At 42.4% G+C, this 57,198-nt stretch carries 58 protein-coding genes (1 of these 58 cut by a window edge); 20 read left to right on the forward strand and 38 right to left on the reverse strand.

What is annotated here, in order from left to right; all coding sequences use genetic code 11:
* Nucleotides 1-28 precede the first annotated feature (28 nt).
* The 3 genes from G626_RS0109260 to G626_RS0109270 all read right to left on the reverse strand — a co-directional run bounded on the left by G626_RS0109260 (nt 29) and on the right by G626_RS0109270 (nt 3,367).
* Complete coding sequence (locus G626_RS0109260; RefSeq protein WP_022932506.1) at nt 29-1,612, reverse strand: glucose-6-phosphate isomerase; 1,584 nt, start codon at nt 1,610-1,612, stop codon at nt 29-31.
* An 85-nt stretch (nt 1,613-1,697) separates the two neighbouring features.
* Nucleotides 1,698-2,123, reverse strand: coding sequence for an RrF2 family transcriptional regulator (locus G626_RS0109265; RefSeq protein ID WP_022932507.1), 426 nt, complete (start codon nt 2,121-2,123; stop codon nt 1,698-1,700).
* Between the two features lie 50 nt (nt 2,124-2,173).
* On the reverse strand, nt 2,174-3,367 hold the full coding sequence (locus tag G626_RS0109270) for a MalY/PatB family protein (protein WP_022932508.1): 1,194 nt from the start codon (nt 3,365-3,367) through the stop codon (nt 2,174-2,176).
* Between the two features lie 111 nt (nt 3,368-3,478).
* On the opposite strand from G626_RS0109270, the gene G626_RS0109275 reads away from it, so the two are divergent.
* The 3 genes from G626_RS0109275 to G626_RS0109285 are packed head-to-tail and all read left to right on the forward strand — an operon-like array spanning nt 3,479 to nt 5,804.
* Complete coding sequence (locus tag G626_RS0109275) at nt 3,479-3,874, forward strand: DUF4418 family protein (protein WP_027727086.1); 396 nt, start codon at nt 3,479-3,481, stop codon at nt 3,872-3,874.
* Entirely contained in the window at nt 3,859-5,076 is a 1,218-nt protein-coding gene (locus G626_RS0109280; protein WP_022932510.1) for an ABC transporter permease, read from the forward strand. The genes G626_RS0109275 and G626_RS0109280 overlap by 16 nt, the downstream gene beginning before the upstream one ends.
* Nucleotides 5,073-5,804, forward strand: a complete 732-nt coding sequence (locus G626_RS0109285) for an ABC transporter ATP-binding protein (protein WP_022932511.1) — start codon at nt 5,073-5,075, stop codon at nt 5,802-5,804. The genes G626_RS0109280 and G626_RS0109285 overlap by 4 nt, the downstream gene beginning before the upstream one ends.
* Here G626_RS0109285 and G626_RS0109290 read toward each other — a convergent pair.
* The 21 genes from G626_RS0109290 to cysK all read right to left on the reverse strand — a co-directional run bounded on the left by G626_RS0109290 (nt 5,773) and on the right by cysK (nt 26,507).
* Nucleotides 5,773-6,939: a trans-sulfuration enzyme family protein gene (locus tag G626_RS0109290; protein ID WP_022932512.1), complete on the reverse strand. Its 1,167-nt coding sequence runs from the start codon at nt 6,937-6,939 to the stop codon at nt 5,773-5,775. The genes G626_RS0109285 and G626_RS0109290 overlap by 32 nt on opposite strands.
* Nucleotides 6,940-7,001: 62 nt before the next feature.
* Complete coding sequence (locus tag G626_RS0109295; RefSeq protein ID WP_027727087.1) at nt 7,002-7,793, reverse strand: ABC transporter ATP-binding protein; 792 nt, start codon at nt 7,791-7,793, stop codon at nt 7,002-7,004.
* Nucleotides 7,766-8,728, reverse strand: coding sequence for an ABC transporter permease (locus G626_RS0109300; protein WP_022932514.1), 963 nt, complete (start codon nt 8,726-8,728; stop codon nt 7,766-7,768). The genes G626_RS0109295 and G626_RS0109300 overlap by 28 nt, the downstream gene beginning before the upstream one ends.
* Nucleotides 8,729-8,795: 67 nt before the next feature.
* Nucleotides 8,796-9,857, reverse strand: coding sequence for an ABC transporter substrate-binding protein (locus G626_RS0109305; RefSeq protein ID WP_022932515.1), 1,062 nt, complete (start codon nt 9,855-9,857; stop codon nt 8,796-8,798).
* A gap of 28 nt (nt 9,858-9,885) precedes the next feature.
* The gene (locus G626_RS0109310; protein ID WP_022932516.1) at nt 9,886-11,175 is read right to left on the reverse strand and encodes a nitrogenase component 1; all 1,290 of its coding nucleotides are present in this window, start codon (nt 11,173-11,175) and stop codon (nt 9,886-9,888) included.
* A 9-nt stretch (nt 11,176-11,184) separates the two neighbouring features.
* Nucleotides 11,185-12,630 carry a nitrogenase component 1 gene (locus tag G626_RS0109315; RefSeq protein WP_022932517.1) on the reverse strand — a complete coding sequence of 482 codons (1,446 nt, stop codon included), beginning with the start codon at nt 12,628-12,630 and terminating at the stop codon, nt 11,185-11,187.
* A gap of 9 nt (nt 12,631-12,639) precedes the next feature.
* Nucleotides 12,640-13,056 carry a NifB/NifX family molybdenum-iron cluster-binding protein gene (locus tag G626_RS0109320; protein WP_022932518.1) on the reverse strand — a complete coding sequence of 139 codons (417 nt, stop codon included), beginning with the start codon at nt 13,054-13,056 and terminating at the stop codon, nt 12,640-12,642.
* Nucleotides 13,057-13,125: 69 nt separating this feature from the next.
* Nucleotides 13,126-14,460: an MATE family efflux transporter gene (locus tag G626_RS0109325; RefSeq protein WP_022932519.1), complete on the reverse strand. Its 1,335-nt coding sequence runs from the start codon at nt 14,458-14,460 to the stop codon at nt 13,126-13,128.
* A gap of 17 nt (nt 14,461-14,477) precedes the next feature.
* Nucleotides 14,478-15,230 carry an amino acid ABC transporter ATP-binding protein gene (locus G626_RS0109330; protein WP_022932520.1) on the reverse strand — a complete coding sequence of 251 codons (753 nt, stop codon included), beginning with the start codon at nt 15,228-15,230 and terminating at the stop codon, nt 14,478-14,480.
* On the reverse strand, nt 15,227-15,904 hold the full coding sequence (locus G626_RS0109335; RefSeq protein WP_022932521.1) for an ABC transporter permease subunit: 678 nt from the start codon (nt 15,902-15,904) through the stop codon (nt 15,227-15,229). The genes G626_RS0109330 and G626_RS0109335 overlap by 4 nt, the downstream gene beginning before the upstream one ends.
* Nucleotides 15,901-16,614 carry an amino acid ABC transporter permease gene (locus G626_RS16060; protein WP_022932522.1) on the reverse strand — a complete coding sequence of 238 codons (714 nt, stop codon included), beginning with the start codon at nt 16,612-16,614 and terminating at the stop codon, nt 15,901-15,903. The genes G626_RS0109335 and G626_RS16060 overlap by 4 nt, the downstream gene beginning before the upstream one ends.
* A gap of 30 nt (nt 16,615-16,644) precedes the next feature.
* On the reverse strand, nt 16,645-17,463 hold the full coding sequence (locus G626_RS0109345) for a transporter substrate-binding domain-containing protein (protein ID WP_022932523.1): 819 nt from the start codon (nt 17,461-17,463) through the stop codon (nt 16,645-16,647).
* Between the two features lie 124 nt (nt 17,464-17,587).
* The gene (locus G626_RS0109350; RefSeq protein ID WP_156003283.1) at nt 17,588-18,538 is read right to left on the reverse strand and encodes a LysR family transcriptional regulator; all 951 of its coding nucleotides are present in this window, start codon (nt 18,536-18,538) and stop codon (nt 17,588-17,590) included.
* Nucleotides 18,516-19,835 (reverse strand): nitrogenase component 1, encoded by a 1,320-nt coding sequence (locus tag G626_RS0109355; protein WP_022932525.1) that lies wholly within the window; start codon nt 19,833-19,835, stop codon nt 18,516-18,518. The genes G626_RS0109350 and G626_RS0109355 overlap by 23 nt, the downstream gene beginning before the upstream one ends.
* Entirely contained in the window at nt 19,836-21,332 is a 1,497-nt protein-coding gene (locus tag G626_RS0109360) for a nitrogenase component 1 (RefSeq protein WP_022932526.1), read from the reverse strand. It lies immediately after the preceding gene.
* Between the two features lie 42 nt (nt 21,333-21,374).
* The gene (locus G626_RS0109365) at nt 21,375-22,391 is read right to left on the reverse strand and encodes a PLP-dependent cysteine synthase family protein (protein WP_022932527.1); all 1,017 of its coding nucleotides are present in this window, start codon (nt 22,389-22,391) and stop codon (nt 21,375-21,377) included.
* Between the two features lie 32 nt (nt 22,392-22,423).
* Nucleotides 22,424-23,272: a nitrogenase iron protein gene (gene nifH, locus G626_RS0109370; protein ID WP_022932528.1), complete on the reverse strand. Its 849-nt coding sequence runs from the start codon at nt 23,270-23,272 to the stop codon at nt 22,424-22,426.
* Nucleotides 23,273-23,426: 154 nt separating this feature from the next.
* Complete coding sequence (locus G626_RS0109375; protein WP_022932529.1) at nt 23,427-23,801, reverse strand: NifB/NifX family molybdenum-iron cluster-binding protein; 375 nt, start codon at nt 23,799-23,801, stop codon at nt 23,427-23,429.
* Nucleotides 23,794-24,672 carry a radical SAM protein gene (locus G626_RS0109380; RefSeq protein ID WP_022932530.1) on the reverse strand — a complete coding sequence of 293 codons (879 nt, stop codon included), beginning with the start codon at nt 24,670-24,672 and terminating at the stop codon, nt 23,794-23,796. Before G626_RS0109380 ends, G626_RS0109375 begins: the two co-directional genes overlap by 8 nt.
* Nucleotides 24,673-24,842: 170 nt before the next feature.
* A complete protein-coding gene (locus G626_RS0109385) occupies nt 24,843-25,496 on the reverse strand; it encodes a YczE/YyaS/YitT family protein (protein WP_051142220.1) in 654 nt (217 codons plus the stop codon).
* A 72-nt stretch (nt 25,497-25,568) separates the two neighbouring features.
* Nucleotides 25,569-26,507: a cysteine synthase A gene (cysK, locus tag G626_RS0109390; protein ID WP_022932532.1), complete on the reverse strand. Its 939-nt coding sequence runs from the start codon at nt 26,505-26,507 to the stop codon at nt 25,569-25,571.
* A 244-nt stretch (nt 26,508-26,751) separates the two neighbouring features.
* On the opposite strand from cysK, the gene G626_RS0109395 reads away from it, so the two are divergent.
* The 6 genes from G626_RS0109395 (at nt 26,752) to G626_RS0109420 (ending at nt 31,880) form a co-directional block, all read left to right on the forward strand.
* Nucleotides 26,752-27,198: a PTS sugar transporter subunit IIA gene (locus tag G626_RS0109395; RefSeq protein WP_022932533.1), complete on the forward strand. Its 447-nt coding sequence runs from the start codon at nt 26,752-26,754 to the stop codon at nt 27,196-27,198.
* Between the two features lie 70 nt (nt 27,199-27,268).
* On the forward strand, nt 27,269-27,709 hold the full coding sequence (locus G626_RS0109400) for a hypothetical protein (RefSeq protein ID WP_022932534.1): 441 nt from the start codon (nt 27,269-27,271) through the stop codon (nt 27,707-27,709).
* A 160-nt stretch (nt 27,710-27,869) separates the two neighbouring features.
* Nucleotides 27,870-28,652 carry a transglycosylase SLT domain-containing protein gene (locus G626_RS0109405; RefSeq protein ID WP_022932535.1) on the forward strand — a complete coding sequence of 261 codons (783 nt, stop codon included), beginning with the start codon at nt 27,870-27,872 and terminating at the stop codon, nt 28,650-28,652.
* A 197-nt stretch (nt 28,653-28,849) separates the two neighbouring features.
* A complete protein-coding gene (locus tag G626_RS0109410; protein ID WP_022932536.1) occupies nt 28,850-29,455 on the forward strand; it encodes a CoA-binding protein in 606 nt (201 codons plus the stop codon).
* A 25-nt stretch (nt 29,456-29,480) separates the two neighbouring features.
* On the forward strand, nt 29,481-30,617 hold the full coding sequence (gene serC / locus G626_RS0109415) for a 3-phosphoserine/phosphohydroxythreonine transaminase (protein ID WP_022932537.1): 1,137 nt from the start codon (nt 29,481-29,483) through the stop codon (nt 30,615-30,617).
* Between the two features lie 81 nt (nt 30,618-30,698).
* The gene (locus G626_RS0109420; RefSeq protein WP_022932538.1) at nt 30,699-31,880 is read left to right on the forward strand and encodes a 3-phosphoglycerate dehydrogenase family protein; all 1,182 of its coding nucleotides are present in this window, start codon (nt 30,699-30,701) and stop codon (nt 31,878-31,880) included.
* A 104-nt stretch (nt 31,881-31,984) separates the two neighbouring features.
* Here G626_RS0109420 and G626_RS0109425 read toward each other — a convergent pair whose 3' ends face one another.
* From G626_RS0109425 to G626_RS17515, 4 genes are all read right to left on the reverse strand, one after another.
* Complete coding sequence (locus G626_RS0109425; protein WP_022932539.1) at nt 31,985-32,425, reverse strand: RES family NAD+ phosphorylase; 441 nt, start codon at nt 32,423-32,425, stop codon at nt 31,985-31,987.
* Nucleotides 32,422-32,814, reverse strand: coding sequence for a type II RES/Xre toxin-antitoxin system antitoxin (parS, locus tag G626_RS17510; RefSeq protein WP_022932540.1), 393 nt, complete (start codon nt 32,812-32,814; stop codon nt 32,422-32,424). The genes G626_RS0109425 and parS overlap by 4 nt, the downstream gene beginning before the upstream one ends.
* A gap of 154 nt (nt 32,815-32,968) precedes the next feature.
* On the reverse strand, nt 32,969-34,132 hold the full coding sequence (locus G626_RS0109435) for a helix-turn-helix domain-containing protein (protein ID WP_022932541.1): 1,164 nt from the start codon (nt 34,130-34,132) through the stop codon (nt 32,969-32,971).
* Nucleotides 34,133-34,234: 102 nt separating this feature from the next.
* Nucleotides 34,235-34,711, reverse strand: a complete 477-nt coding sequence (locus tag G626_RS17515; RefSeq protein WP_196800476.1) for an NUDIX hydrolase — start codon at nt 34,709-34,711, stop codon at nt 34,235-34,237.
* Between the two features lie 202 nt (nt 34,712-34,913).
* Between G626_RS17515 and G626_RS0109445 the strand changes: the two genes are divergently transcribed.
* Complete coding sequence (locus G626_RS0109445; RefSeq protein WP_022932543.1) at nt 34,914-35,483, forward strand: GNAT family N-acetyltransferase; 570 nt, start codon at nt 34,914-34,916, stop codon at nt 35,481-35,483.
* A gap of 3 nt (nt 35,484-35,486) precedes the next feature.
* Nucleotides 35,487-36,245 (forward strand): class I SAM-dependent methyltransferase, encoded by a 759-nt coding sequence (locus tag G626_RS0109450; RefSeq protein WP_022932544.1) that lies wholly within the window; start codon nt 35,487-35,489, stop codon nt 36,243-36,245.
* Here the strand turns inward: G626_RS0109450 and G626_RS0109455 are convergent, their stop codons facing one another.
* Entirely contained in the window at nt 36,246-36,773 is a 528-nt protein-coding gene (locus tag G626_RS0109455) for an NUDIX hydrolase (RefSeq protein WP_022932545.1), read from the reverse strand.
* Between the two features lie 76 nt (nt 36,774-36,849).
* On the opposite strand from G626_RS0109455, the gene G626_RS0109460 reads away from it, so the two are divergent.
* Nucleotides 36,850-37,992: an aldo/keto reductase gene (locus G626_RS0109460; RefSeq protein WP_022932546.1), complete on the forward strand. Its 1,143-nt coding sequence runs from the start codon at nt 36,850-36,852 to the stop codon at nt 37,990-37,992.
* Here G626_RS0109460 and G626_RS17520 read toward each other — a convergent pair.
* The 9 genes from G626_RS17520 to G626_RS0109505 form a co-directional block, all read right to left on the reverse strand.
* Complete coding sequence (locus tag G626_RS17520; RefSeq protein ID WP_022932547.1) at nt 37,989-38,735, reverse strand: C39 family peptidase; 747 nt, start codon at nt 38,733-38,735, stop codon at nt 37,989-37,991. The genes G626_RS0109460 and G626_RS17520 overlap by 4 nt on opposite strands.
* A gap of 128 nt (nt 38,736-38,863) precedes the next feature.
* Entirely contained in the window at nt 38,864-39,133 is a 270-nt protein-coding gene (locus G626_RS16080) for a hypothetical protein (protein WP_022932548.1), read from the reverse strand.
* Nucleotides 39,130-40,518 (reverse strand): Y-family DNA polymerase, encoded by a 1,389-nt coding sequence (locus tag G626_RS0109475; RefSeq protein WP_022932549.1) that lies wholly within the window; start codon nt 40,516-40,518, stop codon nt 39,130-39,132. The genes G626_RS16080 and G626_RS0109475 overlap by 4 nt, the downstream gene beginning before the upstream one ends.
* A gap of 21 nt (nt 40,519-40,539) precedes the next feature.
* Complete coding sequence (gene ybaK / locus G626_RS0109480; RefSeq protein ID WP_022932550.1) at nt 40,540-41,022, reverse strand: Cys-tRNA(Pro) deacylase; 483 nt, start codon at nt 41,020-41,022, stop codon at nt 40,540-40,542.
* Nucleotides 41,023-41,104: 82 nt separating this feature from the next.
* Nucleotides 41,105-43,273: a glycoside hydrolase family 31 protein gene (locus G626_RS16085; protein WP_033421758.1), complete on the reverse strand. Its 2,169-nt coding sequence runs from the start codon at nt 43,271-43,273 to the stop codon at nt 41,105-41,107.
* Between the two features lie 12 nt (nt 43,274-43,285).
* A complete protein-coding gene (locus tag G626_RS16090) occupies nt 43,286-45,091 on the reverse strand; it encodes a hypothetical protein (RefSeq protein WP_022932551.1) in 1,806 nt (601 codons plus the stop codon).
* Nucleotides 45,092-45,103: 12 nt separating this feature from the next.
* Nucleotides 45,104-45,895, reverse strand: a complete 792-nt coding sequence (locus G626_RS16095; protein ID WP_022932552.1) for a rhomboid family intramembrane serine protease — start codon at nt 45,893-45,895, stop codon at nt 45,104-45,106.
* A 20-nt stretch (nt 45,896-45,915) separates the two neighbouring features.
* Entirely contained in the window at nt 45,916-46,548 is a 633-nt protein-coding gene (locus G626_RS0109500) for a response regulator transcription factor (RefSeq protein ID WP_022932553.1), read from the reverse strand.
* Nucleotides 46,545-48,119, reverse strand: coding sequence for a sensor histidine kinase (locus G626_RS0109505; RefSeq protein WP_196800477.1), 1,575 nt, complete (start codon nt 48,117-48,119; stop codon nt 46,545-46,547). The genes G626_RS0109500 and G626_RS0109505 overlap by 4 nt, the downstream gene beginning before the upstream one ends.
* 160 nt (nt 48,120-48,279) lie before the next feature.
* Between G626_RS0109505 and G626_RS0109510 the strand changes: the two genes are divergently transcribed.
* From G626_RS0109510 to G626_RS0109545, 8 genes are all read left to right on the forward strand, one after another.
* Nucleotides 48,280-49,989, forward strand: coding sequence for a glycoside hydrolase family 5 protein (locus tag G626_RS0109510; protein WP_027727094.1), 1,710 nt, complete (start codon nt 48,280-48,282; stop codon nt 49,987-49,989).
* A gap of 230 nt (nt 49,990-50,219) precedes the next feature.
* Complete coding sequence (locus tag G626_RS0109515; RefSeq protein ID WP_022932556.1) at nt 50,220-51,089, forward strand: BRO family protein; 870 nt, start codon at nt 50,220-50,222, stop codon at nt 51,087-51,089.
* 2 nt (nt 51,090-51,091) lie between these two features.
* Nucleotides 51,092-51,406: a helix-turn-helix domain-containing protein gene (locus G626_RS0109520; protein ID WP_022932557.1), complete on the forward strand. Its 315-nt coding sequence runs from the start codon at nt 51,092-51,094 to the stop codon at nt 51,404-51,406.
* Between the two features lie 69 nt (nt 51,407-51,475).
* On the forward strand, nt 51,476-51,787 hold the full coding sequence (locus G626_RS0109525) for an ATP-dependent Clp protease adaptor ClpS (protein ID WP_022932558.1): 312 nt from the start codon (nt 51,476-51,478) through the stop codon (nt 51,785-51,787).
* Nucleotides 51,780-54,209, forward strand: coding sequence for an AAA family ATPase (locus G626_RS16100; RefSeq protein ID WP_022932559.1), 2,430 nt, complete (start codon nt 51,780-51,782; stop codon nt 54,207-54,209). Before G626_RS0109525 ends, G626_RS16100 begins: the two co-directional genes overlap by 8 nt.
* Nucleotides 54,190-55,143: a sugar ABC transporter substrate-binding protein gene (locus G626_RS0109535; protein ID WP_022932560.1), complete on the forward strand. Its 954-nt coding sequence runs from the start codon at nt 54,190-54,192 to the stop codon at nt 55,141-55,143. Before G626_RS16100 ends, G626_RS0109535 begins: the two co-directional genes overlap by 20 nt.
* A complete protein-coding gene (locus G626_RS0109540; protein ID WP_022932561.1) occupies nt 55,140-56,645 on the forward strand; it encodes a sensor histidine kinase in 1,506 nt (501 codons plus the stop codon). Before G626_RS0109535 ends, G626_RS0109540 begins: the two co-directional genes overlap by 4 nt.
* On the forward strand, nt 56,638-57,198 hold the 5' end (the start) of the coding sequence (locus tag G626_RS0109545) for a response regulator (RefSeq protein ID WP_022932562.1). 1,005 nt of this gene lie beyond the right edge of the window; only the first 561 of its 1,566 coding nucleotides appear in the window; the start codon lies at nt 56,638-56,640; the stop codon falls past the right edge of the window. Before G626_RS0109540 ends, G626_RS0109545 begins: the two co-directional genes overlap by 8 nt.

Below are 57,198 nucleotides of genomic sequence, written 5' to 3' on the forward strand. Positions count from 1 at the left end.
GGCTTGACCCGGGAATCTGCACATATCATTATTTAATAAGAAGTCCAGCATAAGCCTTGAGAGCACCTTCCATGTTGCCGCTCAAAACTGTCTTAGCAAGCTTCTTACCGAGCTGTACTCCCTCTTGATCGAAAGAGTTTACATTCCATACAAAGCCCTGGAACATTACCTTGTTCTCGTAGTGAGCGAGCAAGGCACCCAGGCTCTTTGGATTGAGTTGTGCGCCGTAAATCAGGCTAGATGGACGTCCGCCGGCAAATGCCTTGTTTGGATTCTCATCTGATTTTCCACATGCGAAGGCAACAATCTGAGCAGTTACGTTAGCGCAGAGTTTTATCTGGCTTGTAGAATCTTCAATTACAACATCTTCGCCAGTCTGGTTTTCGCGGAAGGCGATAAACTGCAAAGGAATGATATCAGTTCCCTGGTGAAGAAGCTGGTAGAATGAGTGCTGACCGTTTGTTCCAGGCTCTCCAAAAATTACAGGACCAGTTACGTAGCCGAGTGGCTTACCGTCGCGGTTTACTGATTTTCCGTTTGATTCCATATCAAGCTGCTGAAGGTGAGCTGGGAAGCGGCTGAGTGCCTGTGAGTATGGAAGAATTGCTGTTGCAGGATAGCCCTGAACGTTTCTCTCGTAAACACCGATGAGGGCATCCATAAGAGCAGCATTCTTTGTGATGTCCTTGTTGAGACAAAGTTTATCTTCTTCTGCGGCACCGTCGAGGAATTCCTGGAATACCTTTGGTCCGAAAGCGAGGCTCAAAACAGCTCCGCCTACACCAGAAGTTGAAGAATAGCGGCCGCCAATATAATCATCCATATAGAAGGCTGCCATATAGTCAGGGTTGTGAGCGAGAGGAGATGTCTCAGATGTAACAGCAATCATGTGCTTGCTTGCATCACAGCCAGCCTTTTTAATAAAGTCTTTTACGAAAGATTCGTTTGTAAGAGTTTCCAGAGTTGTTCCTGATTTAGAAACAAGAATGAAAATTGTCTTTGAAATGTCGAGAGACTTAACAACACTTGCAGCATCATCAGGGTCTACATTAGAAATGAAGTGTGCTTCCATCTTAAATGTGTTGTTTTTCTTTGCCCAGTTTTCAAGAGCAAGGTACATAGCGCGAGGACCAAGGTCTGAACCGCCGATACCAATCTGACAAACTGTTGTATATTTTTCGCCCTTCTCGTTCTTGAGCTCGCCAGAGTGAACTTTGTCTGCAAACTCAGCAATGCGGCGAACTTCGTTGATGTAGAATTCACGCTTGTTTACACCATCAGCCATAACGTCTTTTCCAAGCTGACCGCGTGTAAGCTGGTGAAGAACCATGCGCTTCTCTCCAGTGTTGATAACAGCACCATCAAGAAGTTCCTGATATTTTTCTACAAGCTGCTGCTCTTCTGCGAGCTCAGCAAGAGTTTTAAGAATCTGTTCATTAACCTGTTTAGCAGCGAAGTTGTATGTCAGTGCTCCGCCCATAGGAATAGAATATTTTGCGATTCTGTCTGCTGCACCAGAGCCGGAAAGCTCATCTGCAACAGAAACCATACCTTTAAGAGACTGAAGCTTCTTCCATGAAGAAAGCGAGTCTGCATTAGACCATGTAGCCATTTAAATTACCTCAGATAATCAAATATTGCCGTAAATTAACTGTCGGCGGTCTTATTATAGTAGATTACAAGAGGTGATACAATAATTAAATGTAATACATCTCGCCAATGTCGCTGCGATTTTTTTCTACAAGCTTTTCAAGGGTTACAGAGTCAACATAATCATTTATAACAGTTTCAAAGTCTTTCCAGTAATCATCGTTTCCTACATTACTGATAACATTTCCATGCGACTCACCCACCGGCGACAGGTCCCCCTCCAGAGCGCGGAGAATCTCGCCGGTTGTGTACTCCTCTGTCTTCTTAGCAAGTCTATAGCCGCCGTTACTTCCACGTACGCCATTTACAAGGCCAGCCTTACTTAACTGAATTAAAATCTGTTCCAGATACTTTACAGAAAGATTGTGTCTGTGAGAAAGCAGCTTAAGAGAAATAAATTTTCCCTCAGGCAGCTCGGCCAGTTCTGTCATAATCAAAAGGGCGTATTGCCCGCGTGTAGAAATTTTATACATAAAAAAATCTCCTATAGGTCCGCACGATGGTTTCGATACAACGCTTCGCGTTACTCAACCACCGCTGCAAACGCATTTGCAATTCTTTCCAGCGCTTCTTCGAGCAGGGGCCGGGGCGTTGCAATATTTATTCTCTGATAGAACTCTCCCTCCTGGCCGAACATAGTTCCCCGGTCCAGCCAGACCTTTGCCTTATTTACAATAATGTCATCTATTTCCGAATCGGAAAGTCCAAGCTTAGTCCCCAGCTTTGAAAAATCCAGCCACAAAAGAAAGGTTCCTTCCGGTTCTATAAGCCTAACTAACGATAGTTTGTCTTTAAGAAAATCCCTCACAAAATCAATATTCGATTTAAGATGTTTATGCAATTCTTCCAGCCAGGGTTTGCCATTCTGATAAGCCGCTCTTGCAGCAGTGAGGCCCATTATGCTTGGTTCGTCATAACCGGTTTTATCAAATTCTGCCTTAAACCTTGCGCGCAGGCCAGGATTTTTTATAAAGTTAGTAGAAAACTGAAGTCCTGCAAGATTAAAGGTTTTGCTGACAGACATTGAAACAATAGAGTTTTCTGCAACTTCTTCAGAAAGAGTTGAAAAGACGGTGTGTTTGTTAGGCGGGTAAACAAAATCATTATGAATCTCATCTGCAAAAACTATTACCTTGTGACGCAGACAAATCTCTGCAATACGCTCAAGCTCTTCGCGGATCCATACGCGGCCAACGGGATTATGCGGACTGCAGAGAATAAAAAGTTTTACCTTGTTATCAATAATCTTCTTTTCAAAATCATCAAAATCAATAAACCACTTTCCATCTTTTTCATATAGAGAAGAAGTTACCAGCTTACGATTATTTGCCACAATCATATTTTTAAAAGGATAGTAAACCGGTGTCTGAATAATCACTGCCTCCCCTTCCTGTGTAAAGGCTCTTATAGCACATACGATTCCAAAAACAACACCAGGTGTAGTCACAAGCTCCCGGCGATCTGGAGAAAAATCATGCTCGGTCTGCATCCAGTTTTTCAAAGCAGTAAAGAAAGAATCATCAAGGCAGGAATAGCCGAATATTCCATGGTCAACTTTTTTATGGAGAGCTTCTAGAATTGCAGGACTTGTCGGAAAATCCATATCTGCAACCCAGAGTGAAAGAACATCTGCAGGCTTACCGCGGGCAAGAGCCAGATCTGTTTTTATGGAGTTACTTCCATGGCGGTCGGTTACTTTGTTGAAATCATAAATCATATTCTGCCTCCATTTTTATTTTTTTACCTATTGACTTAATAGGCTGATTGAAGTATAAAGGGTATTACCTACTAAGTCAATAGGTATATTAAATATTTGAAGAGGTATCTTATGAAAAAAGTAAATGTTTTTTTCTCTCTGCTTATTCTTGGTCTTGGAGCATTCACTGCTATAGCCCCTTATTCCTTTGCTCATGTCTGCGAAGTCGGAGAGAAGGTCATGAAGTGTCACTGGACCGGCCGCATAGAATTGTTTATTGGAATTTCCATTGCCCTTCTGGGGCTTTTAAAGCTGCTTTCCTCTGATGCAAAATATCAGCTTGGAATAAATGCCGGCATTCTGGTAAATGCACTGGGCGTAATTCTCACTCCAACTGTTTTGATTGGCGTTTGCGGAATGAAATCAATGCATTGTGCCTCTGTTGCAAAGCCAACCTTAATTGTATTTGGAATTTTGATTTTAGCTGCTACCCTTATTCAGAGTTTTATTACATGGAAAAAGAAATAAGTTCAAAATATATTGCTCTTTCTAATCTCAAAAAAAAGCCCTTCCGAACGGCCGCTATGCTGGCGGTAATTGCCCTAAGCTCTGCCCTTCTGCTTGGGAGCTTTATTATCAGTGCAAGTCTTAGGGGCGGCATTTTTGGAATTCAGTCCAGGCTTGGAGCTGACTTAATGATTATTCCTGAGGGAGCCCAGCAGGAACTTGAAGGCATTCTTCTTTATGGAAATCCTAATTATTTTTATATGGATAAAAATATAGAAGATCTTGTACGAACGGTTGACGGAGTGGAGGCGGCTTCCAGCCAGACTTATCTTGCCAGCGTTTCTGAAAGCTGCTGCGACTTTCCTGTTCAGCTTATCGGCTTTGACCCGGAGACTGATTTTATTGTAAAAAGCTGGGCAAAGTCACGTTACAGTAAATTGAGCTCTGAGGAGGAAGTCCTCTTCGCCGGCAGCAATATTGATGTTCAGAAAAAGACTGTAAGATTTTACGGGCAGACTCATAAAGTGACGGCAAAGCTCGCAAAAAGCGGTTCCGGAATGGACAGCGCAATTTACACCGACACTGCTACCCTTAAAAATATTTTTCTGGATGCCCGCTCCAAGGGCTTTGGTTTTATTTCTGGCGATGACATTGATAAAAAGGTCAGTGCAATTTTTGTAAAATTAGCTGATGGAGTAAGGCCGGACAGTGCAGTTTTAAGAATTCAAAGAGCTCTTTCCCAACAACCGGATGCCCCTGCAATTCAAATCATTCAAAACGAAAAAATGATTCTGGATCTTATGAATAAGTTTTCGGCCATTCTGATTTTTATGAATGGGCTTTCTGCACTTGTACTGGTAATTACCTTTGCAACTCTTGCAGTTGTCTTTTCTCTTATGCTTAATGAAAGGCTTAAGGAGTTTGCAGTTTTACGCGTTCTTGGTGCAAGCCACCGGACTCTGGTAAAAATCATTTTGAGCGAGGCTGGTCTTGTGGGCTGTGCAGGTGCTGTAACAGGAATCTTCCTTTCGCTTCTGATTATCCTGCCATTTAATGTTTTGATTTCAGAAAAGCTTGCACTGCCATTTGCAATGAGCAGTCTGCCCCAGCTTGTGCTTTTTTCTGTCCTTGTATTTGTGATTATTCTTGCAGCCAGCATTCTTTCTTCAATATTTAGTGCTGTACGCATTTCAAAATTTGAACCTTACGGAGATGTAAAATGATTGAACTTAAAAACATTACAAAAGAGTTTTCTACTCCGAGAGGAAGGCTTTCTGTTCTAAAAGATTTTAATCTTAAAATTGAGGCCGGAACTTTTCTTGGGCTTGAAGGAAAGTCCGGAGCGGGAAAGTCTACCCTGCTTTCTATAATTGCGGGTTTGCAGAAACCGGACGCGGGTCAAGTTTTTCTCGGTCAACCTCAGGTGAATATTCTCACTCTCAATGATAAAGAACTCAGCGCCTTCCGCAATAAAAACATTGGCTTTATTTCCCAGGAACAGAGTTTTCTGGAAAATCTTACTGTTCTGGATAATGTAAGACTGCCGGCTTTTCTTGCAAAAAAATCAAGTACTGTCATACTGAACTTGTTTCAGCATCCATCAAAAGAGATTCCGAAACAAGTTCGGAATGACTTCGATGTAAAAATCACCGAAAGGGCCCTCAATCTTCTTGAATCACTTGGAATTGCAGGTCTTGCAAAGAGTTTTCCGCGCGATCTTTCCGGTGGCGAAAATCACCGGCTTCTTATAGCCCGCGCTTTAATGAATAACCCGGATTATATTCTTGCTGATGAGCCGACCGACTCTGTGGACTCAGAGCAGACCCAGGCCATCATTAAAATCTTCCGCCGCCTTGCCGACGAAGGCAAAACTATTCTTATTGCCAGCCACGACAAGGAAGCGCTTAAACTGTGTGATATCAGTATGACAGTGCCTGGCTCAAATCGTTAATCAAATCTTCAACATTTTCAATACCAACAGAAAGGCGCAGGGTTGCCGGAGTTATTCCGTTTTTAAGGCGGATTTCTTCGGGAACGTCCGCGTGGGTCTGGGTTGTCGGATAGGTAATCAAAGTTTCAACACCGCCAAGACTTTCTGCATACTGAATCAGCTTTACATGATTGAGTACAGAGAGGGCGTGTTCGGTTGTATCAGTCTGGAAGGTAAGCATTGCGCCAAAACCACGGGCCTGCTTTTTCATAACTTCGTGGCCAGGATGTTCTGTCAGCCCCGGATAAATTACGCGCACAACAGACTTCTGCTTCTTAAGCCATTCTGCAATTTTTGCAGCATTTTCCTGGGCCTTTTCCATTCGTATAGGAAGAGTTTTTATTCCTCGTAAAACCAGCCAGCTGTCAAAAGGAGCAAGCCCCGCGCCGGTTGTCTTTATTAAAAATCTAAGCCTTTCCTGAATATCAGCTCTATTAGTAACAATAAAGCCTGCAAGAGTGTCGTTGTGGCCGGCCAGATATTTTGTTCCCGAATGAATTACGATGTCTGCACCAAGGGCCAGCGGATTCTGGAAATAAGGAGACATAAAGGTGTTATCGACAATTAGAAGAAGGCCATGCTTTTTTGCAAGCCGGGCAGTCTTTGCAATGTCGGTAACATTCATCATAGGGTTGGTTGGAGTTTCAATATAGATTGCTTTTGTTTCAGGCTTAATCAGGGGCTCAAGATTTTCTGTGGCGCAATTTACGCGGGTAAAGCTGATTGCATTTTTTGCAGAGACATTATCAAAAAGTCTTATAGAACCACCGTACAAATCGCTGTCTGCAATTATGTGGTCACCCGGATAAAAAAGTTCCATCATAAGACTGATGGCCGCCATACCGCTTGAAAGGGCAAAGGCATCGATTCCACCTTCAAGCTGGCAGACAACTTTTTCCAGCTGCTCCCGGGTAGGATTCTGCAAACGGCTGTAATCAAAGCCGGTGGAGTTTCCTACTGAAGGGTGAGCATAGGTTGCAGTCTGATAAATTGGAAAGCTTACCGAACCGTAGTGATTACAGGCAGGCTTTCCGTCCTCTCTTACTGCTTCATCCTTTTCCAGATGAAGACATTTTGATTCTATAGATAATGACATTGAATTACTCCTGAAATGGTGGTTTCGATACGGCCTTGGGCCTACTCAACCACCGGGCTGGTCTAAATGTTGTATTCTGCCTCGTGCAGCTGGCCACCGAAATTTAAGATTTCCAGAATCTTATTTCTGTAAAGGGCAAAGGTATCCTGTACACGTACGCGCGGATGAGGAAGCTTAATATCAATTACAGCCTCAACACGGCTTGGGCGCGCGCTCATAACTACAACCTTATCACTCATGTAAATTGCTTCATCAACATCATGAGTAACCATCAGCATGGTCATATTATTTTCATTTTTGATGCGGAGAATCTCATCCTGAAGATTCATTCGGGTAAAGGCATCAAGAGCACCAAGAGGCTCATCGAGCAGCAGAACCTTTGGGTGACCTACCAGGGCACGGGCAAGAGACGCTCTCTGCTGCATACCGCCGGAAATCTGATGAGGAAAGGAATTTTCAAAGCCCTGAAGTCCTACAAGCTTTATGATATCCGCAACATCATTTTTTCTTTCTTTATAAATCTTTCTGGCCTTAAGACCAAAGGCAACATTGCCCTGAACAGTAAGCCAGGGAAAAAGATTTGACCCCTGAAAGGCAAAGCCGCGGTCGGAACCTGCTTTTGTTATTTTTTCGCCATCAAGCAAAACTGTACCCTGGTACTGCTTTTCAAGACCGCCGATAATCCGCAGCAGTGTAGACTTGCCACAGCCCGAAGGACCAATCAGCGAGACAAAGCTGCCCGGCTCAATATTGAGCGAAAAATCATTAAGAACATGAACCTCATCAAAACTTTTATTTACGTTATTTATTTGAATATTGCCAACATTTACCATCTGATTACCCCCTTCTGCCATACCATTATTTTGTCGCGAATCTTAAAGAGCATTGTAAGTACAAAGGAACACAGCACCGCAATAATTATCAGGCCTGCATAAACTCCGTCGTAAAGCATTACCGACTTCTGCCAGTTAATGTACCAGCCGATTCCCTGGGAGTTTCCATTCATCTCTACTGCCATCAATGTGGCAAAGGAAGAAACGATTCCATAGAAGAGTCCCAGAAAAATCTGTGGAAGACTGGCCGGAACTGCAACACGGAAAACCTTGTAAAAGGTACCCGCCCCTAGTGTTTCGCTTACTTCGAAAAACACCTTGCTTACACTCTGAATACCGCTGGCCGTCATCAGCGTAACCGGAAACCAGACTGCAAAGGCAATTAAGAAAACATTGGCGCCGTGGGTTGTAGGGAATACGCTTAAGGCAAGAGGAATCCAGGCGGTGGTAGGAACTGGTCCTAAAAACTTTGTAACAGGATTAAGCCAGTAGCCAACGTGCCGGTTGTAGCCGAGGGCAAGGCCCGAAAAAAATCCGGTCAGTAAACCTAAGATAAAGCCCTGCAATAAAAGCCCCAGAGAGAAAATCAGGTTTTTGATTAAGAATACTTTTTGTTCCCACAGGAGTCCTGTTATGCGGTCAATCGAAGGAAAGTAAAGAACAGGAAGAAGTCTTGTCTTTGAAAAGATTGTGTTCAAAAGAGCAATAAAAAGAATCAGGCCTGCATAAAAAGGAAGTTTACCCTGCAGTTTCTTTCCAAAATCTTTTGCAAAAATTCCTGCAATCAAACAGACTGCGAGAATAAGAACTGCCGCAAGCAGAAAACACATGTAATATGGAGCATTCATCTGCTTTTGCTTTCCGCTTTCCGGAATTGCAAAATATAAAACTGCCGAAGCTATTGCCGCAAGAAAGGGCAAGGTGTAAATCAAAATCTGTTTTATTTTTTTATTCATGTGCTTTCTCCTTTGACAGCAGATGCTGAAACAAGTTCAGCATGACAATACCTGCTGTACCAATGTCTTACAATTTGCTTACATATGTTTCTGAATAAGTTCCGTCTGAATTGTAAACGTAGCTGTCAGGAACTCCATCAAAGCTGATAAAGTGATTCTTTACAAAGCCTTCTTTATCTTTAACGTTCTGCATTACACCCATATCAACCAGCTGGTCGATTGTGTTTTCAACAGTCTTTCCTGCAAGATTTACAGAAGGTGTGTAATTGTAAGTGCGCAAAAGGTAGCCGTTTGCTTCAACGTCGCCGCTCATCTGTCCGTTTTCAATCTGCAGCTTTGCAGAATCTTCCGGATTTGCCTGAACGTAAGCACTTGCCTTAAGAACTGCACGGATAAAGGCCTTTGTGTGCTCAGGATATTTCTGTGCAACATCATTAGAAACAAAGGTCATACAGCAGTATTCCTGGCTGAACTTTTCATCACTTGTTGTATCAAGAATATTTCTAAAGCCGTAATCGCGCTCTGCAATGTAGGCAATTGGATCATGAAGACCAACTGCTTCTACTGCACCATTTTCAAGGGCAAGCGGAAGATCCGGCAGATTGTAAACTGCAATTGTAAAATCAGCTTCAGGACCAAAGGCCGGAATTCCTAAATCAAAATATTTTCTCTGGAAGGCAATTGTCGAAGAATCCTGAACTCCAGGGAAGCCGATTACTTTTCCACGAAGGTCTGCAACTGTCTTATATGGTGAATCAGCCTTTACATAGAACTTTGTACAACCGGTATGAACACCTGTCAAAAAGCTTACATCAAGGCCATTGTCCATCTGAGGAATAAGGCTTCCTGCAAGACCGAGAGAAGCATCGATTTTTTTAGAAACACAGAGGGCAGTTGCTTCCTGAATATTGATTTCAATAGTTTCAAATTTGAGTCCGGCTTTTCCAAACTCTTCTGCAAAAATGCCTTTATCAATTCCTATATGAAGTGGAGCTCCACAAAGGCCTGAGTTAGCTGTTCCGATTTTGAATACGAAATCGCTTTTATCCTTTTTTGAACAGGAGGTCATACCTGTAATAAGTGCTGAAACTGAAAGAACTGTCAGTAATGTAGATTTAATTTTTTTCATTTTGTACCTCCTCTGAAAAAATTAAAAATTACAAGTTATCATATAAATCTTCTGTAAAGGTCAAACTGCCCTTATAACCAGAATATGTACGGTTGAATACAAGACGCTCATTCATAGGGAAGGTTGCATTCAGATACTGAATCCCCTTTTCCAGAGCAACTTCTTTTTCGTTAGTTGAGCCCACCAGAAGTGAAATATCTTCCGGCTCCTCGCGGATTGCCTTGTTGATTTCCCATTGGTCGCTTGCAAAAACAATCTTTGGAGCCTGAGCATATTCAAGACTGCTGATTTCTTTTATGATGCGGTCCTTATCTTCCGGACGGAAAATATTTTCTGTAATCACAACCAGAACCGGAGAGAAGCTGTAGTCGTTTGCAAGGTAGCGGGTAATTGCGATTGCATTCGAAGCATCACCTGCAACTGCAAAACGCTTCCAGCTGAGCTGACCGATTGACTGAGCCAGATAGCTGTAAACATAATCCTCTTCTTCCTTGATAACCTTTTCTACAAGAGCATTGTCGAGCTTAAGGGCTTCAGCAACCTCGCGGATAAAACGGGTTGTATCTGTCGCACCAATTGGTGCAAATGGGAAGCGCAGAGAAGGAACTCCAAACTTCTTTTCGAACTTTTCTGCAGGGCCCTTAAAAAGCCATGGGTTTACGATGAGGTTCAAAGCCGCTTCCGAAGCATGCTCCACAACATCAATTCCCTGATGCTTTGTAAAGAAAGTGTTTACTTCAAGACCAAGCTTGCTGAGAATGCGGTCCAGCTCTTCCAGAGTGCCGGCCCAGAAAGGATCATGGTAAGGAACAATTCCAAAAAGATTTACCAGATTAGATTTTTTCTCACGGGCTGGCTGAATCACCTTATCAATAAAAGTGTTCCATACTGTCTCGTAGCCAAGAAGGCTTTCGCCGGCAAAGCCCGGAGTATCAATTGCATAAACCTTGTGGCCCTGCTCTGTAAACTCATCTACTACACTCTGAATATCGTCTCCGATAATACCTGCTGTACAACCGGTAAGAACAAAGTAGGCCTGGGCATCAATGATATCAATTGCTCCCTGAATTGTAGTACGAAGCTTATTTACACCACCAAATACAACTTCTTTTTCAAGCATGTTACTTGACGGGAGAGAAACTCCGCTTACAAAGCAGGCATGCTTATGACCACTCTGTCCCTGCTCTGCCGCAGTTGTCTGCATACAGCAGCCAGGACCAGAATGAAGAATAGGACATACATGATCTATTGCGGCAAGTACCGAATTAATTCCCGAAAGTACACAGCCGCCTCTTGGATTTTCTGTAACAAAACTCATAACTACTCCTTACCCCTTGATTATGTATTTGAATGCATCCTGCTCGTACCAGCTGTCACGATAAGGAAGTTTTACATGCTCTGCGAGCTTTTTATTAAAGCCCGGATTACTCAACTGATCTGCAATCTTATTTCCCAGATACAAAAGACCGTCGTAACCCATTGTCGGGCGCTTTCCATCCAGAACGTGGGTTGTAGGAATTCCAAGTTTTGCGGCCCATTCAGGAACTCCGATAAAGGCATCCGGCTTAAGTTTCTTTACAAGATTTACCTGTTCAAAAGGCTGCATATTTGCAATATCAATTACAAAGTCCTTATGGATTCCGTTGAGGTATTCAACATCAACCTGGGCATCGGCATCGTAAGTTGGAGTTTCAAGGCCAACAAGCTTCATGCCAAAATCATCAATAAGAGCGGCAGCAGCAAAGCTTCGTCCTGTTCCACCACAGATGAAAACACGCTTACCCTCCAGGCGGGCTCTGATTTTTGCAACAAGAGGTTCAATGCGTTCATGCTCTTTTGCAATGATTTCTTCAACCTCTTTTTCCTTACCGATAACCTTTGCAATACCGCGATACCACTTGTCTGTATTTCTGATTCCGATTGGCATTACAGTGTGGGAATAAGGAATGTAGTAATCTTCCTCAAGTGTTTTCATAAACTCATCAGCAAAAACCTTACAAATCGAAGTTGAAGCTGCGGCCTGAGGAATACGTTTAATCTTTTCGAGAGAGCTGTAGAATGGAATGTAATTTACCTCGGCTCCAATCAGCTTAAGCATTCGTTCCATTTCCTTCTGGTCTGCATAACTTACAGTTGTAGGCGCAAAAAGATTTATAAGATTTGGAACTGTGGGAAGTTTCTGCTTTTTCAAGATATATTTATTGATTGCAAGGAAGGCTGCATCAAAGCCGCTTGCACAAATCTTGCTCTTAAAACCTTCGCAGTGAATAGGAATAATTGTCTGGTCAGGATATTCATCTCCTAAGTCCTGGCAGATAGAATCAATATCATCTCCAATAATTCCAGAAGCGCAGGAAGCATAAACAAAAATCAGTTTAGGGTTATAGCGTTCAACAGCCTTTTTTACAGATTCACGGAGCTTCTGCTCGCCGCCAAATACAACGCTTTTCTGATCAAGGTTTGTAACAATAATGCGAGGATTTTTGATAAGTTTTTCACCGCGGTGAGCCTGTCCTACGCGGAACATATCAACCGCCATGATTGTACAGCCGACACAGCCCTGTGGCGAATGAGAAATAAAAACCGAATCCTCAAGACTCATAAGACATGCCATAGAGTTTATCTGCTGGCACTGAAGCCCCTGGGCAAAGCTGCGGTCTGCACGCTTAAGACATTTTCCGGCAAATTGTTCCTGCGCATTTACGCTGGATCCACCAAAATCATTTACGCGGCCTTCTTTACTTTCTCGCACACCTGAATACTGTACTGCCATTTTTTGCTCCTATTTTCCAAATCTAACGTGATTATCCACGCTATAGAAATACTTCGTAATTTTTTCCAACGCTTCCTGCACAGAGCATTCCACATCAAAACTTGCTATTGCTTTCTTCTCAAGTGCCTTGGTAACGTTAAAACCAATTTTTGCAGCAACCACGGCACGAACATCAGAAATCAAGCTAACCTTGGCAGAGCCTCCACCATTACCGCAACCACCACCATTACCATTTCCACAGCCACCTGAAGCACAAGCTGTATCAGCAGCAGCAAGACCTTCCTCAGGTACTTTCATTTCCCGTTTTTCTAACAGATAAAAACTTCCGTCATCCTGAACTTCATAAATATCAATACTTTCTGCTGCACCAAAGTGCAAATCAACATTTACGCCATCACCAGAAACCACTGCAATTTTGTAAGCCATGATGCCTCCTTTAGAAGGTTATTACCTACTTGCTTAATAGGTAGATAATAACCTTTATTACCTAGTATGTCAATAGGTAATAAGGCGCGAGAGTTTTTTCTTTAAATACCAGATTTCTAAAAGCATGCTTGGAGGCCAGGCAAATGGGTATGCCAGCGCTATCAGAAGAGATGAATTGAATATATGAGAAACAGAAAACAAATAAATCTGTCTGAAAATTACAAAGCCAAAGAAGGTAATGCTTGTTGGAATTACAGTTGAGCCAAGCCCCTGTGAAATCTGACAAAAAAGCATTGCCCCAAAGCAGAAAACATAAAAAAATGCGGCTGCACGCATAAATTGTGAGCCATAACTGACAACTTCTTCCTTTGAATTAAAAACAGAAATCAAGGGACGGGCAAAAATAATCAGAATTGAAGAAATTACAAGGACTACAGAGAAGCCTAAAACAGAAGACACTCTTATTCCTTTTTTTACGCGGTCAATTTTCCCTGCCCCATAATTCTGTGCTGTAAAAGTTGTTGCCGCCATACAGATGCTTACCATAGGCAAAATTGTAAGCTGATCAAAGCGGGTATAAACAGCCCAGCCGGCCATACAATCAGAACCGAAGAAATTTATATAACGCTGCATAAAGGTATTTGAAAAATTTAATATACTATTTGATATTGCACTTGGCAGCCCCAGCTTTAAAACTGAACGCACTACAAATCCAATTGTACAGATTTGATTTGAAACTGCAGAAAAAATTACCTCAACTTTTATCCGCTTTAATAAAATAAAAAAGGCAAATATAGCAGAAACAAACTCTGAAATAATTGTTGCCCAGGCCGCACCTTCAAGTCCTGTCTTCAATTTCAAAATAAATAGAAAATCCAGAATTACATTCAATAATACAGTTAGAAACAGTATATACAGAGGTCTTTTCGAATCGCCAAGAGAACGTAAAATTCCAGTACAGATACTGTAAAAAAGTACAAAGGTAAGCCCTGCGAAATAAATTCGAAGATATGCAATAGCCTTAGGAAAAACATCATCCGGCACCGAAATCATTTTAAGCATTAATGGTGCTATAAAAAATCCGGCAGAAGAAAGTATTATTCCTAATGCCAGGGAAAGCGGTAAAACTGTCCGTATTGTTTTTCTTATTTTGTTTCCGTCTTTTGCGCCATACAGATGAGCAACCAGAACCCCTGCCCCATTTGCAAGTCCATTAAAAAAGCCTGTAAGTGTAAAAATGATATTTGCACTCGCGCCTATTGCAGCAAGGGATGCAGTATCGCAATAGTTTCCTACAATCAGAATATCTGTGGTACTATAAAAAAACTGGAAGAGGTTTCCAAGCAGAAGAGGAATTGAAAATTTTACAAAGGCCGGAGCAATTCTTCCGCTAGTCATTTCCATAGAAAACTCCAGGAAAATTAAATTGTATATTCACCAACAGGTATTATGCGGCGCAGAAATTTCTTAGTACGTTCTTCTTTCGGATGATAAAAAATATCACGCGGGCTTCCCTCTTCTACAATATAGCCGCCATCCATAAAAACAACCTTGTCTGCAACCTCTTCTGCAAAGCTCATTTCATGGGTTACGACAATCATTGTATGACCTTCCTTAGCCACGTTCTTTATGATTTGCAAAGTTTCACCTACAAGCTCAGGATCAAGGGCACTGGTAGGTTCATCAAACAAAATTACCTCGGCATCAAGAGCTACTGCACGGGCAATTCCAATTCTCTGCTGCTGTCCACCGCTAAGCTGTGAAGGATAATAATCTGCTCTATCTGCGAGTCCAACTTTTTTAAGCTCCTCCAGGGCACGTTTTTCAGCCTCTGCTTTTGAAATCTTTCTGGCCGTAATTAAACCTTCTGTAATATTTTCAAGCGCAGTTTTATTTGCAAAAAGATTGTAATTCTGAAAAACCATTGCAGTTTTTCTTCGCACCTCAAGGATTTCCTTTTTCTTTGCTGAATGCAGATCAACCTTTGTACTTCCGATTGTAAGACTTCCTTCATCAGCTTTTTCCAGAAAGTTTATTGAACGCAGAAGGGTTGTCTTTCCAGAACCGCTGGGTCCCAGGATTACAACAACATCACCTTCGTTCACCGTCAGCGAAACGTCCTGCAAAACTTTAAGATGTCCAAAACTTTTTTTTACGTTTTTTAATTCAATCATGATTTTCCTCCGCTTCTATATTTTGCAGAACGTTTTTCTGCAAGACGTAAAAGATTTTCTGCGATTATGTTCAAAATCCAGTAAATAATTGCGGCTGCAACATAGCCTTCAAGATAGCTGTAAGTTGTTCCACAAGGAATTGTCGCTCCGTTTAAAACTTCTGTAACTCCAATTGCAAAAACTATTGAAGAATTTTTTATTGCTCCCACCGTCATATTAGTAAAAGCAGGAAGAATTACAGGTATAACCTGCGGAATTATAATTCTTCGTAAAGTCTGAAAGGTTGTAAGACCAGCAGAATAACAGGCTTCATACTGTCCCTTTGGAATTGCAAGAAAAGCACCACGAATACTCTCACTAAGGTGTGTTGCCTGTCCAAGACTAAAGGTAAAAAGTGCCACCCAGATAACACCCGTAACTGTCGGCTTAAAAAACAAAAGATAAATCAGGTTATAAATAAAAAGTGTTACAATACCCGGAATTCCATTGTAAATCGGAATGAAGATTGAAAAGAACTTTCCGGCAAAACGTACCTTAAAGATTCTGGTCAAGGCGATAAGAGTTCCAAAAATTGTTCCGACTGTAAGCGGTACAAAGGCCAGTATAAGCGAAACATGTATGTATTTTACGCCCGAAAGAAGGCATTCAATTAAGTAAGAAACATTAAAACTCATTTTTTGCCCTCCTTATTACTGTTATGGCTTTCAAAACTTAGTTTTTTATCAATTAATTTATTCAGCCATGCAAGTAAAAGACTTATTACCACAAAAACTAAAGCTACAATCAGATAACTTTCAAAGGTGTGGCGAGTAAGACTTCCAAGAGCCTGGGCTCGTCCAAGAATATCTACAACTCCCACCATACATACCAGAGATGTATCCTGAAAAAGTCCGATAAGTTCCAGTCCAACTCCCGGGACAGCTATTCGGACTGCCTGCGGAAGCACAATCCTCACAAAGCTCTGGACTTGTGTCAGTCCGCAGGCAAGAGCTGCTTCCTTCTGTCCTTTTGGGATAGAAAGAATTGCACCTCTGAAAAGCTGGCTTGTAAATGCAGCCTGATTAAGGGTGTAGGTTATAATTACGAACGTGAGTTTTTCCCAGCCTCGGGTATCAAGTCCGAATACACTTTGTAAAACAAGAGGAAGGCCGTAGTACATTACAAGCATTTGTACAAGAAGCGGAGTACCGCGTTCAAAGGAAATAAAAACCTGCAAAACCTGATGAAGGACCGGAGTCTTCTTTATTTCTGCAAAAGAAATAAGAATTCCAAGTACAACTCCTACACAAAATGCAATGACTACAATTTCAAACGTAATCGGAAGCTTTACCACAAGGCGAGGGAAATTCTCCCAAACCCGCTGCCAGGAAAAAAACTCGTTCATAATTCCCCCTAAACCCTACATACTTTTTAACTACTCTCCCTTTGTTGTATCGCGACCAAGATTCTTGATAGCGAGTTCCGATAGTTTTCCTGATTTTTTAAGCTCTCTCAAAGCACCATCAATTGCTTCCTGTAATTCAGTATCACCTTTTCTAAAGAGGAAGTATGAGAATGATGAGTTCAAAGGCTTGCCTACAGCCTTAAGAATGTCGCCATATTCACGGTTATCCTTGTCCAGGTCCAGAAGAGGCATAAAGGTTGCATCGAACTGACGGCTCTTAAGTCCTGCTACAAGTGGCTCAGACTGCAAGGATTTTGTAAGGAAGGTTTTAATCTGCTTGTCCGAAGGAGCTGTTTCATTGTATTTAAGAATAGTTGCAGCACTGTTATCACCAACATTAATCTGAACAGTTTTTCCAATCAGATCATCAAATTCGTTGATGTCGTTGCGTTCTTTTAAGACAACAATGTGAGTGATGAAGGAGTTATAAGATTCGTTACTGAAAAGATAATTCTTTCTTCTTTCTTCACTCTCTTCAAACTGATGAGCACCAATGTCGATTTTTCCAGCACTAAGAGCAAGCAGAATGTTAGAAAAATCAAAGGTTTCATACTTAAACTGATACTGTGGCAAAAGCTTGTCGATTTCATCAAGAACATCTTTTTCATAACCAACAAGCTTACCATCTGCATCAAGATAGCAGTAAGGGTTATAAGCAGTTCCTGTTCCGATAATAATTGTTTTTACCTTCTGCTTTGCATCCTTCTTCTTTTTAGCAGCAAATGCTGGTGAAGCCATAGTAAGTGCGATAAGTCCCGCAATAATGATTTTTGTAAGTGATTTTTTCATAATATACCTCCGCACCAGATTCTTTGTTTCGTTGTATAACCTAGTGTTGTAGTAGGTATATATTTTTTACAGGCTCTTGTCTAATATAAGTTTTTAATATGTGTTATAGATTTTTGTTATCACGCTATTTTATTCCCAGGATTTTTTTCACAGCTGAAATATAGTGATTTGCCGGCTTTCCTATTTTTGAATCCTTTTTAATAATATAGCCTAGACTGAATGATGTTGAATCAGAATCATGCAGACTTTGCAGAGGAATGGTAAGAAAGTCTTCACTTTCGTCTTCACGTGCCTGCTCTTCTGAAGCACCTGAAAGAAAAGTATAACCGTTTAAATTTTTAATAAGATTTAATTCTGTAGCTCTGTCTGCAACGGTAATAGGCTGATCCAGACCAAAGCTTTTGATTATTTCATCTGAAAAAAAAGATTTTACGTCGTCGGTATCAAAAGTCACAAAATGATAAGGCTTAAGGTCCTCAAGCGAAATCCATTTCTTTCTGGTAAGAGGATGATTTTTGTGAAGATAAACAAAGGCACCGCATTCGGTAAGAGGTGTAAAAACCAGAGAATTAGCCGCAAGTCTTTTTAAAATATCCTCACGGTTTCGTTCACTTAGATATAAAAGTCCTATATCGCTGTTACCGGCTGCTACATCCTCAATAACATTTAGAGCACGCTTTTCCCAGAAGGAAAAATCGTAATCCATATCGGAAAATTCTTTTACCACCTGAACAAAGGCTTTTCTGGCAAAAGCGTAATACAGGGCAGAAACAGAAAAAGATTTCTTTTCCTGCCCTGTATATTTATTTAAGAGTGACTCATAATTCTGGAAGAGCTGTCTTGCATCTAAAAGGAACTCACTCCCCCTTTCTGTAAGACTTGTACCGCGAGAAGTTCGCTTAAAAATCTCAAAGCCTAATTCAGCTTCCAGATCATGAACGCTGCTTGTGAGCGATGGCTGAGAAATATAAAGTTTTTCAGACGCCTTGTTAAAGGAGCCGCAATCTGCGACTCCCAAACAATAGCGTATCTGCTGAATTGTCATAAGAAGATTAGTTAAATCTCTGAACGGCAACCGAATAGATATCTTCTATCAGCTTTATACCACCACGGTATCCAACATAAGAAGTATCCATTACAACACGATCCTGAAAAGGCCATGACACATTCAGGAAGTTTCCTTTAAGCTCGCCGGTAATCTCTTTGTCAAAGTAACTTCCCAGAACCAGAGGATAGCCATGGTAATCGTGCTTTTTGATTTCCTCGTGAATCTGGTAGCTGTCGGTATTAAAGTCCACTTCAGCCTCAATTCCGTAATTGAGCTTTTTGAATTCCCCGCGGATTGCTTCCTGATACTCTTTTGGAGTATCGTCTGTAACAAACTGCTTTGCAGGGAAAAGTCCCAGGTCGTTAACAAGGAACTTAGTTGCCGCAAGGGCATACTGAGCGTCTGCCACTACAGAAAACTGCTTGTTGATTACGCGGTTTTCCAGGAAGAGATCTGCATAACGTTCGATGATGTAATAAAAGTATTTTTCATGTTCAGTAATTACGGCTTCTACTTTTTCAGAAGGAACCTTAGTAAACTCTGCAACAGCCCGCAGGAACTTACTTGTTTCTGTTGCGCCGATTGGAAGAACCGGATAATGCAGGTAAGGTGTTCCGAATTTCTTTTCCAGCTTCTGAACGTTTTTCAGGCCAACCCATGGAGAAATCAAAAGATTGAACTCTGCTTTTGGAACAAGGTCAATATTTTTAATTCCGTGACCATAACCGAAAATAACATTCGGAGTGAGCCCCAGCTCGCGCAAAAGATTTTCGAGCTCACGAAAGTTTCCAAGCCAGAACAAATCCTGATAAGGAACATCAGCCCAGATGTTTACAAGGCCTTTGATTTTTTGAGTGGCCGTGCCTTCTACGCCTTCTACACGAGGAAGGTATTGTTCAATAATTGCATCTACAACCTGCTCATGACCCTTGTAGTTGTTCCCCTTAAATCCCGCAGTATTTGCATAAACTACAGGCTTTTCTGCATCTTCAAACTGACTTACAATTTCGCCCGAATCATCACCTACAATTTCCGGAATACAACCTGTAAGAACTACATACAAGTCTGCATCAATAACCTTAAGGGCGTTTTCAATTGTACTCTTAAGTTTTTTTGTACCACCGAATACTACATCCTTTTCATTGATACTTGTACAAGGGAAAATGTTAGGAGAAAAATATCCCGAGCTTCCGGTTCCATCAGAAAGTTTCTGCGCACAACCAGGACCAGAATGAAGAATCGGAATTGCGCGTGTTATTGCCTGCACTGTCTGCATAGAAGCGAGTGCACATTTATATCTCTGTTTATCAAGTAATTTTGCCATTTAGTTTGCCCCCGCCACTTTTTTATCTTCTGATTTCGACTGCTCAAAGAAAGCGTCAACATTCTGCTTGTACCACCAGTCGGTATATGGAAGCTTTACACGCTTTGCAAGATTCTGTTCAAAGCTTCTGTTGCGGATTGAATCCAGAATTGTCTTTGCAAATTCAAGAGTGTGCTTGTAACCGAAAATCATATATTCATCAGCAACATAAACTGCACTCGTTCCGTTTTTGATAGCCCATACAGTTGACCCCGGATGGCGTGACAAATATAAATCAGGCTTGTACTTGTGAAGAATATTCATAACCTCATAGTTCTGCTGGTCAGAAACACTAGCCTCAAAGTTAATATTATTCTCCAGAAGATACTTCATGCTAGGAGGGACATCTCCGTTTTCATATTTTTTGTCGTAGTGCCATGCCAGAGCCCACACTACTTCAATGCCAAGTTCATTCAAAACGCGGCTAACTTCAAAAGTATAACCAGGACCCATTCCGATTACCGCACGCAGTCCCTTAAGTTCCTTTTTGATTTCTTCGATCTGAGGAATGTAAATTGCACGCTGCTCTTCAATGTATTTTTCAACTTTTTCTGAGCGGCCTGTTACGCGGCCAATTTCACGAAGCCAGGTTTCAAAGCCGACGATTCCACTCTGGTTAATCGAGCGCACATAAGGAACACCGTACTTTTCTTCAAGTCCGTTTCCAAGGTAGTTTCCCAGAGTACCGCAGATACAGGTTGTAGCAAGAGATTCCGAAATATGCGAAAGCTCATCAACAGTCGAGTTACAATAAAGGAAAACAGGATCAAGATCAAAGTTCTTAAAGATTTCTATGATTTCAGGACGTGCACTTTCGTAGAAGTTTTTAAAGTTGATTTTATTTGATTTAACGCCCTCTCTCGGCGGCTGAACAATCGAAGACAAAACCGCGTGGTCTGCAATATCAAAACCAGTTGCCCAGATACGAGACTTAAAACCTTCGCAGTGAACTGCAACAATCGGAATTCCAATTTCATCGCGGGCTTCATCTACAACGCTATCAATATCCTCTCCGATAATTCCAGTTGCACATGAACTTGCAACGAAAATTGCTTTTGGACTATAGCGTTCATTTACCTGACGTATGATTTTTGCAAGCTGAGAAGTTGAGCCGAAAATTGTATCCTGCTCGTTCATATCAGTTCCGACGTAAACCGTACTTGTAGTTACGCCGCGTTTTTTTGCCATTACTTTATCAAGATAATAAGTGCCTGCGCTAGCAACAGAACAGCCTGCAGGTCCGTGGTGAATTACAGCAATGTCTCTGATTGCACTAAGCTGACCGAGTGCACAGGAAGACAAGCAGGAACTAGACTGACTGAAACAGCGGGAACAGCCCTTGAGTGTTCCGCATTCAGATTTTTCTGCCAGATCCTTTAAGTCTCCTATATAACCAGTGATCGACCCGATACGATTCTCGCGAGTCGCCACGTTAGATGAGTTTGTATTTATTGCCATTTTTTAATGCTCCTATAATTTCGGGGAAAAAGGGCTGCGCCCTTAAAATCCTGCTTTCTTCTCTACGTCCTCGCGTACATGCTGTAAGTCTTCGCTCAAATAACGCTCACCGTTATCAGGCAAAAGTGGAACGATAAGCTTACCTTTATTTTCATCGCGCAAAGCCTGCTTGATTGCAATTGCAAGAGCAGCACCACTTGAAGCACCAATAAAGATTCCTTCATAGTGAGCAAGAAGATGAATTGCTCGAAGAGTTTCTGCATAAGTTACAGTTTCATATTCATCAACAACTTTTTCGTTAAAGTTTGTAGGAGCCATAGGGTTAAGACCGTTTTCGTCATGAACAGCATGGATTCCATGGAAGCCACCGTCTTCTACACCCTGAACTACAGGATGCTCAACATCAGCTTTATCTGGCTGTGCAATTACGGTTTTAACAGAAGGATTCTTTTCTTTTAAAAACTTGCTTACACCATGTGTGCTTCCGCCAGTTCCAACACCACCAACAAAAATATCAACCTTACCATCTGTATCTTCCCAGATTTCAGGACCAGTATGCTTGTAGTGGGCACCAGGATTATCCGGGTTTGCAAGCTGATATGTTGTCCAGCTGTCTGGTGTTGTATCAATCATCCATTTATAAACATCATTGAAAGCTTCAATACCCTTTTCAAAAACTCCGGCAATTAATTCTTTTGGAGGAGTTACAAGTTCAGAACCGTACGCTTCAAGAAGTTTTTTGCGTTCAACAGAAACTCCATCCTGAATTCCAACCTTGAATTTATAGCCCTTTGCTGCAGCAATAGCCGCAATTCCAATTCCCATGTTGCCGGAAGTAAACTCTACAAGAGTTGTTTTTTCCGGACTGATTTCGCCGCGTTCCTCAGCACGCTCAATTATTTCCAGAGCAGCACGGTCTTTGTGAGAACCTGCAGGATTAAAATATTCAAGTTTTCCTGCAATGCGTCCTTTAAGACCAAGTTCCTTTTCCAAGCGATGAAATTCAACAAGTGGTGTATGTCCAACAAGTTCTGTAATTGAATCGTAAATTTTTGCCATAGTTTTCTCCTTTCTTTATTCCTGTATTTTTTTTAGATTTTGTAATCGTCAGCCATATCCATAAGACCGTACTCAAGAAGAATCTGCTCAAGACGTTCCTGAGTCATTGGTGTTGGAATTGTAAAGTTTGTATTATTGATTACAGCTTCTGCAAGGTTGCGGTATTCCTGAGCCTGTGCTGAATCCGGCTTGTACTCAATTACTGTCTTACGGTTGATTTCTGCACGCTGAACAATGTTGTCGCGAGGAACGAAATACAAGAGCTGTGTTCCAAGTTCCTTTGAGAAGGCGCGGAGCAAATCGAGCTCGCGGTCTACGTTGCGGCTGTTACAGATGATACCACCAAGGCGAACACCACCGGCTTTTGCGTAACGGCTGATACCCTTTGCAATATTGTTAGCAGCATACAAAGCCATCATTTCACCAGAAGCAACAATGTAGATTTCCTTAGCTTTACCTTCGCGGATTGGCATAGCAAAACCACCACAAACTACGTCACCAAGTACGTCGTAAAAAACAAAATCAAGGTCGTCTGTATAAGCACCAAGATTTTCAAGCATGCTGATAGAAGTGATGATACCGCGTCCTGCACATCCAACTCCTGGCTCTGGACCACCTGATTCAACACAGCGTGTTCCGCCAAAACCTGTTCTCATAATGCGGTCGAGTTCAACGTTTTCACCTTCGTCGCGGATTGTGTCCAAAACAGTTTTCTGTGCAAGACCTCCAAGAAGCAGACGAGTTGAGTCAGCCTTAGGGTCACAGCCAACAACCATGACCTTTTTTCCATGCTCAACAAGTCCTGCTGTAAGGTTCTGTGTGGTTGTGGACTTACCAATTCCACCCTTTCCGTAAATTGCAATCTGTCTGATTTCGCCCATTGTATGCTCCTTTTTCCATATTTAGATTGCCGTATAAATCTGCAGACAATTCCACAGATAGTACAGGCAATAACAGTCTTTTTTTTACCTACTATTCTACTAGGTAATAACAATATAAAAACTATTACCTACCTTGTCAATAGGTTATTCAAAATTAATTAAATAAATTTTGAATTTGATTGTATTTCCAGACGCGAAGAATTGCGTCGTCTATGCTGCCCGGAAGCTCCATAGCCGTAATTCCAGCTGCAGCCAGCGTAGCACTTGCTGCAGCCCCAAGGCGGGATACAACTATATAGCGGCAGTCTGTAAAATTGAGAACACTTTTTTTCATTCTGGAAATTTCATGGGCGCCGTCCATACAGACTGGCTGCACATGTCTTTCTTCCTCCAGATCATAGCCCACCTGGTCATCTATTGAGTAGATATAAAATTTTTCTGCCTTGCCATAGTGCTGATTTACGGTCTCACCGTCTGTAGAGGCAATGGCAACTTTATAAATTGAAGATATTGAAGCCTTATCAGCCATGAGAGAAGTTTTCCTTTATTCCGTTAGTACCGAAATTTGCATAAAGGGCTTTCGAGAACTCTGTACGGCCCGGTACACCAACTGCATCTGCACGGCAGTGATTACAGTGAAGAAAAAGCTCGATGTAAGGCATAGCAGCAGCGCGGGCTTCGTGAATATCCTGACAGGTTGGAGCCGGTTCATCGGCAAGCTTTGCTGTTGGAATAAGAGGAATGATATTGTATTTTTTTGACCCGGCAGCAGCTACTGTCTTTGCAATTTCTGCTATGTGAGCTCCGTTTATGCGGGGAACAAGCACTGTGTTTACTTTGATTGTAATTCCGGCGTCTGCAATTTTTCTGATTCCTGCAAGCTGATTTTCTATGAGGATTTTTGCACCCTCTACCCCATCGATTTTTTTGCCATGCCAGATGATGTAGTCGTTGAGCTGAGCTTCAATTTCGGGATCTACGGCATTAACTGTAACTGTAAGGCTGTCGATTCCGACTTTTATGATTTCTTCAGCACGTTCTGCAAGCAAAAGGCCGTTTGTGCTCATACACTTTATAAGCTGAGGAAACTCACGCCCAATCAGACGGAAGGTTTTGAGAGCATTGTCACTGGCAAGAGTATCGCCAGGACCTGCAATTCCTGCTACCTTGATTTCCGGACTAAGCTCAAGAGCCTTTTTGATAAGAGGAATAGTTTCTGCCGGTTTAAGTACTCTGGAGGTTACGCCCGGCCGGTTTTCTGTTATGTTGATTGAACGCTCGCAAAAGCGGCAGGCGATGTTACAGCCCGGACAAACCGGAAGATGTATACGACCGGTGGTGGCGCCATGAGAGCCAAAGCAAGGATGTGATTCTTTAAGTTCCGAAAAGCTTTTTGCCATAAAAGTCTCCTCCAGAATGGTTATAAAATTAGATTTATATTCCTACTTGTTTACTAGGTTTATAAATCAGAATATACACCGCAATTACCTACCTTGTCAATAGGTAATAATTTTTTTTAAGCATTTCAGAAGAATACTTTTCCGGATTTTTATGATCGAACTTTAATTGTCTAATTTCCTTTTACAAGAATTTTTGAAATTTCAATAACACCGCGGTGCTGCAGCTTTCTCGGTTCAAAATGAATTACTGTATAAACCAGCTGCATAACAAGACCCGCGCCAAAGGTTCCTATTACAGTACCTATTCCAACAGGGCCGCCCAAAAGCCAGCCGCCAAGCAGAACCGCTGCCCACAAAATAATTTCTACAATTCCAATCGGGAGCTTAGGCATTCTTTTTCCAAGGCCTACAAGCAGGGCATCGCGGGGGCCGCAGCACTGCTGGCTCTTCATATAAATTGCCATTCCCAGAGCCATAAAGACAAAGCCTGTAAGCATGTAAATCACACCCAGAAGCAGGCTTTCGTTCAAAGGAAAGGGATTTAGTGTATTGTAAAGCTGAACAAGGTTTCCGGTAATAAGGGCATCTATAATTGTTCCATAGCCGATTTTTTCTTTCATAAGGATATCGATCCCGAGAATTACCAGGGCCATAATTGTCATAGCGAGGCCGTAATTAAGGGGTGTATGATAAGAGATACCCATGCCAAGACAGTCCCAGGGAGCAAGGCCTATATTTGCAAAAATCGTAAGGTGAACGCCAAAGGCAAAAACGATAAGTCCTAAAACAATTTTTATCCATTCAAGTATGATTTTTTTTCGCATAGATGTGATAGTAATTACGAGCCGGGCTTGCGTCAAGGCGGGGATTGGGGGCGTCGCCCCCAATCCCTATAATTAATTATCGCTGAAAAGCGGTGTAGAAAGGTAGCGGTCGCCTGAATCTGGAAGAAGAACTACGATTGTCTTTCCCTTGTTTTCAGGACGCTTTGCAAGAATGCTTGCTGCCTTAAGAGCTGCACCACTTGAGATTCCTACGAGAATACCTTCGCTGCGGGCAAAGGCACGGCCCTCTGTGAAAGCGTCTTCATTTTCGATTGGAAGAATCTCGTCGTAAATCTTTGTATTGAGAACGTCCGGAACAAAGCCTGCTCCGATTCCCTGGATTTTGTGTGCACCGGCTGTTCCCTTTGAAAGAACAGGGCTTGTTGCTGGTTCAACTGCTACAACTTTTACGTTTGGATTCTGTGACTTAAGATATTCGCCAACCCCTGTCAAAGTACCACCAGTACCAACACCGGCAACGAAAATATCTACTTTTCCGTCTGTCTGATCCCAGATTTCCGGGCCTGTTGTCTTTTTATGGATTGCAGGGTTTGCAGGGTTTACAAACTGGCCAGGAATAATGCTGCCCGGTGTTGCCTTCTGAAGCTCTTCTGCCTTGGCAATTGCTCCCTTCATACCCTTTGCGCCTTCTGTAAGCACAAGCTCTGCACCGTAAGCCTTAAGAAGATTGCGGCGTTCAACACTCATGGTGTCCGGCAGTGTAAGAATTGCCTTATAACCCTTTGCTGCGGCTACTGCGGCAAGACCAATTCCGGTGTTGCCAGAAGTTGGCTCGATGATTGTTGCACCAGGCTTAAGCAGACCTTTTTCTTCTGCATCTTCAATCATTGCAAGTGCGATACGGTCTTTAACGCTTCCTGCCGGATTAAGGTATTCAAGCTTTGCAAGGATTGTTGCGTCTTTTACTCCTGCTGCCTTTGAATATCCGTTCAACTGTAAAAGCGGTGTTCCGCCAATCAATTCCAATGCACTCTGTTTAATCTTGCTCATAGTAGTCTCCTTGTGTAATCATTATGTCACCCCGTCCCTGAAACAAATTCTGGCTTCGGGGCTTTTTTTATTTCCTATTCGTTTACTAGGTATTACAATTTTTACTATAAGGCCTATTACCTACTTTGTCAATGGGTAATTAGTTTTTTTTAAAGGTTTTCTAAATAAAATTATTTTTATTTTTTCTCTATTAATAGGTAGTTTTACCCTTGACAAGTTTTGCAAGTGGAAATAATATAAAAATATGGACTTAAGAACAGTATTAACAACAGACACAGTAAATCTTCACTTGAAGGGAACAACTAAAGAAGAAATCGTTGATGAAATGATTGACGTTTTGTTCAAGGCTGGAAAGGTTACTGACAAGGACGCAGCACGCGAATGTGTTTTGGACCGCGAGCGCAAGATGTCTACAGGTATGAAGCACGGAATCGCTATTCCTCATGGAAAGACTGACACAGTAAAAGACCTGGTTGCATGCATTGGTATTTCTGATAATCCTGTTGATTTTGATTCATTGGATCAGGAACCATGCCGCATTTTCATTATGACTTTGTCACCAGTAAACAAGACTGGTCCACATCTTCAGTTCCTTGCTGAAGTAAGCCTTTTGTTCAAGAGCCCTGAAAAACGCCAGGAAATTCTTGATACACAGGATAAGGCAGAAGTAATCCGCATTCTTACTGAATAGGATTATCTAATTTTGATTTTTCAAGACCTTTATGCCCTGCGTAAAGGTCTTTTTTTTTTGAGGAAAAAACATGAAACTTGACCCTATTTTTACAGTAAAAAACAAAAAACTTTATAAAATTGCTGATGGCAGCGAGGTAGACACTGATACCCTCAAGCGCATTGATATTCCATGGAGCACAGTAGAGCTCGAAGACGAAGCCTACAACGAAGAGTATCTGGCAGGTCTTCGCGACCAGCTCAAGTCCCTGGAAGCAGCAGGCGAGTATGCCGTACTTGTTCCTGTTGTAGACAAGGCTTTAGAAACTCCAGAGCAGGAAGAGCTTTTTATTAACGCCTATAATCACACTGCCCGCCGCGTAAAGGACTGCGTAAGCGTAGCAGGACTTGAACTCCCGGCCCAGCTTAAGGATAAAGGGGCTTTTATGGAGACTCTGGCCATTAAACACGCTCAGTACGTATATTTCACCAAGGCAGAAAATCCGCTATCAGATGACATTGTCTTATACTAGAAAACGTTTTCTTGCGAAATAACGCAAAAAACCGCACTGTCTGCGAAAGAAAAGTAAAATTTTCGAGAAAATTCACTATTTTTCTTCAAAATTCTCTTGATTTAAATTTTCATTTGTGGCATTATACTCCGCAATAACGAGAGAACAAGGGGAAAAAGTTATGCAGTCTAAGCACGAACAGAACAGACTTGCGGGTACATGGTTCCTCACTGCTTTTTTGTGCATTGTTTTAGCATCTGCAGCTCTTCTTGTATATATGTTACTGCCTAATGCAGCGGAACCGGTTCAGCCAGTAGTTGCTGAGCCACTAACTATAATTGATTTATCTGAAGAAACTGAAGAAGAACTTTCAGCAGCTTTTCAGGATTACTTTTCTGAAGTTTCTTTGAATCGCCTTACAGACGATTACGATAGCGGTCTTGCACTTTACCGTCAGCCGCTATCACGTTCAGCAGTAGAATGGTTCTACTTCCAGATTACTGGAAACCGTGAAGTAACACAGGCCATTATTACAGAAGCTGAAAAAAATGACATTCCGCTTTCTTTAGCCTTTTCATTGGCTCATACAGAAAGCAATTATAATTCGAACGCAACGAACAGAAATGCGAACACAACGATTGACAGGGGACTTTTCCAGTTGAACAGCAACTCCTTCCCTGCTCTTTCAGAAGCAGATTTTTTTGATCCGTTCGTTAGTTCAAAATATGGTATGGCGCACCTTAAGTTTTGCCTGAAAACAGCCGGAAACGAAGTTTCTGCACTTGCAATGTACAATGCAGGAACCGGCCGTGTTCGTTCAAACAAGACTCCACAGTCTACTTTGAACTATGTTGGCAAAATCCTGTCATACCAGAAGATGCTTGATCAGCTGTTCGAGGAACAGGTTGCGTCTTACTTTGAGACACAGATTACACCTGGAATCGCAGTTGCTTACGCACACTAATTAATTTGCCTCCTAATTTTTTAGAGGGTCCGGTTTTTATAGTTTTTCCGGATCCTCTTTTTTTTAACCTGAACCCCATTATTATTGTTAAGGTTTTAACAGTATTTGCAAATTTACGCCATTTTTGATAAGATTTCCTCAAAATTCACACTTTTGTCTCATAAATTTGATTCCACAAGGCAGGAGGAAAGCCTATAATGAGCGCAATTGTTGACCTTCCAGAAGTAACCAGAAAACGCATGCTGATTTTGCAGAATCTTTTGCAAGGCTGGCAGAGCGAAAAAATAACTTCGGTACAGATCAGCGAGATTACCGGTTGGAAAGATTCGCTGATTCGCCACGACCTATGGCTGCTTGGATACAACAAAGGTGTTTCAAACGGGTACCTTAAAGACGATTTGCAGGAAGCAATCGGACGGGCACTCGGCTTTGAATCCGAAGAAGTCAACTGTTGCATTGTGGGCTTGAACAGACTTGGAGCAGCCCTGCTTGATGACGCAACCACAGAAGGAAGCGTCTTTAAGATTAAGGCGGGCTTTGATTCTAACGTAAACCGCGTTGAGATTCTCCGTTCCACCTTCCCTCTCTACCCTGCAACAGAAATGAGCTGGGTGATTAAAAAAGAAAACATCCGGCTTGCAATTCTGACGGTGGCCGACAAGGATGCACAGACAATGTGCGACAGGCTGGTAAAGGCCGGCGTCACGGGAATTGTGAATATGACACGTGCGGTGCTTAAGGTGCCGGATGGTATAAAGATTGAAAACGTGTCGGTTATTACGGCACTGAAAATGGTAAATTAAAATAAAAAGACGAAGGAGTCGATGTATGGCAAGAGTGTACAATTTTAGTGCGGGACCTAGCTGCCTGCCGGAAGAGGTTTTGAATGCTTGTGCAGCAGAAATGCTGGATTATAATGGAACTGGCCAGTCGGTAATGGAAATGAGTCACCGTTCTAAGGCTTATGAGCCAATCATTCAGGATGCTGAGGCTATGGTTCGCAAGCTGATGAACGTGCCTGATAACTACAAGGTGCTTTTTGTTCAGGGTGGTGGTTCTACTCAGTTTGCTATGGTTGCTGAAAACCTTGGTATTCACACTGGAAAGGCTGCCTACATCGAAACTGGTGTCTGGGCAAAGAAGGCTGCTGCCGAAGCTAAAAAGCTTGGCGTTGATGTTGATATCATCGCAAGCAGCAAAGACAAGAATTATTCTTATATTCCAAAGGTTGAAAAGATTGAAGGCGACTATGATTACGCTTACATCTGCTTCAACAATACAATTATGGGAACTCACTACGAGTACATTCCTGACACAGGAAAGATTCCTCTCGTAGCTGATATTTCTTCTTGCGTTTTGAGTGAGCCTTTGGACGTTAGCAAGTTCGGCCTCTTGTTCGCTGGTGCTCAGAAGAACTTGGCTCCTGCTGGTGTTACTCTCGTAATTATCCGCGAAGATTTGATTTGTGAGCCAGAAGCTTGCCGCGCCGGAACTCCTACTATGCTCTGCTACAAGACTCATGCTGATAATGATTCTATGTACAATACTCCTCCATGCTACACTATCTACGTGCTTGGAAAAGTTCTTCACTGGATTGAAGCAAACGGCGGAGCTGAAGGTATGCTCAAGCGCAACAAGGAAAAGGCTGATTACCTTTACAACTACCTCGATAACAACGAAGGCAACTTCTATCACGCAACAACTGAAGTTGGAAGCCGCTCTTTGATGAACGTTCCATTCCTTACAAAGTACAGCAACCACGCCGCAGACGACGAAGCCGCTGCCGCAAAAGAAAAGGAAATCAACGACAAGTTCGTAAAGGCCGCAGCTGCTGCAGGTCTCGTAAACCTCAAGGGCCACAGACTTGTTGGTGGTATGCGCGCTTCTATCTATAACGCTATGACACTTGATGGTGTTAAGGCACTTGTTGAGTTCATGAAAAAATTTGCTACTGAGAATAAATAAAACGTCATCCTGAACTTGTTTCAGGATTTTATTAAAAAAGACCCCGAATCAAGTTCGGGGTGACACTTTGGAGAAAAGACTATGAGTTTCAAAATTCAGACATTAAACAAAATTGCGAGCGTGGGTCTCAACCAGCTCGACCGTGATAATTATGAAATCGCATCTGAAATCAATAATCCGGATGCTATTCTTGTTCGTTCTGCAGAAATGCACGACATGCAGCTTTCTGACAATGTAAAGGCTGTAGCTCGTGCCGGTGCCGGAACTAACAATATTCCAATTCCAGAACTCACAGAAAAGGGCGTTGTTGTATTCAACACTCCTGGTGCTAACGCTAACGCTGTAAAGGAGCTTGTTATTCTTGCACTCTTGCTTTCCAGCCGCCCTGTAATCGAAGCTAACAAGTGGGCAAACGGCCTTGCCGGAAAGGGAGACGAAATCCCTGCCCTCGCAGAAAAAGGTAAGAGCCAGTTTGTTGGTCCTGAACTGATGGGTAAAACTCTCGGTGTAATTGGTCTTGGTGCTATTGGTGCTATGGTTGCTAACCTCGCCCTCCACTTTGGTATGGACGTTTGGGGCTACGACCCATTCCTTTCTGTAAACGCAGCTCTTAAGCTTGATAAGAAAGTAAAGATTGCTGAGACTTTGGATTCACTTTATGCAAAGTGCGACTACATCACAATCCACGTTCCACAGACAGACGACACAAAGGGAATGATTAATGCATCTTCTATCAAAAACATGAAGGACGGAGTGCGCATTATCAACATTGCCCGCGGTGGTCTTGTAAACAATGCAGACATTCTTGCTGCCCTCGACAGCGGAAAAGTAAGCTGCCTCATCACAGACTTTGCCGCAGAAGAACTTTTGAATCATCCAAAGGTTGTTTGTATGCCTCACCTTGGAGCTTCAACTCCGGAAGCAGAAGACAACTGTGCTATCATGGCAGCAGCTCAGCTTAAGGACTTCCTTGAAAATGGAAATATCGTAAACTCTGTAAACTTCCCTAAGACAGTTACAGACAACCCAATTCCAAAGGGCGGAACACGTCTTTGCATCAGCCACAAAAACATTCCTGATACAATCTCTAAGTTCACAACAATCCTCGGTGAAGCAAAGCTCAACATCAGCTCCTTCATCAACCAGGCACGCGGCGACGTTGCATACAACATCATCGACGTAGACGGCGTTGTAACCGACGACATCATCGCAAAGCTTGCAGCTTGTGATACTGTAAACAGAGTTAGACCGATTTTCGGATAAAAGATTCCCGGGTCAAGCCCGGGAATGACAGGTCAACAAAAAAGTCATATAAAACCTAAACAGCAGAGTCACACGGCTCTGCTGTTTTTTTATTAAATTGATAATTACACCAATCTACCATCAAAAGAAAAATCATGAACTTCGTTGATAAAAACTTTTTTAAAATCTTCATGCAGGGGATTTAGAATCAAATTACACTCATGCTCATATTCATAAGGAAGAATAACTGAAGGAACTTTAAGCATGAGACCAGACTTTTCTTTGAGCCACTTTGTACCGTATTCTATTTCTGTAGTATCAGAAGGAAGCTTTAAGATTTTCATTGAAAGAAAAGAATCTGGAACATAAATAGAAGCATAAGCCATATTTACAGGTGGCATTGATTTGTCTGTATGAACAAGGATTTCCAGAGCAGCAAGAGACAAGGAAGATGAGGTGTATAAAGCAGGATAGCCTTTTTCATTCCAGCGCCCGCCAAAAAGTTCTGCGCCTCGTCCTGACAAATCTTCTATACGTTCTTTTCGTGCGATTCTGAATACAATCATGAAAAAACACCGTATTCAATGCGGCCAAGAATATCCATAACTTCTTCTGCGCCAAAACGGGAACTCATTGCTTCTACAGGAGTTATCCCGTCAAGTACACTATTTGGAGATTTCAACCATTTTACAGCATTTTCCTGAGAGCCAAAAATCTCTTTTGCTTTTTCATAAGCCCTCATGAGAGAAATTGTTACTTCTGCCGCCTGCTGAGGAATATTCTGATCTGATTTGAGTCTGGAAAGTGTTCTGGCACTGGTACCTGCAATGCCAGCAAAATCTTTATCTGTGTATTTAAAGATTACATGAATAAAACTGTTATATTCATTCTTAGGTACACCTTTTGATGCCATAATGCGACAATTTACAGGTGTGTATTGTTTTGTCTTTGTCATATGCACCCCCCAATTAAAAAGTGATTTTGAAACACAAGCCAACTGTCTCTTATCATAACGCCATTTGGCGCATATAAGCAAGTCTTTTTTATACATTGCTATACATTGCTATATCTCGTCAATTTTAATATATTTGCACTTCGCAGAATCATCATTAGAATCTATACCAGGTCAAAAAGATTTTATGTTTGATGCTGAACTTTTCAGGGTATTTTTCTTCCAGCATGGTGCGGTGTTCTTTATCAAACTGAAGCAACTCTTCTTCATTCATACTGGCCATTACACCGCGACTTGCAAGCATTCGTCCATGCCAGCTTTGGCGGGTGAATGGAATCTCTGTAATGAAAGTTTCAAGCTGAGGTTCTTCAAAATAATGACGGCGTAAATCTTCAAGTGCACTTGCTGCCCCATGCCAGGATGGATTGATTTTTTTGATTAGTGCGTTGCTGTCCTGAGTTACAGGCTCTTCTTTCAAGTATGAAATATAAAGCTTTAAGAAAACCCCACCCTTTTTAATGAGTGATTTTATTTTTGGAACTACAAGCTCAGGATTAAAATACCAGAAGCACTGGCAGGCTGTAATTGCATCAAAAGAATGCTCAGGAAAATTAAGTTCTTCTGCAGCCACTTTTTCATAATGAATGTTATCCAATCCTAACGAAAGGTTTCTTGCAATTTCAAGCTGCTCTTCCGAAATATCTGTTGCAGTTATATCAGCTCCATATTGATAGAGATTTCTTGGGAAGACTCCGGTGCCTGTTCCAAGATCCAGCCATTTTGTGCCGGCGTTTCCAATTCCAAGAGAATACAATTTATCAAAAAGTGATTGCGGATAAATATCTCTGAAGCGGCCGTAGTATTCAGCAGTTTTTCCAAAATCAAAGACCTTGCCGTTATCAACTTGAATCTTATCCAGTCTGCCACTTTCTGCTTTGTATAAATCCTTGCTGCGGTACTTAATGTCATAAGGAACATAGCTAAGTATTGAAATATCTGATTTTTCATATTCCGCAGGATTACATCCAAACTCTGTAAAGAAAGCCCGCTGAAATCCATCTGTACTGTCATAGCCCGCTTCAAGGGCCACATCAAGAACTTTCTTTTGTTCTTCCCTAAGCTTTCTTGCCGCTTCTGAAAGTCTTGCCCGACGGATATAATCTGCAATACTGATTCCGGCCGCTTCCTTAAAATTTCTGTAACACTGCCATTCAGACAAGCCCACCTGGACTGCAAGATTTTCCAGAGTTAATTTTTCATAAAGATGAGACAAAATAAATTTCTGAAGCTCATAAACTTTTTCTTCTTTTTCACTGAACATATTTTTATTATATGTCTGATTGAAATGATTTTCTCGACTTTTTTTGCAAAGCAGAAACTTTTGTCTATCACTTACACCATCACCTGCATCGGCGTAGCATTCCTACTTTCCCGGATAAGAGATTTCATTACCCCAACTAACAATTGTTTCATAAAAATTCTGAACCTGAAGGAGACCGTAAGACCACAAGAATGCACGGTCTTTTTCGCTGATTTCGTTCAAACTTTTCCAGACAACTTCTCTGAGAGGAGGATTGTCAGAGCCGGCTTCTTCGGGATCGTAACCTGTAATTGCCTGCTGATCTTCTGGAACTGCAACTTCAAAAGAATATTCTTTTCTTCCGTGAGAATAAATAACTGCAAGCGGCTTTACAATTGTGCCGTCCAGGCCGCACTCCTCTTTAAGCTCTCGAATGGCTGCCTGCTCGGGAGTCTCTCCTTCTTCTATGCCACCACCTGGCACCGAAAAGAATTCCTTGCCATTATTTTCATCTTTGTAACAGAGTCTTTCCATTAAGATTTTTCCATCGCGGATTACTATTGCGACGCTTCGATTTTTGTAATTTGGGTTTTCTTCCATTATTTCAGTATAAAGACTTTTCAGTATCTCGTATATGGAAAACTGAGTAGCATCTTTCTTTTCGGGATTCCTACAAAATATGTAAAATTCCTTATTTTGTAGGATACATATCATTTTGTTCTTGCCAATATTACCTACAAAAATGCAGAAAATATTAGTTTTGTAGGTATTTTTATCAATTCTTATATGATATAATGAAACCATGAAAAACGTTTACGAAGAATGTCCAACCTTTGAAAGTGAAAAATGGCTTTTGCGCTTTGTGGAAAAATCTGATTCTGATAATTTGCTGCAGGTTTATAGCGACAAAAATGCACTCCCTTTTTTCAACAGTGACAATTGTGACGGCGATAATTTTTATTATCACACAAAAGAACTTATGAATAAGGCTATTAATTTCTGGCTTTATTCTTATAAAGAAAAATGGTTTGTCCGCTGGGCGATTATTGAAAAGTCGACAGGCAAGGTAATCGGTACAATTGAAATGTTCAAACGGCTTTCGGAAGATGCCTTTAATAAATCTGGAATTCTGCGACTTGATGTCGGCAGTTCTTATGAAAAAGCAGAGGTACTGAAAGAAATCATGTCACTGATAATTCCACATTCCTTTGAAATGTTTGATTGCAAACAGCTTGCTACAAAGATTCCTCTTTATGCAGTTGAAAGAGCCGTTGCCGCACAAGCCTTTGGTTTTGAAAAAACAGATAATCTGCTTGTCGCAAAAGATGGCGTTGCCTTTAACGGCTACTGGATTTATAAAAAGGAGAATTAAAAAATGGAATTCCGAAAAATTTTCGACACAATACCAGAACAGTTTGATAAGTTCAGACCACGCTACAGTCAGGAACTTTTTGACAGTCTGATTGCTTATGCGAAAATCGGACCGGGTAAAAAAGTGCTGGAAATAGGACCAGGGACCGGACAGGCAACCGAGCCGATTTTAAACACTGGCTGCGACTACAATGCAATTGAGCTGGGTGAACATCTTTATGCAAAAATGAAGGAAAAATACGGCGACCGCCCAAACTTCCATATCGTAAATGATGATTTTATCACGCACGATTTTGAAGGGCAGAAGTTCGACCTGATTTATTCAGCTGCAACAATTCAGTGGATCCCGGAAGATATCGCCTTTTCAAAAACTTATGACCTTCTTGCTCCCGGCGGCACCCTTGCAATGCTGCTCACAAAGTCTGAATACAAAAGCACAAATCCGGCCCTTCACGATGATATTCAGAAAATCTATGATGAATACTTTAAACCAGAGACTCCCTATCCTCACCGTTCCTTCCATTACCAGAACGCTACAAACTACGGCTATGTAGATTTTGAAGAACGGGACTTTTACGGTAAACGCGAAATGACTGCTGACGAATATGTTGCCTTTAGCGGCACCCACTGTGACCATATGGTAATTGCCGAGCCTTACAAAACTAAGTTTTTTGAAGGCCTGCACAAGGCAGTGTTAGCCCATGATAACAAAATAATCTTTAATGACACTTATGTTATGTATCTGACAAAAAAGCCCATTTAATTATCTTTCATCATTAACAATGTGAAGCACACCCTTGTTTTCTAAAATCTCATTCATGCGGGTGCGCAAAAATTCCGGGCGGATGTCTGACTCTGGCAGCTTGTTCAGGGGAATCCAGTGAATGGACTCTTTTGCATTATCCCAGCCGATGCTGTTACACTTTGCATCTTTTTTGCCACGACTTTTCATAAGGTAATAAAACTCAATTACATGGCAGTGGAGAGGATCGTATCCCAGATTTTTTTCTTTAAAAAAGTTTTCGCAGATTACAGCAAGACGGTCAACCTCGTAATCAACGCCAGTTTCTTCACGAACCTCGCGAACAATGCACTCCTCCGATTTTTCATTCATGTGCACGCCGCCGCCAACCGTATAAAAATATTTTGAAGTCTCGCTTTTCACAACAAGAAAGCAGCCGTCTTCAATTATGATTGCGCCGCTTCTGTAGCGGAACCAGTTATCATCTGCCATAAAACAGCAATCCGGGTAACCAATGCGGATATCTTTGATTTCTTTTTTATTTTCCATATAAAATCCTTTTTTGATTCTAGCATAAAAAGCGGGTGAGATATATACTAAAATCACAGACTTTGGAGACCCTCTTATGAACAAACGACGACTTGGAAAAACAAACCTCATGGTAAGCGAAATTGGCTTTGGCGGTGAATGGCTGGAACGGCACGAATTTGATGAATCTGTTGGCCTCATAAAATATGCACAGGAGCAAGGAATAAACATAATCGACTGCTGGATGCCAGACCCAAAATCCCGCGACATAATTGGAGAGGCAATAAAAGACTGCCGCGACAAATGGTATGTTCAGGGGCACGTCGGCTCCACCTGGCAGAACGGGCAGTATGTACGCACCCGCGATATGAAATTTGTAAAGCCTGCCTTTGAAGATTTGTTAGCCCGCCTTAAAACCGACTACATTGACCTTGGAATGATTCACTATATTGATTCGGAAGAAGACTGGAACAACAGTATGAACGGCCCCTTTATTGATTATGTAAAAGACCTTCATGAGCGCGGAGTAATCCGCCACATAGGACTCAGCACCCATAATCCTGTTATGGCGAAACGCGCAGTTCTTTCCGGCTTTGTAGAGATGATTCTATTCAGCATTAATCCGGCCTTTGACATGCAGCCTCCGAGCGAAGACCTTATGCAGATGTTCGGCTGGTACGAGGACAACATGAAAGGCATTAATCCCGAGCGCGCTGAGCTCTACCGCCTTGCAGAAGAAAAAGATGTTGGCATAACCGTCATGAAGGGCTTTTTAGGCGGCAAGCTTTTTGATGCAGAAAATTCTCCTTTTGGAGTTGCATTTACTCCAGCCCAGTGCATTCATTATGCTTTAACCCGGCCTGCGGTAAGCTCCATTCTGTGCGGCTATGACACTACAGTCCAGATAGATCAGGCCGTAGCTTACGAAACCGCCAGCCCAGACGAAAAAGATTATGCCTCTGTAATTGCAAATGCTCCTTATCATTCCTATAAGGGGCAGTGCACTTACTGCGGTCACTGTAAGCCATGTCCGTCAAATATTGATATTGCCATGGTAAATAAATTTTACGACCTTGCAAAACAGCAGCCGACAGTTCCTCAAAGCATTCAGTCTCACTACGAGCTTATTCCCCACAAGGCCGCCGAGTGCATAGCCTGCCGAGCCTGCGAAAGCCGCTGCCCCTTTGAAGTAAAGATTGCAGACCGCATGAAAAAAGCGGCAGAGCTTTTTGGATGTTAGCCTTTACAAACATAGAACATATTCCGGTACAAAGGCATTTTCAGCATTGATGTGTTCCAGAGTTTTTTGAACTCTTCCAGCGGAATTGTTCTATTGTAATAAACTGTTTCCCCGCTGGTTGGTGCTGTATCGAGGGCCGGCTCTATAGCCTTTCCATCTTTATCAACATTTACCCAACTCTGAATTGAATCTGCAAGGTAAAGCTTTTCTTCGTCATAACCTGTAACAGTTGCAAAATGCAGGTAACTCTTATTTACAAAGGAGCGGATTACAACAATTACCGGCCGTCCTTTTTCAAGCTCATTCTGCAGGGCAGCAAAGTTTCCTGTACACGCTGTCATTTTGATTCCTCGCTTTTTGAAAAAGCCTGTGATTCCCTTTGGAAAAGCAAGTCCGCCCTTCATCTGAAAAGGCACTTCCTTAAAGGCTTCTTCGCCGCCAATCTGCACTCCACTATGACGAAGCACAAAAGCTGATGAAAAACCGGCACAGCCACCGCCCTGCTGAAACTCAAAATATGAGCCGGCAGGAGTCCTTACTGTCTGGGCAGTCGGACTCACAAAATATTTTCCGCCCTTTGCATGACGTTCAAAGCGTGGCAGCAATGGCCCCATCAAAATGATATTTACGATATTTGTGATTATAAAAGCTGTAATACAAAATTTAACAAGTTCCCAAATAATTCTGCCGACCATAGCGCCTCCTTTTGCCTTACTTTTCGACTCTTTCTTTGCCTTTTTCATATTAGCCTCCAAAAGACCTGTTTTTCAAGTTACATTTGCATGATAAGGGCAATTTTTTGAGCGCACAAGGGGCTTTTTGGTAAGATGCAGATTTGCGGGGGTAAAGTATAAAAATCTAAGGGTAAAAATTACTCCCCTAACTCTGCAATTTCCTGATCTATTGTTTTTTGGATTGCTTCGTCAAAGCCTGTAAGAGCCGCAAAGGGCAGGAAGATTTTTGCCCGCTGCGAAAGTGGCATGCGGTTAGGAAGAGAATCATAATTCCAGTCATAGTCGAGGATATCGGAATATTTTGAATCACTGTCATCCCGAAACGAAGCACTGTCATCCCGAACTTGATTCGGGATCTCATTCATAGATGCTGAAACAAGTTCAGCATGACGTTTGTCGTCTTTCACGCCTTGTGTCCTCCTATCTGAGAATTGCGGTCTATTGTTGTGGCACCCTCTTCCAGGTCCATTCCTTTTAAGATTGCATTCTTGCCGTACTTGCGTATGATTTCCAGACGGGCCTTCTGCAAACTGTTTTCTTTTTCCTGATTGAGGCCACCTTCTTTTTCATCAACTTCATCAAAAAGTCCCGGCTGCCGCAGGCTTTCAGGTTTTGTATTATTTGCAGTGATATTCACGCGGCGCACCAGCCATGCAGGATTTGTGATTCTTTCGAAAAGTTCCACAAAGGCATCTACAATAGCACGCGAGGAATTCGTTTCCGAGCCCAGCGAAGCACTTCCGTGGGCAGGCTTTGGAACTTCGCGGCCATAAAAATCGCGCACCACTTCTCCATCAAAATCTTTTAGATTAAGGCTTTCTACATCATAACCCACCTGAAGAGTAACAGACTCTGCAACAAGCTTCTTCTTAAACAAATCAAGTGCAAGCAGTTCCGCCATCTCCCTCACAATGATTTTTGCTTTTTCAAAAGTATAAGGCTCATGAAGCACCTGCCCGCTCCCAAGACTCTTCGCTTCAGATTTATAATTCTTTATATCCTTCATACCAACCGGTTCAAGTCCCCAGGCGTGGTCAATTAAAATCTCCGCATCAATTCCAAATTCCTTAAAAAGCAGATCGGGATTATCAAGCGAAGTTCGGGCAATATCCCCCATGGTTCGGATAAAATATTTGTTAAGTCTCTTAGCTGTAGCCCGCCCCACCCGCCAGAAGTCAGTCAGCGGCTGATGATTCCAGAGCTGACGTCGAAAGCCCGTAACATCAAGCTCAGCAATGCGAACTCCATCCTCGTCTGCAGGAATATGCTTTGCAACAATATCCATGGCAGCCTTACACAAAAAGAGATTTGGAGCGATGCCGGCAGTCGCTGTAATTCCGGTTTCATGCAGTACCTCGCGAATTACCTTTACAGCAAGCTCGTGGGCACTCAGCTTATAAAATGGCAGATAACTTGTCGCATCAATAAAAACTTCATCAATAGAATAAACGTGAATATCCTCAGGCGAAAAATAGCGGAGGTAAACATTGTAAATGCGGGTTGAATACTGGATGTAAAGAGCCATGCGGGGCGGAGCCACAATGTAGTCCAGATCCTTTCCGGTTTGTCTTTTGAATTCCCGGGCCTTAGCCTCAACCTCAAAAAGCCGCGACCGCCCGCTGAGCCCGTAAGCCTTAAGAGCCGGGGTAACCGCAAGGCAGATAGTTTTACTGGTACGACTCTTGTCCGCCACAACAAGCTTAGTCGTAAGCGGGTCCAGCAACCGTTCCCGGCATTCCACAGAGGCATAAAAAGACTTTAAGTCGATTGCGATGTAGGTTTTGTCGGGCATGAGGCAAAGGGTCTCCCTGTCCTAGAGTTCAAGATCAACTACTGTAGCGTCGGTAGCTTTAATAAGGTCGTTGGGTGCAATTTTGATTTGCACACCACGCTGGCCACCGCTGATGCAGACCTGGTCGTGAAGGATTACAGTTTCGTCGATAAAGGTGCGGAATTTTTTCTTCATGCCGATTGGAGTGCAGCCGCCGCGGATGTAACCGGTAAGTGCTAAGAGTTCTTCTGGGCGCACAGGGCCGATTTCCTTGCAGCCTGCAGCCTGGCGGGCCTTTTTGAGATTTATTTCTGATTCTGCGCTCTGACAGAATACACAGATTTCTTTACTTTCTGTGCGCATTACGATTGTCTTGAAAACAGTTTCAGGAGCAACACCGAGTTTTTCGGACAAGCGGAGAGCAGCTCCTTTTGCAAGCTCGTGCTCGCCGTCATCTTCATATTCAGCAGTCTCGTAAGGAATTCCAAGTCCATCAAGGATGCGCATTGCATTTGTTTTCTTCATGATGATAGTTTAACAGAAAATGCAAGATTCGTCATTGTATATCATTGTATAGACTGCTTCGTCGCGAAGTGCCTCGCAATATCTAGATCTCTGCTCCCTCCCGCACAAAGAGTGGCATTTTTTGAATTGGAGCTTCTGCTTTAATCCACTGACCGCCCTTCAATTTTTCTCCTGTCCAGAAATCATACCAATCGCAATCAGCAGGAAGATAAACATCAATAAGAGGTGAAGTTTTATAAGGCACAGCAGCATCTGCCAGCTCGTATTTTTCAAAATCAATAAATGACTTAGTTACCGGACAAACCATAATTTCAGGTCCGAACATAAACTGAGTCGAAATATCAAAAAGTGACTTATCATTAAACTCCATAAAAAGCGGCCTTATAAAACTTTCGTCATTTTCACTAACCCGCTGAGCCACCTGCTTTATATAAGGCAGAAGCTTGTAACGAAGTTTGATAAAACTAACAAGTGTGTCATAAAAAACATTTGTCTTGTCGCAGAAGGCCCAGGGCTCGCGGCGGCAGTCTGTTCCATGGGCGCGGAACATTGGAAGAAAAGCTCCAAACTGAAACCATCTTGTATATAATTCGCGATAGGCCGGGTCGCCGTTTGCCTCAGAATAATCTCCGTTCCAGTACCAGGCTTCTCCACGCTTTACAAAAAAAGCTCCTATATCAACAGTCCAGTAAGGAATGCCCGAAAGGCCAAACTGACAGGCCTGCACCACCTGATTTTTGAGAACGCTCCATTTTGCAGAGGTATCGCCAGACCAGAGTGTAACTCCGTAACGCTGACTTCCTGGGTAACCGCTTCGGGTAAGAGTCAGTACAGGGCGGTCCGGAAAATCGCGAGTCTGTCCTTCAAACATTCCGCGAGCATGATAAAGACCGTAAGCATTTGCCTTTTGAGGGGGCATGATGTCGCCGCTTGCCTGAAGATATTCAGCATAACTATTTTCCGGCAGCGGCTTTTCTATATGGCCCCACTCCGGCGTGAGAGGTTCGCTTGAATCACACCACCAGCTTTCAACACCTAAGTCAGCAAGGCCTTTTTTTGCCTGCTTCCAGTAAAGCTCGCGGCCGGCCTTGTCAAAAGCATTGCAGATATTCACACCGGAAAGCAGAGTACCCGCTTCCTTCATCTCTTTATAATTTTCTGATTTTTCGTCCATTGTCGGCCAGATGGAAATCATAAAATGAACATCATCTTCGTGAAGCTTTTTTACCATAGCAGGAATATCCGGGAAGCGTTTTTTATCAAAGGATTTCTGTCCCCACATTCCATCCTCCCAGGAAAGCCAGTCCAGAACAATCAGACTGAGAGGGATGTCCCGCTTTTTAAATTCTGCAACAGTATCCAGAATCTCCTGCTGACTTTCATAACGCTCCTGAGACTGAACATACCCCAGTGCAAAATCTGGTGGCAAAGTTGCCTTTCCTGTAAGGGAACGCATACGTCCAATGATTTTAGAAAAACTGGCCGGTGCAATCACAAAATAATCAAGATAATAATCTGCATTTGTATAAAAGTAAGAACCATATTGCGTGTCACTAAAAACTGCGGGACTCTGTGTTGTAAAAAGCAAACCATAACCACGACTGGAAATCAAAAATGGAATTGCGATTTTTTTATTTGCCTGATGCAGATACTGGGTAGTGCCGCGATAGTTCCACACCCCTTCTTCCATCTGTCCAAGACCAAAAAGTTTTTCATTGGAAGCAAAAGCAAAGTTCACTCTTGTATGATAAAGACTTTCAACATATTCCTTATCTGCGGCAAGCACCCGTTTTTTTAGGCCGTCGGCAGTTTTCACTTCTTCTGTTTTTATCTGGCCGACAGATTTATAAACATCAAACTTTTCAATGGAATGGCTATGCTCAAAGGCTTCAGAAAAAAGCGGTGCTTCCTCTACCTGTCCGCCCTTTGCACCACCAGAAAGCTTAAATACCTTTACAGCCCCGGATGCCCTGCAAACGTGAACAGCAAGTCCCTTAGTACGAACAATAATTTCTTCAGCACTTTCTGTCAGCGAATAATCATCCTGCTTCAGCAAAGTCAAATCTGACAGCAGCATCCCCTCGCCTTGTCTTTTATCAAAGTCACCATTTTCAGAATAGGACACTCGGAGCACATCTTCAAAATATAAACGAAGCCTGAGTATGGACTTTTCAGATTTAAGAAAAACTTCTCCCCCATTGCAAGTCACACTCTCGATTCTATCTGATTTTCCAGCTATTGCAGTAAGCATAAAATCCTCTTATTAATATTTTACTTCAAAGAAAACAAAATCTCCCGGCTGAATTCTTACATGAAAGAGAGCCTCGTTTTCTTCTGAGCCCAGCTTGATTTTTTGGACTCCGAAAGGCTCCAGAGTTTGAATTGTCCACGGCATAGGCTTTTCACCGTCAGAAAGGCGGTGCAGCTCTTTTGCCTCTCCCCTAACGTGAAGGTCAAATTCCTGCGGCGCGCAGCCATCCCAGGTGTGACAGTAAAGACCATAAGTTTTATTATCGTAAGCAAAAAGCGAAACGCCTACGCCACCATCAATTGTAACTCCGCAGACATCCAGCTCCTGGCGAATCTGAGTAAGAACTTCAACCGGCAGGTCATAAAGCTTAGACGGCATATCAGGAACTGTTAGAACTGTTAGTCTACCCTTACCATAAGTATCATAGCACAAAATACTTTCATGATATTCACCATGGCCCGCATTCATCACAGACCAGGTGGCATTATTGCGGTGTTCAATCGAAGGGAAGGTAATCGGCACGGCTCCCTTTACGTAAGCAGTTCTATAATTTCCGTTTATGTTGTAATGGAACTCGTCGGCCGTTAGTGTGCGCTCACGATAACTAACGCCCGTTAGTTGCCCCAGCTGCTCAGGGCATTTTTTCAAGGCGCCAATCACAAAGCCGCTTGTTACGATTGCGTTTCCGCCTGCCTTCACGAAAGCTTCAATCTTCGAAATTATCTTTTCATCTTTCAAAGCCGATGCAGTCAGCAGCACCTTGTTAGCCCCCGCTTTCACTCCGGCCCCCGCAACCTCACTAAAGGTCGGAAAGTCACAAACCGGCTCCATAGGAACTCCAATCATGCCAAGGAAATCTTCCAGATGATCTTCACCCTGTGAATTAAAAGGAAGATAAGTCTTTAAGCCCACAGGCTCTCCCAGCTGCCCCACAATTGCATCAAGCTTTTTATACATAAAGCCAAGCGGAGTTGCACGTTTATTTCCTGCCAGAGCCGGCCAGCAGAACATCATAATTTCTTTTGGCTTTGCAAAGGCAGTAAGATAAGCCTGCTCAAGATAAGTATCAATTCTGTCGCAGTCAAAAGGATCAAACCAGCCGCCGCCGTTACGACCGGTAGCAACGCTTTCAAAATAGCGCATGAGAGAATAACTGAGATAGCGAGGCAGGTGCTGATCTGTCTGAGCTCCGTGACGGGTCTCTGTCCCGGTATAAATTGAATCAAAAATCTCCGGCTGCTGTCCCGGGTTATATCCGGTCTGTGCAAAGCTTTCCCGCCAGTTTGGATATTTGATGATTATGTGAACCTTAGGATTTACCTTTTTTGCAGGCCCGATAATCAGGTCGCGGGAAACTTCCATCATCTTTTCAAGACGGAACTCTTCCCAGCTGCGCTCGCCTTTCTCGCGGATACAGTCCTCACACTGACATTGAGTAAAAAAGAAATCATCTATAATAAACTCATCAAACTGACTTGCAGTATATTCGCTGACTTCCTTAAGGCGGGCCCGCATAGGCTCATTGCTGTAACAGAAGGTATTAAAAAGGCGTTGACGTTTTTTATCGGTCTCGTTCAGGTCCGGAGTAACAGTTGTAATTCCACCCGAAACTTCAATTCGGTAATCCTTCATAACCCGCTTGAACATATCAAGCTGTTCTTTTTTAGCAAACTCGTCGCGGTAGGTTTCCAGATAGATTTTGTCTATGCCGACATATTTCTGTAAAAAATCAGCCTGCTCACGAAGTTCTTCTTCTGTGATGTGATTTACCCAGCCGGCAACGCAGTAGGTTACGGTTTTGAAGTTTTTATAGTGCATGATTTTCTCCTTTTAGAATTTCAAAGTACCGACTACGGTTGTCTCATCGTCATCATCATAAGATTTTTTATTCCGTGGACTATTGCGGTCAAGTTCTTCTGCATAGGCAGCTTTTTCTGCCCGGCTCAAAAGTCCGCCTCGTCTGCCACTGCCGTCAGCCCCAGCCGCACTCTTTGTTGCCTTCTTTTCCGCCTTCATTTTTGGAGAAGTAAGGAAAGCAAAAAGACTTCCGCACAGGCCGCCCGCAATACAGATGATGATTTGTACAGTTCCTGCCCCGCTAAAAATCTGCAGCAGAACAAAAAGCACCATCACAGCCGCAAAAGACAGAGGAAACTTCTTTTTAGAAAAGGACATAAAGGCATTGAGAAAAATCATCATGCACAAAACCGGCACCGCGCCCACAAGACTGGTCTCACAGAAGCAGGCATTAAGAACACCGGCAAATAGAGCCGACACAAAAATCATAATTCCGATAATCACTGAACCATAACGTTCTTCCATGGCAGGGCCCAGAAGCATAATCAAAATCAGATTAGTAAAAAGAAGGGAAGCCCCGCCGGCAGCAGCTCCAAAAATATAAAAAAGAAGGCGCAGGTAAGAAAGCGGCGCAGAAGGAATAAAGGGCAAGACTCCCGCCTGACTGGTAGGAGAAGCAAAGATTTTTTCCAGCCCGCCAGCCTTCCCGCTTTTTGCCAGAAGCATATTTAATAGAAAGATAATTGCAGAAACAATCACAAAGGTCAAAGTTACAGGTGCATCGTAAGCAACTTTTAAATCAATTTTAAATTTCTTTTTAGCCATAAAAATATTATAGCACAGATTTATTTAAAACGCTCAATCAATTCTTCGCGGCTTTTTACACCGATTTTTGCATAAAGGCGGCTGGTATAATTTTCAACGGTTCGCGGAGAAATAAAAAGTTCGTCGCAAATTTCTTTGTTTGATTTTTCCTGAAGAATCGCTTCAAAAATATTGCGTTCCTGCTTTGAAAGCACAGACACAATTGAGTCAACTTTATTCTGGGCTTCGGTCATATACTGCTCAAGATATGTACCACCGCTCTGCACAACATCCAGGCAGCGGGCAAGTTCTTCTTCCTTTGCAACCTTGGAGATATAGCCTTTTGCACCGGAATCTTTTGCCTGCAAAACAAAGCCTGTTGTATCAAACATTGAATACATAACGCATTTTATTTCCGGCCATTTTTCCGAAATCTTTTTTACAAGCGAAAAGCCGGTTTCACCAATCAGCTGAACGTCAACAATTATAATTTCTGGAAAGGCTGTATCGCGAAGCTTCGCGTCCATCTTGCTCAGACACTCAAGACATTCCAGGCATTCTTTTGAATCTGCAAAATCTTTGGGAACCCGCCAGGAGGTGTGCTGCTCGAGCCAGGCTTTAAGTCCGTTCCGCACCATGTTATGGTCATCTACGATATAAAGAATGTTTTTCATTTTGCGCTCTCCAAAGGTAATTCGATTTTGATTTCCATACCGTCATTCTGTGCTGTAAAAAATTCTATCTGCCCGCCGATAAGCTCCATTCTGTCCTTCATACCGCGGAGCCCCAGATGCTCTTTGCTCTTGAGCTTTTTGGCAAGTTCATTCTGATTGCAGCCAATGCCGTCGTCTGTAATGTAAATCAAAAGTGCTGGCTTGCCGCCGCCGGAAGAATCGGCCTTTTTAATAAAGATGGAAGCCTGGGTTGCATAAGAATGCTTTTCTATATTCGTAAGCGCTTCCTGAATTACTCGGAAAAGATTTTGAGTTTTTTCTTTTTCAAGCACCGGATATTCAAAACCTTCTTCAACCTTAAAGACACAGGGGATATGGGTTCGCGCACTGAACTGCTGAACCAGCGAATTGATTATAGAAATAAGTTCAAACTGAGTAGAATCTCCTTCGCTGTGGCTGGTAAGTTCCGCCGGAGTGAGATTGTAGCATATGTTACGCAGCTTAATTATGCAGTCGGTTGCAAGGTCTTCAATTTTGGTCTGTCGCGTTTTAGAAGCCTGGTCCACCACAAGATTTTCAGTTTCAAGACGCAGCACGCGGATATCCTGTACAACCGAGTCGTGAATGTCCCGGCTGATTTTTGCGCGTTCTTTTTCCTGAATATCAAAAATCATTTTGTTGTGCTCAATACGGGAAGCTTCCTTTTGACCACCCCGTATTTTCTTAAGTACAAGAATCAAGACCACAGCAAAAATCACAAGAACTACAACAAAGACTGCAACAAGCGATAGCTGTGCCAAGACTTTCTGCTTTCTTGCATAAGCCCGGTCAATTTTTTCCGCCGCCTTTTTTGCAAGCTCCAGACTTTCGTATTTTTTCAGTTTTTCTGTAAGACAGTTAAATACCCACCAGGAGCTTTCATCTTCATCGCAGATTAAAAGGGTGTAGTCGGTAAACTTAAAGCACTGTTCATGCTCATGAAATTCAGAGGAGTTAGGCCGTTTTACTTCCATAAAATTATAAAAGGAATTAAAGCTTGCCTGCTTTACAGCTTCTGGAATTGAAAAAATAAAGTTTCCGCCAGTATCTTCTATTTTATAAAGCTGTCCGCTATGCTCTGCAGTGTCGTGCAAAAGCCAGACACCGGTTTTATTCACAGCCAAATAACCTCGACCTTTATCCATAGGTGTTGAGTCGAGTTTAAGCGGATTATCCTTAATTCCTGTCTGTGATGCAATCCAGAGCCCGGGAGAATTTCCCCAGGCAGAACAGAAATAAAACTTTTTTGAAAAAGGACTAAAGACAATATTTCCGACTCCACTCCCAGAATCCCAGAGTTTATGGATTCTTACGTCTGCCATGAATCTGCCGTTCAAAAAGTAATAAACGACATCTTGCCATTCTATGTCATCTGTTACATGCATTAAAAAAAGAGAATTATCTTCATTCCCAACACAGTTCCACATCCAGAGATCTTGCAAATCTTCATGATGATCATCACTCTGGGCCGAAAGGGAGAAAAGTATAGTTATAGAAAAAACGACAATACAAAAAATCTTTTTTATATGCATAATTTTATTATACATCAAGATTTCTAAAATGATATACAGAGTTGAACTCACAAAAAATTGTGAGTTCAACTCTGTATTTTTTTCATAAAAACACTCTGATAATTGTCTTATAAACAACGTCACTGATGCGATGTTGTAAAATATTTTTATAGGAGTGTTTATGAAAAAACTTTTAATCTCTTTGATTTTAGCTTGCAGTATGTTTGTTGCATTTGCACAAGCTAGTCTGCCTTTTTCAAAAGGTATCAATTTACCCTTATATTTTGAAGACTGGACGAATCCTATGGAACCGGATGGATCATATTCTAATACGCCGCCTTTAAATTTGAACAGATATGACGAAGCAGACTTTGCCTGTCTTAAAGACATGGGTATTGAAGTCATAAGGCTTAACTGTTCTTTTGATATTTACACAGATAAACCTCTTGGTTACGGAACAATTTACGATGAAGTTCTTAAAAAACTTGATCAGGTCTGCGACTGGGCGGAAAAATATCAGATCTATCTTATAATCGACAATCACAACAATCACATTTATAATCAGGAACGCAATCGAAGTAATCTTAAAATGCTGAGACCTCAGCTTGAAGCTGTATGGACACAAATTGCCCCACGCTATAAAGACAGAAGCGAATACATAATCTACGAAATTATGAATGAGCCACCAAGTAAAGATGCAGGAAAATGGTATAAACTCCAGGAAGAAATGATTAATCTGATCAGACAATACGACAAGACTCATTCTATTGTCGTAACCTGCTCTCCATGGTCTCACCTGGAAGCTCTTGTAAAAATGAAGCCTCATAAAGATGAAAATCTTATATACACCTTCCACAATCCTGGTCCAGAAGTATTTAACTTACAGGGAGCAGCCTGGGCAGATCCGGCAATTTCAGATTTATCCGGTCTCCCATTTCCTTACGACAAATCTCGTCTTCCAAAACTGCAGGGAAGAACAAAAAATTCCTGGGTTCAGGATTATATTCAGAACCAGTATAGGACAGAAGGAACTGAAAAGTTCCTAACCCAAAAGTTTGACACAGTCGGTAAATGGGCTGCAAAAAATAATGTAAGAGTTTTTTGCGGAGAATTACCTTCAACTATTTACATAAATCTCGAAGACCGTGTGAATTGGATTAGAACTGCCGTTGATGCCTGCAAGAAAAACAATATTGCTTATTTAAGTTGGGGAATTGGAGAAGATCAGGGTTTCTTAAAGACAGATAAAGAAATATCTATTTTCCCGCAGGCAGATGATTTTGAAGTTGCTGCTCTGGAAGCCTATGGATTTAAACTGCCGGATTCCTCTTTGATAGAAAAAGCAAGAGAGTTACACTTCCCTCAAAAACCATATACAGTATTTGACGGAATTGCCGGAAAGGGTTCAACTATTGGAATGTGGGGAAACGCTAAAATTACAAAGGAAGACAAATCTCAAAGCTGGTGTTTTAATGCATCATATCCTGCAAAAGAAATTGGTATGAAAATTATACCCTCAAATATCATTACATCTGAATTTAAAGATAATGCAGATAATATGATTATAAGTCTTTCTGTAAAATTTTCTACGCCACGACAAGTCTTTGAATTAATTCTCCTGGATTCTGATGGAGGAGAGAAAGAGCTTCCATGGTCAAAAAGCTACATAATAAAAGCTTCTGACTATTCTGTTGGAGACTGGGTGAATATTGAGCTCCCGATTACAAAGTTTGCAGACGGTCAGGGAGCCTGGTCGGATGTAACTCATAAATGGTATGATTTGCCGAGCCAGTTTGACTGGACCCGCTTTGAAAATCTCTATTTCAAATTTCCAAACTCAACAGACCCCGGCAGCATCCTCATCGACGACATCGTGATTAAGAAGAAATAAGCTATATGTCATTGCCTGACTTAATCGGGCAATCTGTAATAGATTCCCGCGTCAAGCGCGGGAATGACACTGGGCGGAGTATGAGAATGACACAGGCATCTGCAAATGCGGGCGGCTATCATATCAGGCAATTCCAGTCATACCGAATTCGTACTAAAATAAGTTAATATTTTTATACAAATCAGTATATTAAACTTGACTTTGAAACAGTTTGTTTTATAATACTTCCTATGGAAGATCAAATCTCAAAATCATTTGAAAACTCTTTTATTCGCACTGTCTGGAATGAAGCTGAAGAAGAATGGTATTTTTCGGTAGTTGATGTTGTGGGAGTGTTGACGGAAAGCAGTGATTATCAAGCTGCCAGAAATTACTGGAAAGTTTTGAAAATTCGTCTGAAGAATGAAGGGTTTCAACCGGTTACAAATTGTAACCAGTTGAAAATGAAATCAGCAGATGGAAAAATGCGTCTAACAGATGTTGCAAACACAGAACAATTATTGCGCATAATTCAATCCATCCCATCCAAAAAAGCCGAACCCTTCAAAATGTGGCTTGCCCAGGTTGGTCGTGAGAGAATAGAAGAAACTATAGATCCTGAACAGACGATAAATCGCGCTTTGGAAACCTATGCAAAAAAAGGATATTCCCGCGAATGGATTAATCAGCGTTTACAGGCAATTCAGGTAAGAAAAGAGCTTACAGATGAATGGGAACAGCGTGGAGTAAAAAAAGGCGTCGAGTACGCCATCCTCACCGATGAAATCACAAAAGCCTGGTCCGGAATGACTACACGCGCATATAAAAATCATAAGGGACTTACAAAGCAGAATCTTCGTGACAATATGACGACAACGGAGATTATCCTCAATATGCTTGCGGAGACTGCAGCAAAAAATATTTCACAGGCAGAAAATCCAGAAACCTTTGAAGAAAATCAGTCTGTTGCAAGGCGTGGCGGAAGAATTGCAGGAAATGCCAGAAAAGAACTGGAAGCAGAAATAGGCCACTCTGTTATTTCCGAAAAGGATGCAAAACAAATAAATACTGTTGTTACAAATCTTATTGAAGATGTTTCAAAATCAACAGAGGAAAAATAATTATGGAATCGGTAATAAAGACACTTCGCGAACAGAACAGATATACTCAGGTAAAGCTTGCCCAGGAGCTTGGTATTTCACGCCAGGCACTCATAAAATATGAAAGCATGGAACAGGAGCTCCCTGTGAATGTGATTCGGGGGCTTTCCAAGATTTTTTCTGTAAGTTATGAATGTTTAATTGACAACACATTACCGTCCCCTGATACAGCAGAAGATGAAGCAATGCTTAAGCAGCTAGCCCGTAATTTTACTAAACTCAAAGCTTCAGAAAAAAAAGCTGTCCTTGAAATGACAAGAATCATGGCGAATGCTTAGGAGCCGAGGCTCCTCCCTCCTAACTAATTTTTTATAGAATTCTCACTCAAATTGTGTTATATTATAGTCATGAGTGATTACAATAATCAGATATCACAGGCGGGAAGCGGAGTTGCGGAAGACACCTCTGTTATGCTGCCGCCGGAACGAAAGGTTGTTTTTTATAACGACGATTTTACTACCATGGAGTTTGTGGTAGACGTTCTGGTTTCAATTTTTAATAAATCTCACGACGAAGCAGAGGGGCTTATGCGCACTGTGCATGAGCAGGGCTCTTCTGTTGTCGGCGTTTATACTTATGATATTGCGGTTTCTCGCACAAATCTCACAATTCAGGCGGCCCGCAAAAACGGATTTCCGTTGAGGGTAGAAGTTGAGTAATCAGGAAAAACAGCCGGGAAGCATAAAGCAGATGAAGGTGAGCACAATGCTCAGCCGGATTTTGTCGGAATCGCTTCTTGTTGCAAAGGATTTTCATCACGAATTTTTCACCCCGGAGCATGTGCTTGCCACTGCCATCCGCGACGAATTTGTTGAGCAGCTTTTGCAGAACAGCGGTGCCGATACTAAAGAGCTTAAATCCGAAGTAAGCAACTACCTTACAACCCAGCTTCCTGTAATTTCCGAAAACGCTAATCCAGAAATAATTAAGGCTCCGGTTGAGTCTGCAGGCTTTCAGGCTATGATGAACCGCGCCGTTTTCCATTGTATTTCCTGCGATTCTGACATGATTGATATCACCGACATTCTCCTCAGTATGTTCGATGAAAGCAAGAATTACAGTTCATATTTTCTTAAGGTTTGCGGAGTTGAACGACTGCGTCTGATGGAAAATATTACAAAGCTCCGCCCTCCAAGACGACTTCCCGGAGCCACTGGTCAGGGGCCAAACGGACAGCCGGGAGCTGGCCCGGATGGAATGCCGGGTATGCCGGGCTCAAACAATTCCGGCGGTCTTAAACGCTTTGCCGTAAACATGACAGAGCTTGCAAAAAAAGGCGCTTATGATGTGCTTGTCGGCCGCGAAGCAGAAATTGAAAGAACCGTGCAGGTGCTCTGCCGCCGCACAAAAAATAACCCTCTTCACGTTGGAGATGCCGGTGTTGGTAAAACTGCCATCACCCAGGGACTGGCTCAGCGCATTGTAAACAATCAGGTACCGGATATTCTAAAGGGCTACACAATTTACTCTCTGGACCTGGGTCTTCTTCTTGCAGGCTCTAAGTTCCGCGGTGATTTTGAAGAGCGTCTTCACTCGGTAATTGACGAGCTCAAAGAAAAGAAAAAATCAATCTTATTTATAGATGAAATTCATATGATTATGGGAGCCGGCGGAAACGGTTCCAGCCAGGTAGATGCGGCAAATCTTTTAAAACCTGTTCTTGCCAGTGGCGAAATCAAGGTGATTGGCTCTACTACTTTTGAAGAATATTCCAAGAACTTTGAAAAGGACCGCGCCCTTGCCCGCCGCTTTCAGAAGATTGATATCCTGGAGCCGACCGCAGCCGAGACAGTTGAAATTATCAAAGGTCTTATTCCTAAATACGAAAAACACCATAACGTTGTTTACTCTGCAGGCGCTGTTGAAGAAGCAGTTAAGCTTTCGGTTCAATTTATGCCGGACCGCCGCCTGCCGGACAAGGCAATTGATATTATTGATGAAGCCGGCTCATACCAGCACATTCTGAAGTCAGGCGGCTTCGCCGGCCGCACCGCTAAGCGCCCCGGCGCAGTTGCTCACCCGGGTCTCGTTGCATCCGAGGCTAACCCTAGCCGCATTTCCACAGACATAATCCGCCGCGTAACTGCCAAAATCGCCCGCGTTCCAATCGAGAGCATGAAGGGCGAAGAAAAGGATGCTCTGCGTGAAATAGAAGCTACAATGGCAGCCGACATCTTCGGTCAGGCAGCCGCTATCCAGGCCCTTGGAAAGGCGGTAAAGAGAGCCCGCGCCGGCTTCAGGAACCCTGAAAAACCGGAAGCCTGCTACCTCTTTGTAGGCCCTACAGGCTGCGGAAAAACAGAGCTTGCCCGCACCCTAGCCCGCCTGCTCAAAGAACCTCTTCTCCGCTACGATATGTCTGAGTATCAGGAAAAGCATACCGTGAGCCGCCTCGTAGGTTCTCCTCCGGGCTACGTTGGCTTTGAAGAAGGCGGTCAGCTCGTAAAGGATGTCCGCAAAAATCCGCGTGCCGTAATTCTCTTTGATGAAATTGAAAAGGCAAACGAAGACATATACAACGTACTGCTTCAGGTAATGGACTACGGCCAGCTTACAGACAACCAGGGCCGCAAGGCAGACTTCCGTTCCTGCATAATCATTATGACTAGTAATGCCGGTGCCCGAGACCTTGAAAAAGGCAGCATAGGCTTTGGAGGCGACAAGGACGGCGGCGTAAGCTTTGCAGAACTCGAAGCCTCTCTCAACGACGCAGTAAACCGCGAGTTCCCTCCGGAATTCCGTAACCGACTGGACGCAGTTATTCCATTTAATTATCTGGACCTCGAAGTTGCAAAGCAGGTTTGCCGCAAGGAAGTTGCCCGCCTGGCAGAGCGCATGAAGGAAAAGAAAGTAAATCTTACAGTTACCGACCGCGCCATCACCTACATCACCGAGCTGGGCTACTCAAAAGAGTTCGGAGCCCGCAACATTGCCCGCACTGTAGAAGACGAAATTGCAGATAAGCTGGTAGACGAAGTTCTCTTTGGCCGTCTCGAAAAGGGCGGAGATGTTAAGGCTGATATAAAGAATTCAAAAAAGTTAAACGGTATCACATTCATTTATGGAAAAGAAAACAGCTAGGCAATTAAAATATGTTCTCTTAATTGTTTCATTCACTGCCCTCCTCGTTTTTTCCATTGTTTTTTTTGCCGCATTTCTTTCACCACACACCCGACCTCAAAATCAAAATGAATATAATCCTTCGGATAACTGTCTTTATCATGTTATCATAACCGGCACCTACGAAAATCAAAGTTTTCTTTCAGATGTTTACAAGGGTGCTTCAAAGTTAGCCGGAGCTTACAAAACCGTAGTAGACCTTCACGTTCCAAAATCACAGGCAGATACAGAGTCACTTCAAAGTCTTTTAGACTACTGTTCCTTCCTAAATGCAGACGGAATTATTTTTTACCTGGACTCTTCTGATGAAACACCTGTACTTTTACGCCGCCAGGACGGCCCTTCAATTCCAATCATTACAACCGGCCAGTTCTCTCCAAACATCCAGCAGATTTCTTATATAGGAACGAACAACTGGGAGCTGGGAAAAAAGATTGCAGACGAAACCAGCTACTTCCTTCCGGTCGGAGGAAACGTTTACATAATCAGTGACTCAAACGACATCAATTCAAATACTCTCATCAGCAGCATTCAGTCTGCTCTTGGAGATAACCAGACAATCACAACAAAGGTAATCGAAAAGGTTACCCCGGATTTGACAATTGAAGGCAGAGACAATATTTTTATTTCTCTTACCGAAGATGACACAATTGTTTCGGCCCAGCTCCTTTCCGAAATGTTCGACTCCTTCCGCTACAAGCTGATAGGAATCGGGGGCAACGAGGTTTGCCAGCTTTATCTTCAGAAAGGCTGGATAGGCGAACTTGTTTCTCTTGATCCGGAAAAAATCGGAGAGACTGCAATCCGCGAATTATTTGAATACCGCAGCAAGGGCTATGCAAACTCTTATGTTACAGCAGATGTAAAAACCATACGCAGCGAGGACCTGAGATGAAGTTGAAAATTGTTGACTACATCAGAAACAAAAGTCTCCGCTGGCGAATCATGGCTTGTATCGGAATTGCAATTCTCATCCTTGCAGCAAGCCTTTTTACAACCATGCGCCTTTCTTACTATTCAATGCAGAACCTTGGAGATTCCTATAAATCAAACTCCGAGCTTACTTATTTTTCCCAGGCCGTAACCACAACCGAAAAGGCAATGGAAAATTATGTGAGTTACCGTTCCTTTGAAAGTATTGATGCCTACTATAATTCACGCACAAAGGTAGAAGTTTATTATGAAAGCTTGCAGGACTTTCCTTCCAAAAACGAAGTAGCCCACAAAGAATATATAGTCCATCAGCTTACAGAAGCTTTTCTCTACTATAGTAATCTTGCAATTTCTGCCCGCCGCGCAAACAACGAAGCAGAAATCCAGCTCAACTACAATTATGCAATGGACAGCTACAACTACCTTACATCGCAGATCCTTGAGCTGAACAATCTGCGACTTCAACAGAACGCCCAGCGCTATGACCAGAACCAGTCCCGCATTCTGATTTCGAATACTATCAGTGTAATTTTCTTCCTTGTTTTTACCCTGATGATTTTCATTGTGCTCTATCTGACAATCACTTCAATTATGGAGCCGCTTGCAGATATTTCCGAGGTTGCCCATAAGGTTGCCCGCCGTAATTTCGATGTACCGCTTTTTAACAGAACTTCAAATGATGAAATAGGAACCATCTGTACTGCCTTTGACCGAATGATTATCTCTATCCGCGAGTATATTGATACCATCTGGGAAAAGGCCCGAACAGAAGCAGAGCTCAAGGAAAAGGAAATTGAAATGCAGGCTCTTTATACCGACGCCCAGCTTAGGGCCCTTCAGAATCAGGTAAATCCTCACTTCCTTTTTAACACCCTCAACACTGGTGCCCAGCTTGCCATGATGGAGAACGCCGATAAAACCTGTTACTTCATTGAGCAGGTTGCAGACTTTTTCCGCTACAACATTCAGCAGCAGGAACGCCTTGTTTCGATTGACGAAGAACTTGGTTTGATAGATAATTTCGTTTATATAATGAAAGTACGCTTCGGAAACCGTCTGGAATTTACAAAGGAGATTCCAGAAGGAAGCTTCCCTCAGCATATTCCTTCCATGACACTGCAGCCGCTTGTAGAAAACTGTATTAAACACGGTCTTAAAAACACAAAGGGCAAAGTAACACTTAGAGTTGAAATTGAAGAAAAATTCATTGTTATCAGTGTAAGTGACAATGGTGATGGAATGCCGGAGAAAACGCGGGAAGCAGTCTTCAAAGCAGTTGCTTCTGAAAATACAAGACTTCCGGCCGAAGCTCTGGATGATAATTCGACTCATAACGGAACAGGACTTATCAGCGTTTTCCTGCGCCTTCAGCTTCAGTTCCATCGTTATGATCTTTTTGATATACAAAGCGGAGACAATGGCCAGGGTACAAAATTTATAATCAGGATTCCAAACCATGTTTAATATATTAGTAACAGATGACGAACAGATTGTTATTGATTCTCTTTCCTTTATCATCAGCAAAAACTTTCCTGATGAAGCAAAGGTATTCACTGCCCTTTCCGGAACAGAAGCCCTGGAAATTGTGATGAAAGAAAATATCGACATTATGTTTACTGATATTAACATGCCGGGCCTGAACGGACTTGAAACTGTAAGCGTAATTACAAAGCTTAAGCCAAATATTGTTTTTGTAATTCTTTCTGCCTTCGACCGCTTTCAGTATGCTCAGGAAGCAATTAATCTTGGTGCCTATAAATACATTACAAAGCCTGTAAACCGTAACGTAGTTGTTGAAACAATCCGGGGTGCCATGCAGCTGGTAGAAGAAAAGCAGGGAAAGCTTAGCGCAGACCGGGAGCTTCACAAAAAGCTGGATATGGTTTCTCCAATGATTGAGAACGATTTTATCTACGCCTGTATTTACAACAACGACAAATCTACAGACCTTTCTTCATATCTCGATTATTTTAACATTTCTGATAATCCCTGGGTTTTCTGCTGCTTTGAATTTCCT

The organism is Treponema bryantii NK4A124 (assembly GCF_000421345.1).
In the GTDB taxonomy this organism is placed as follows: Bacteria; Spirochaetota; Spirochaetia; order Treponematales; family Treponemataceae; genus Treponema_D; species Treponema_D bryantii_B.

Excerpts from the sequence above, each read along its gene's own strand:
- G626_RS0109410 (WP_022932536.1), top strand. The coding sequence starts at position 28,850 with ATGAGCGCAATTGTTGACCTTCCAGAAGTAACCAGAAAACGCATGCTG.
- G626_RS0109325 (WP_022932519.1), bottom strand. The coding sequence starts at position 14,460 with ATGGAAATGACTAGCGGAAGAATTGCTCCGGCCTTTGTAAAATTTTCA.
- G626_RS0109365 (WP_022932527.1), bottom strand. The coding sequence starts at position 22,391 with ATGGCAAAAATTTACGATTCAATTACAGAACTTGTTGGACATACACCA.
- G626_RS0109280 (WP_022932510.1), top strand. The coding sequence starts at position 3,859 with ATGGAAAAAGAAATAAGTTCAAAATATATTGCTCTTTCTAATCTCAAA.
- G626_RS0109525 (WP_022932558.1), top strand. The coding sequence starts at position 51,476 with ATGAGTGATTACAATAATCAGATATCACAGGCGGGAAGCGGAGTTGCG.
- G626_RS0109520 (WP_022932557.1), top strand. The coding sequence starts at position 51,092 with ATGGAATCGGTAATAAAGACACTTCGCGAACAGAACAGATATACTCAG.
- G626_RS0109445 (WP_022932543.1), top strand. The coding sequence starts at position 34,914 with ATGAAAAACGTTTACGAAGAATGTCCAACCTTTGAAAGTGAAAAATGG.
- G626_RS16095 (WP_022932552.1), bottom strand. The coding sequence starts at position 45,895 with ATGGCTAAAAAGAAATTTAAAATTGATTTAAAAGTTGCTTACGATGCA.
- G626_RS16090 (WP_022932551.1), bottom strand. The coding sequence starts at position 45,091 with ATGCACTATAAAAACTTCAAAACCGTAACCTACTGCGTTGCCGGCTGG.
- G626_RS0109460 (WP_022932546.1), top strand. The coding sequence starts at position 36,850 with ATGAACAAACGACGACTTGGAAAAACAAACCTCATGGTAAGCGAAATT.
- G626_RS0109380 (WP_022932530.1), bottom strand. The coding sequence starts at position 24,672 with ATGGCAAAAAGCTTTTCGGAACTTAAAGAATCACATCCTTGCTTTGGC.
- parS (WP_022932540.1), bottom strand. The coding sequence starts at position 32,814 with ATGACAAAGACAAAACAATACACACCTGTAAATTGTCGCATTATGGCA.
- G626_RS0109305 (WP_022932515.1), bottom strand. The coding sequence starts at position 9,857 with ATGAAAAAAATTAAATCTACATTACTGACAGTTCTTTCAGTTTCAGCA.
- G626_RS0109360 (WP_022932526.1), bottom strand. The coding sequence starts at position 21,332 with ATGGCAATAAATACAAACTCATCTAACGTGGCGACTCGCGAGAATCGT.
- G626_RS0109385 (WP_051142220.1), bottom strand. The coding sequence starts at position 25,496 with ATGCGAAAAAAAATCATACTTGAATGGATAAAAATTGTTTTAGGACTT.
- G626_RS0109265 (WP_022932507.1), bottom strand. The coding sequence starts at position 2,123 with ATGTATAAAATTTCTACACGCGGGCAATACGCCCTTTTGATTATGACA.
- G626_RS0109260 (WP_022932506.1), bottom strand. The coding sequence starts at position 1,612 with ATGGCTACATGGTCTAATGCAGACTCGCTTTCTTCATGGAAGAAGCTT.
- G626_RS0109405 (WP_022932535.1), top strand. The coding sequence starts at position 27,870 with ATGCAGTCTAAGCACGAACAGAACAGACTTGCGGGTACATGGTTCCTC.
- G626_RS17520 (WP_022932547.1), bottom strand. The coding sequence starts at position 38,735 with ATGAAAAAGGCAAAGAAAGAGTCGAAAAGTAAGGCAAAAGGAGGCGCT.
- G626_RS0109535 (WP_022932560.1), top strand. The coding sequence starts at position 54,190 with ATGGAAAAGAAAACAGCTAGGCAATTAAAATATGTTCTCTTAATTGTT.
- G626_RS0109335 (WP_022932521.1), bottom strand. The coding sequence starts at position 15,904 with ATGAGTTTTAATGTTTCTTACTTAATTGAATGCCTTCTTTCGGGCGTA.
- G626_RS0109310 (WP_022932516.1), bottom strand. The coding sequence starts at position 11,175 with ATGAGTTTTGTTACAGAAAATCCAAGAGGCGGCTGTGTACTTTCGGGA.
- serC (WP_022932537.1), top strand. The coding sequence starts at position 29,481 with ATGGCAAGAGTGTACAATTTTAGTGCGGGACCTAGCTGCCTGCCGGAA.
- G626_RS0109510 (WP_027727094.1), top strand. The coding sequence starts at position 48,280 with ATGAAAAAACTTTTAATCTCTTTGATTTTAGCTTGCAGTATGTTTGTT.
- G626_RS0109375 (WP_022932529.1), bottom strand. The coding sequence starts at position 23,801 with ATGGCTGATAAGGCTTCAATATCTTCAATTTATAAAGTTGCCATTGCC.
- G626_RS0109420 (WP_022932538.1), top strand. The coding sequence starts at position 30,699 with ATGAGTTTCAAAATTCAGACATTAAACAAAATTGCGAGCGTGGGTCTC.
- G626_RS17515 (WP_196800476.1), bottom strand. The coding sequence starts at position 34,711 with ATGGAAGAAAACCCAAATTACAAAAATCGAAGCGTCGCAATAGTAATC.
- G626_RS0109345 (WP_022932523.1), bottom strand. The coding sequence starts at position 17,463 with ATGAAAAAATCACTTACAAAAATCATTATTGCGGGACTTATCGCACTT.
- G626_RS16085 (WP_033421758.1), bottom strand. The coding sequence starts at position 43,273 with ATGCTTACTGCAATAGCTGGAAAATCAGATAGAATCGAGAGTGTGACT.
- nifH (WP_022932528.1), bottom strand. The coding sequence starts at position 23,272 with ATGGGCGAAATCAGACAGATTGCAATTTACGGAAAGGGTGGAATTGGT.
- G626_RS0109290 (WP_022932512.1), bottom strand. The coding sequence starts at position 6,939 with ATGTCATTATCTATAGAATCAAAATGTCTTCATCTGGAAAAGGATGAA.
- cysK (WP_022932532.1), bottom strand. The coding sequence starts at position 26,507 with ATGAGCAAGATTAAACAGAGTGCATTGGAATTGATTGGCGGAACACCG.
- G626_RS0109475 (WP_022932549.1), bottom strand. The coding sequence starts at position 40,518 with ATGCCCGACAAAACCTACATCGCAATCGACTTAAAGTCTTTTTATGCC.
- G626_RS0109425 (WP_022932539.1), bottom strand. The coding sequence starts at position 32,425 with ATGATTGTATTCAGAATCGCACGAAAAGAACGTATAGAAGATTTGTCA.
- G626_RS0109505 (WP_196800477.1), bottom strand. The coding sequence starts at position 48,119 with ATGCATATAAAAAAGATTTTTTGTATTGTCGTTTTTTCTATAACTATA.
- G626_RS0109455 (WP_022932545.1), bottom strand. The coding sequence starts at position 36,773 with ATGGAAAATAAAAAAGAAATCAAAGATATCCGCATTGGTTACCCGGAT.
- ybaK (WP_022932550.1), bottom strand. The coding sequence starts at position 41,022 with ATGAAGAAAACAAATGCAATGCGCATCCTTGATGGACTTGGAATTCCT.
- G626_RS0109300 (WP_022932514.1), bottom strand. The coding sequence starts at position 8,728 with ATGAATAAAAAAATAAAACAGATTTTGATTTACACCTTGCCCTTTCTT.
- G626_RS0109270 (WP_022932508.1), bottom strand. The coding sequence starts at position 3,367 with ATGATTTATGATTTCAACAAAGTAACCGACCGCCATGGAAGTAACTCC.
- G626_RS0109315 (WP_022932517.1), bottom strand. The coding sequence starts at position 12,630 with ATGGCAGTACAGTATTCAGGTGTGCGAGAAAGTAAAGAAGGCCGCGTA.
- G626_RS0109395 (WP_022932533.1), top strand. The coding sequence starts at position 26,752 with ATGGACTTAAGAACAGTATTAACAACAGACACAGTAAATCTTCACTTG.
- G626_RS0109355 (WP_022932525.1), bottom strand. The coding sequence starts at position 19,835 with ATGGCAAAATTACTTGATAAACAGAGATATAAATGTGCACTCGCTTCT.
- G626_RS0109450 (WP_022932544.1), top strand. The coding sequence starts at position 35,487 with ATGGAATTCCGAAAAATTTTCGACACAATACCAGAACAGTTTGATAAG.
- G626_RS0109285 (WP_022932511.1), top strand. The coding sequence starts at position 5,073 with ATGATTGAACTTAAAAACATTACAAAAGAGTTTTCTACTCCGAGAGGA.
- G626_RS0109515 (WP_022932556.1), top strand. The coding sequence starts at position 50,220 with ATGGAAGATCAAATCTCAAAATCATTTGAAAACTCTTTTATTCGCACT.
- G626_RS0109330 (WP_022932520.1), bottom strand. The coding sequence starts at position 15,230 with ATGATTGAATTAAAAAACGTAAAAAAAAGTTTTGGACATCTTAAAGTT.
- G626_RS0109320 (WP_022932518.1), bottom strand. The coding sequence starts at position 13,056 with ATGGCTTACAAAATTGCAGTGGTTTCTGGTGATGGCGTAAATGTTGAT.
- G626_RS0109275 (WP_027727086.1), top strand. The coding sequence starts at position 3,479 with ATGAAAAAAGTAAATGTTTTTTTCTCTCTGCTTATTCTTGGTCTTGGA.
- G626_RS0109295 (WP_027727087.1), bottom strand. The coding sequence starts at position 7,793 with ATGGCAGAAGGGGGTAATCAGATGGTAAATGTTGGCAATATTCAAATA.
- G626_RS0109400 (WP_022932534.1), top strand. The coding sequence starts at position 27,269 with ATGAAACTTGACCCTATTTTTACAGTAAAAAACAAAAAACTTTATAAA.
- G626_RS0109540 (WP_022932561.1), top strand. The coding sequence starts at position 55,140 with ATGAAGTTGAAAATTGTTGACTACATCAGAAACAAAAGTCTCCGCTGG.
- G626_RS0109500 (WP_022932553.1), bottom strand. The coding sequence starts at position 46,548 with ATGAAAAACATTCTTTATATCGTAGATGACCATAACATGGTGCGGAAC.
- G626_RS0109435 (WP_022932541.1), bottom strand. The coding sequence starts at position 34,132 with ATGTTCAGTGAAAAAGAAGAAAAAGTTTATGAGCTTCAGAAATTTATT.
- G626_RS16060 (WP_022932522.1), bottom strand. The coding sequence starts at position 16,614 with ATGAACGAGTTTTTTTCCTGGCAGCGGGTTTGGGAGAATTTCCCTCGC.